The organism is Pseudoalteromonas porphyrae, assembly GCF_001298125.1.
Lineage (GTDB): Bacteria > Pseudomonadota > Gammaproteobacteria > Enterobacterales > Alteromonadaceae > Pseudoalteromonas > Pseudoalteromonas neustonica.
Genome location: NZ_LHPH01000004.1, coordinates 115,344 through 173,014, shown reverse-complemented (window position 1 = coordinate 173,014; position 57,671 = coordinate 115,344). Strand labels below are relative to the sequence as shown.

Annotated in this window: 46 protein-coding genes and 5 tRNA genes (2 of these 51 cut by a window edge); 18 read left to right on the top strand and 33 right to left on the bottom strand. The window is 39.5% G+C overall.

Annotated elements, in window-relative coordinates; translation table 11 throughout:
• The 3 genes in view from ADS77_RS05125 to ADS77_RS21540 are tightly spaced (at most 2 nt apart) and all read left to right on the top strand, a layout consistent with a single transcriptional unit that may run on beyond the window.
• Positions 1–1,186: the 3' portion of a DASH family cryptochrome gene (locus ADS77_RS05125; protein ID WP_054453348.1), read on the top strand. The gene continues 134 nt to the left of window position 1, outside the view; the window shows 1,186 of its 1,320 coding nt (coding positions 135–1,320); its start codon lies beyond the left edge, outside the window; its stop codon occupies positions 1,184–1,186.
• A gap of 2 nt (positions 1,187–1,188) precedes the next feature.
• The gene (locus tag ADS77_RS05120) at positions 1,189–2,715 is read left to right on the top strand and encodes a cryptochrome/deoxyribodipyrimidine photo-lyase family protein (RefSeq protein ID WP_054453253.1); all 1,527 of its coding nucleotides are present in this window, start codon (positions 1,189–1,191) and stop codon (positions 2,713–2,715) included.
• Positions 2,705–2,848 carry a DUF2256 domain-containing protein gene (locus tag ADS77_RS21540; protein WP_082355605.1) on the top strand — a complete coding sequence of 48 codons (144 nt, stop codon included), beginning with the start codon at positions 2,705–2,707 and terminating at the stop codon, positions 2,846–2,848. The genes ADS77_RS05120 and ADS77_RS21540 overlap by 11 nt, the downstream gene beginning before the upstream one ends.
• Before the next feature lie 10 nt (positions 2,849–2,858).
• Here the strand turns inward: ADS77_RS21540 and ADS77_RS05115 are convergent, their stop codons facing one another.
• Positions 2,859–3,419, bottom strand: coding sequence for a TetR/AcrR family transcriptional regulator (locus ADS77_RS05115; RefSeq protein ID WP_064435694.1), 561 nt, complete (start codon positions 3,417–3,419; stop codon positions 2,859–2,861).
• A gap of 100 nt (positions 3,420–3,519) precedes the next feature.
• Here ADS77_RS05115 and ADS77_RS05110 point away from each other — a divergent pair, with 100 nt between their 5' ends.
• The 3 genes from ADS77_RS05110 to ADS77_RS05100 all read left to right on the top strand — a co-directional run bounded on the left by ADS77_RS05110 (position 3,520) and on the right by ADS77_RS05100 (position 5,991).
• Positions 3,520–4,587: a DUF418 domain-containing protein gene (locus ADS77_RS05110; RefSeq protein ID WP_235575717.1), complete on the top strand. Its 1,068-nt coding sequence runs from the start codon at positions 3,520–3,522 to the stop codon at positions 4,585–4,587.
• Between the two features lie 96 nt (positions 4,588–4,683).
• Positions 4,684–5,679 (top strand): YHYH protein, encoded by a 996-nt coding sequence (locus tag ADS77_RS05105; RefSeq protein ID WP_054205074.1) that lies wholly within the window; start codon positions 4,684–4,686, stop codon positions 5,677–5,679.
• A 12-nt stretch (positions 5,680–5,691) separates the two neighbouring features.
• Positions 5,692–5,991, top strand: a complete 300-nt coding sequence (locus ADS77_RS05100; RefSeq protein ID WP_054453249.1) for a hypothetical protein — start codon at positions 5,692–5,694, stop codon at positions 5,989–5,991.
• 20 nt (positions 5,992–6,011) lie between these two features.
• Here the strand turns inward: ADS77_RS05100 and ADS77_RS22950 are convergent, their stop codons facing one another.
• Positions 6,012–6,326 (bottom strand): helix-turn-helix domain-containing protein, encoded by a 315-nt coding sequence (locus ADS77_RS22950; protein ID WP_054205072.1) that lies wholly within the window; start codon positions 6,324–6,326, stop codon positions 6,012–6,014.
• Between the two features lie 979 nt (positions 6,327–7,305).
• Here ADS77_RS22950 and ADS77_RS05085 point away from each other — a divergent pair.
• Positions 7,306–7,998: a hypothetical protein gene (locus tag ADS77_RS05085; protein ID WP_235575710.1), complete on the top strand. Its 693-nt coding sequence runs from the start codon at positions 7,306–7,308 to the stop codon at positions 7,996–7,998.
• Between the two features lie 229 nt (positions 7,999–8,227).
• On the top strand, positions 8,228–10,507 hold the full coding sequence (locus ADS77_RS05080; RefSeq protein WP_235575708.1) for a TonB-dependent siderophore receptor: 2,280 nt from the start codon (positions 8,228–8,230) through the stop codon (positions 10,505–10,507).
• A 164-nt stretch (positions 10,508–10,671) separates the two neighbouring features.
• Here ADS77_RS05080 and ADS77_RS05075 read toward each other — a convergent pair whose 3' ends face one another.
• The 10 genes from ADS77_RS05075 to ADS77_RS05025 form a co-directional block, all read right to left on the bottom strand.
• The gene (locus tag ADS77_RS05075; protein WP_054453245.1) at positions 10,672–11,169 is read right to left on the bottom strand and encodes a lipocalin-like domain-containing protein; all 498 of its coding nucleotides are present in this window, start codon (positions 11,167–11,169) and stop codon (positions 10,672–10,674) included.
• A gap of 305 nt (positions 11,170–11,474) precedes the next feature.
• The gene (locus tag ADS77_RS05070) at positions 11,475–11,894 is read right to left on the bottom strand and encodes a hypothetical protein (protein ID WP_054206758.1); all 420 of its coding nucleotides are present in this window, start codon (positions 11,892–11,894) and stop codon (positions 11,475–11,477) included.
• 429 nt (positions 11,895–12,323) lie between these two features.
• Positions 12,324–12,623, bottom strand: a complete 300-nt coding sequence (locus ADS77_RS05065; RefSeq protein ID WP_054453244.1) for a type II toxin-antitoxin system RelE/ParE family toxin — start codon at positions 12,621–12,623, stop codon at positions 12,324–12,326.
• On the bottom strand, positions 12,611–12,868 hold the full coding sequence (locus tag ADS77_RS05060; protein ID WP_054206756.1) for a type II toxin-antitoxin system Phd/YefM family antitoxin: 258 nt from the start codon (positions 12,866–12,868) through the stop codon (positions 12,611–12,613). Before ADS77_RS05060 ends, ADS77_RS05065 begins: the two co-directional genes overlap by 13 nt.
• Before the next feature lie 634 nt (positions 12,869–13,502).
• Complete coding sequence (locus ADS77_RS05050) at positions 13,503–13,955, bottom strand: hypothetical protein (protein WP_054453240.1); 453 nt, start codon at positions 13,953–13,955, stop codon at positions 13,503–13,505.
• A gap of 427 nt (positions 13,956–14,382) precedes the next feature.
• Positions 14,383–14,766: a hypothetical protein gene (locus ADS77_RS05045; RefSeq protein ID WP_054453238.1), complete on the bottom strand. Its 384-nt coding sequence runs from the start codon at positions 14,764–14,766 to the stop codon at positions 14,383–14,385.
• A 232-nt stretch (positions 14,767–14,998) separates the two neighbouring features.
• Positions 14,999–15,352 carry a biotin/lipoyl-containing protein gene (locus ADS77_RS05040; RefSeq protein ID WP_054453236.1) on the bottom strand — a complete coding sequence of 118 codons (354 nt, stop codon included), beginning with the start codon at positions 15,350–15,352 and terminating at the stop codon, positions 14,999–15,001.
• A 71-nt stretch (positions 15,353–15,423) separates the two neighbouring features.
• Complete coding sequence (locus ADS77_RS05035; RefSeq protein ID WP_235575706.1) at positions 15,424–21,762, bottom strand: DNA repair ATPase; 6,339 nt, start codon at positions 21,760–21,762, stop codon at positions 15,424–15,426.
• Between the two features lie 82 nt (positions 21,763–21,844).
• Entirely contained in the window at positions 21,845–23,947 is a 2,103-nt protein-coding gene (locus ADS77_RS05030) for an SPFH domain-containing protein (RefSeq protein ID WP_054453234.1), read from the bottom strand.
• Between the two features lie 60 nt (positions 23,948–24,007).
• The gene (locus tag ADS77_RS05025; protein WP_054206750.1) at positions 24,008–24,622 is read right to left on the bottom strand and encodes an OB-fold-containig protein; all 615 of its coding nucleotides are present in this window, start codon (positions 24,620–24,622) and stop codon (positions 24,008–24,010) included.
• Positions 24,623–25,130: 508 nt separating this feature from the next.
• On the opposite strand from ADS77_RS05025, the gene ADS77_RS05020 reads away from it, so the two are divergent.
• On the top strand, positions 25,131–25,916 hold the full coding sequence (locus tag ADS77_RS05020) for a putative porin (RefSeq protein ID WP_054453232.1): 786 nt from the start codon (positions 25,131–25,133) through the stop codon (positions 25,914–25,916).
• A 61-nt stretch (positions 25,917–25,977) separates the two neighbouring features.
• Here ADS77_RS05020 and ADS77_RS05015 read toward each other — a convergent pair whose 3' ends face one another.
• Positions 25,978–27,468: a dipeptidase gene (locus ADS77_RS05015; RefSeq protein WP_054453231.1), complete on the bottom strand. Its 1,491-nt coding sequence runs from the start codon at positions 27,466–27,468 to the stop codon at positions 25,978–25,980.
• A 231-nt stretch (positions 27,469–27,699) separates the two neighbouring features.
• On the opposite strand from ADS77_RS05015, the gene ADS77_RS21530 reads away from it, so the two are divergent.
• The gene (locus ADS77_RS21530) at positions 27,700–27,867 is read left to right on the top strand and encodes a DUF2986 domain-containing protein (protein ID WP_064485885.1); all 168 of its coding nucleotides are present in this window, start codon (positions 27,700–27,702) and stop codon (positions 27,865–27,867) included.
• 210 nt (positions 27,868–28,077) lie between these two features.
• Here ADS77_RS21530 and ADS77_RS05010 read toward each other — a convergent pair whose 3' ends face one another.
• Both ADS77_RS05010 and ADS77_RS05005 read right to left on the bottom strand, forming a co-directional pair.
• Positions 28,078–28,737, bottom strand: coding sequence for a hypothetical protein (locus ADS77_RS05010; protein ID WP_054453229.1), 660 nt, complete (start codon positions 28,735–28,737; stop codon positions 28,078–28,080).
• Positions 28,738–29,004: 267 nt separating this feature from the next.
• Positions 29,005–31,167: a TonB-dependent receptor gene (locus ADS77_RS05005; protein WP_054206746.1), complete on the bottom strand. Its 2,163-nt coding sequence runs from the start codon at positions 31,165–31,167 to the stop codon at positions 29,005–29,007.
• Between the two features lie 430 nt (positions 31,168–31,597).
• Here ADS77_RS05005 and ADS77_RS05000 point away from each other — a divergent pair, with 430 nt between their 5' ends.
• The gene (locus ADS77_RS05000; RefSeq protein ID WP_054453227.1) at positions 31,598–33,136 is read left to right on the top strand and encodes an FAD-dependent oxidoreductase; all 1,539 of its coding nucleotides are present in this window, start codon (positions 31,598–31,600) and stop codon (positions 33,134–33,136) included.
• Positions 33,137–33,510: 374 nt separating this feature from the next.
• Here the strand turns inward: ADS77_RS05000 and ADS77_RS04995 are convergent, their stop codons facing one another.
• Both ADS77_RS04995 and ADS77_RS04990 read right to left on the bottom strand, forming a co-directional pair.
• The gene (locus tag ADS77_RS04995; protein ID WP_054206744.1) at positions 33,511–34,227 is read right to left on the bottom strand and encodes a DUF1499 domain-containing protein; all 717 of its coding nucleotides are present in this window, start codon (positions 34,225–34,227) and stop codon (positions 33,511–33,513) included.
• A gap of 118 nt (positions 34,228–34,345) precedes the next feature.
• Positions 34,346–35,212, bottom strand: a complete 867-nt coding sequence (locus tag ADS77_RS04990; protein ID WP_054453225.1) for an MBL fold metallo-hydrolase — start codon at positions 35,210–35,212, stop codon at positions 34,346–34,348.
• 102 nt (positions 35,213–35,314) lie between these two features.
• Between ADS77_RS04990 and ADS77_RS04985 the strand changes: the two genes are divergently transcribed.
• A complete protein-coding gene (locus ADS77_RS04985; protein WP_054453223.1) occupies positions 35,315–36,202 on the top strand; it encodes a LysR family transcriptional regulator in 888 nt (295 codons plus the stop codon).
• Positions 36,203–36,208: 6 nt separating this feature from the next.
• Here the strand turns inward: ADS77_RS04985 and ADS77_RS04980 are convergent, their stop codons facing one another.
• The 13 genes from ADS77_RS04980 to ADS77_RS04925 form a co-directional block, all read right to left on the bottom strand.
• Complete coding sequence (locus ADS77_RS04980) at positions 36,209–36,406, bottom strand: helix-turn-helix transcriptional regulator (protein WP_054206741.1); 198 nt, start codon at positions 36,404–36,406, stop codon at positions 36,209–36,211.
• On the bottom strand, positions 36,403–36,837 hold the full coding sequence (locus ADS77_RS04975) for a hypothetical protein (protein ID WP_054206740.1): 435 nt from the start codon (positions 36,835–36,837) through the stop codon (positions 36,403–36,405). Before ADS77_RS04975 ends, ADS77_RS04980 begins: the two co-directional genes overlap by 4 nt.
• Positions 36,838–37,028: 191 nt before the next feature.
• Positions 37,029–37,916, bottom strand: coding sequence for a tetratricopeptide repeat protein (locus tag ADS77_RS04970; protein WP_054206739.1), 888 nt, complete (start codon positions 37,914–37,916; stop codon positions 37,029–37,031).
• Positions 37,917–38,240: 324 nt separating this feature from the next.
• A complete protein-coding gene (locus ADS77_RS22500; protein ID WP_167349699.1) occupies positions 38,241–38,378 on the bottom strand; it encodes a hypothetical protein in 138 nt (45 codons plus the stop codon).
• A gap of 173 nt (positions 38,379–38,551) precedes the next feature.
• Entirely contained in the window at positions 38,552–39,904 is a 1,353-nt protein-coding gene (locus tag ADS77_RS04965; protein ID WP_054206738.1) for a magnesium transporter, read from the bottom strand.
• Between the two features lie 118 nt (positions 39,905–40,022).
• A complete protein-coding gene (locus tag ADS77_RS04960) occupies positions 40,023–43,106 on the bottom strand; it encodes an efflux RND transporter permease subunit (RefSeq protein ID WP_054206737.1) in 3,084 nt (1,027 codons plus the stop codon).
• A complete protein-coding gene (locus ADS77_RS04955) occupies positions 43,103–44,404 on the bottom strand; it encodes an efflux RND transporter periplasmic adaptor subunit (RefSeq protein ID WP_054453220.1) in 1,302 nt (433 codons plus the stop codon). The genes ADS77_RS04960 and ADS77_RS04955 overlap by 4 nt, the downstream gene beginning before the upstream one ends.
• Before the next feature lie 2 nt (positions 44,405–44,406).
• Complete coding sequence (locus ADS77_RS04950) at positions 44,407–45,807, bottom strand: TolC family protein (protein WP_054453218.1); 1,401 nt, start codon at positions 45,805–45,807, stop codon at positions 44,407–44,409.
• Positions 45,808–46,442: 635 nt separating this feature from the next.
• Positions 46,443–46,518 (bottom strand) — tRNA-Phe (locus tag ADS77_RS04945).
• Between the two features lie 52 nt (positions 46,519–46,570).
• Positions 46,571–46,646: transfer RNA gene (locus ADS77_RS04940), tRNA-Thr, on the bottom strand.
• A gap of 59 nt (positions 46,647–46,705) precedes the next feature.
• Positions 46,706–46,781, bottom strand: a tRNA-Phe gene (locus tag ADS77_RS04935).
• Between the two features lie 52 nt (positions 46,782–46,833).
• Positions 46,834–46,909: transfer RNA gene (locus ADS77_RS04930), tRNA-Thr, on the bottom strand.
• A 70-nt stretch (positions 46,910–46,979) separates the two neighbouring features.
• Positions 46,980–47,055: transfer RNA gene (locus ADS77_RS04925), tRNA-Phe, on the bottom strand.
• Between the two features lie 357 nt (positions 47,056–47,412).
• On the opposite strand from ADS77_RS04925, the gene ADS77_RS04920 reads away from it, so the two are divergent.
• On the top strand, positions 47,413–50,190 hold the full coding sequence (locus ADS77_RS04920; protein WP_054453216.1) for a hybrid sensor histidine kinase/response regulator: 2,778 nt from the start codon (positions 47,413–47,415) through the stop codon (positions 50,188–50,190).
• A gap of 55 nt (positions 50,191–50,245) precedes the next feature.
• Here the strand turns inward: ADS77_RS04920 and ADS77_RS04915 are convergent, their stop codons facing one another.
• Together ADS77_RS04915 and mutY are read right to left on the bottom strand one after the other, a co-directional pair.
• Entirely contained in the window at positions 50,246–50,518 is a 273-nt protein-coding gene (locus ADS77_RS04915) for an oxidative damage protection protein (protein ID WP_054205430.1), read from the bottom strand.
• A 31-nt stretch (positions 50,519–50,549) separates the two neighbouring features.
• Positions 50,550–51,617, bottom strand: coding sequence for an A/G-specific adenine glycosylase (gene mutY, locus ADS77_RS04910; protein ID WP_211842147.1), 1,068 nt, complete (start codon positions 51,615–51,617; stop codon positions 50,550–50,552).
• A gap of 167 nt (positions 51,618–51,784) precedes the next feature.
• Between mutY and trmB the strand changes: the two genes are divergently transcribed.
• From trmB to arcA, 5 genes are all read left to right on the top strand, one after another.
• The gene (gene trmB, locus ADS77_RS04905) at positions 51,785–52,510 is read left to right on the top strand and encodes a tRNA (guanosine(46)-N7)-methyltransferase TrmB (protein ID WP_054205428.1); all 726 of its coding nucleotides are present in this window, start codon (positions 51,785–51,787) and stop codon (positions 52,508–52,510) included.
• Between the two features lie 28 nt (positions 52,511–52,538).
• The gene (gene rsmC / locus ADS77_RS04900) at positions 52,539–53,564 is read left to right on the top strand and encodes a 16S rRNA (guanine(1207)-N(2))-methyltransferase RsmC (RefSeq protein WP_054205427.1); all 1,026 of its coding nucleotides are present in this window, start codon (positions 52,539–52,541) and stop codon (positions 53,562–53,564) included.
• A gap of 164 nt (positions 53,565–53,728) precedes the next feature.
• The gene (locus ADS77_RS04895; protein ID WP_054205426.1) at positions 53,729–55,354 is read left to right on the top strand and encodes an ATP-binding protein; all 1,626 of its coding nucleotides are present in this window, start codon (positions 53,729–53,731) and stop codon (positions 55,352–55,354) included.
• The gene (locus ADS77_RS04890; protein ID WP_054205425.1) at positions 55,351–55,875 is read left to right on the top strand and encodes a YfiR family protein; all 525 of its coding nucleotides are present in this window, start codon (positions 55,351–55,353) and stop codon (positions 55,873–55,875) included. The genes ADS77_RS04895 and ADS77_RS04890 overlap by 4 nt, the downstream gene beginning before the upstream one ends.
• Before the next feature lie 107 nt (positions 55,876–55,982).
• Positions 55,983–56,699, top strand: coding sequence for a two-component system response regulator ArcA (arcA, locus tag ADS77_RS04885; RefSeq protein ID WP_054205424.1), 717 nt, complete (start codon positions 55,983–55,985; stop codon positions 56,697–56,699).
• Between the two features lie 26 nt (positions 56,700–56,725).
• On the opposite strand, the gene arcB is transcribed toward arcA, so the two are convergent.
• On the bottom strand, positions 56,726–57,671 hold the final stretch of the coding sequence (gene arcB / locus ADS77_RS04880) for an aerobic respiration two-component sensor histidine kinase ArcB (protein ID WP_054453212.1). It continues 1,379 nt past the right edge of the window; the window shows 946 of its 2,325 coding nt (coding positions 1,380–2,325); its start codon lies off the right edge, out of view — the gene reads right to left on this strand; its stop codon occupies positions 56,726–56,728.

Sequence of the window (57,671 nt, the reverse complement as noted above, 5' to 3'; positions counted from 1 at the left end):
CTTTTCCAGCCAAACTATGGGCAAATACAGGTGGCAATTTTTAGTGAGCGCTTTGCGTGATTTAGACGCCCAACTTAAAAGCTATGGGCAGCATTTAGTGGTTTATCATCAACCGGCTTATGAGGTTATTAGTCATTACTACCATCATCACAATGTGCGAACGCTTTATTGTAGTGAGCAAATTGGTTTTAATGAACGACAGTCACTATCTGCTATTGGTAACACATTTGATGACCTAAAAATAAACCAAGCAAATACTTTTACTTTATATGATGAACATCAACTGCCATTTTCAGGTAATGACCTCCCCGCAACATTTAGCAAATTTCGTAAAATAATAGAACATCACGAACCACAAATTCTTGCGCCAATTAATACCCCAACGTATTTGCCGCCGCCACTCATTGCCCCAATGCCATGGCCTAAGACATTACCAGAGATAAAAAAGTGGGCTGTATCTTCACAATTTATTGGCGGTGAGCAAGCTGCTATGGAGCACTTAAACCACTATTTTACTGGGGATGCTGCATCGAATTACAAGCAAACCCGTAATGCACTTGATGGGGTAGAAAATTCGACTAAATTTTCGCTATGGTTAGCTAATGGCAATCTATCTGTACGCCAAATTATTGCTGCGTTACACGATTACGAACAAAAACATGGCGCCAACGACTCCACCTATTGGATTTTCTTTGAGCTACTTTGGCGTGAATATTTTCAGCTTTACAGCGTGTGCTACGGTAAAAAACTATTTTCATTTAAAGGCATTGGCAGCAAAAAACCGTTAACTAGCTTTTATTCACAACGGTTTAAACAATGGTGTCTAGGCACCACGCCCTACCCTATTGTCAATGCGTGCATGAAACAGCTTAACCAAACGGGTTATATGTCTAACCGAGGTCGCCAGTTGGTAGCAAGTTGCCTTGTGCATGAGCTTAATCTAGATTGGCGTTTTGGGGCCGCTTACTTTGAACAGCAACTAATTGATTATGATGTAGCGGCAAATTGGGGCAACTGGCAGTACTTAGCTGGGGTTGGCGCAGACCCACGTGCTGGGCGTCATTTTAATTTAGCTAAACAAACGCAAATGTACGACCCTCACAATACCTTTATTAATCATTGGCGAGGAAATAATGTACAAAGCTTAGATTCTTCAGATGCCGCCGACTGGCCACTAAGTAGTTAACAGTGCAAAATAAAATTAATATTGTGTGGTTTAAGCGTGACTTGCGTTTATCTGATCATCAGCCATTAAAAAGTGCCTTTGAAAGCTCGCTGCCTACATTATTGATCTATAACTTTGAACCATTATTACTTAATGACAGTCATTATAACGAGCGTCATTGGCGGTTTGTATATCAGTCAATTGCTGATATGAACCAGCAGCTAAAACGCTTCAATACCACTATTTACACCTTTAGCTGCGCAATGGAAAACTTACTTAACTCTTTAAATCAAGAGTTTGAAATTGTTAACCTATTTAGTCATCAAGAGATTGGCTTAAATAATACTTTTGAGCGCGATAAAGCAATAAAAGCATGGTGCAAGGATCACACTGTTCAATGGCTTGAAACCCCAACAGGCGCAGTAATTAGAGGGGCAACAAACCGCAACCAATGGAACGAGCAATGGCAGCAAACAATGCAAAGCACTATTGCAATCCCAAATTGGAAACGCGTTAACAGTGTAACCTTAAGTGGTTATGCCCCACCTTGTTTACCTAAAAACTACACTCACTCTGATGATAACTTTCAACTTGGCGGGCCAATGCAAGCACGCCAGGTTATGCAGAGCTTTTTTGAAGTCCGTGGTAAAGGCTATCAAAAAGGCATTTCAAGCCCGAGTTTAAGCCAAACTCATTGCTCGCGGCTCTCTCCTTACTTGGCATGGGGCAATATAAGCCTTAGGCAAGTATATCAAACGGCAATCGACACTTATCATTCTAAGCACCCAGACAAAAAAGGCTGGAAGCGTCCATTAGCTGCGTTTGTTTCGCGCTTACATTGGCACTGCCATTTCATGCAAAAGTTTGAAAGTGAATGCAGTATGGAGTTTGTAGCCCTTAACCCCGGTTATCATGTATTCCCTTATCGCGATGACAAACACGTAACAACCGACTTAGCGCGCTGGGCACAAGGGCAAACAGGTATTCCCATTATTGATGCTTGCATGCGCTGTTTAAAACACACAGGCTATATTAACTTTAGAATGCGAGCGATGCTGGTCAGTTTTGTTACACACCACTTAAACATTAGCTGGCAACAGGCAAGCTTGCCTTTAGCGAATTACTTTTTAGACTTTGAGCCCGGTATTCACTACCCGCAAATTCAAATGCAAGCCTCTGTGACAGGTATAAATACCATTCGCCATTACAATCCAATCAAGCAATCTGAAGATCAAGATCCAACCGGTGCGTTTATTAAAAAGTGGTGTCCAGAGCTTGAAAAACTCCCCATTGAGTACTTGCATGAACCTTGGATGCAAACGCCTATGGAAGCCTTATTTAACGATTTTAAAGTAGGTAAAGATTACCCAGAGCCCATGATAGATTTAACTAAGGCGTCTAAAGAAGCCCGTCTAAGGCTCTGGCAATACCGCGAACGAATTGACGTAAAACGCGCCATTCCCGGTATTTTAAAAAAGCACGTTAGTATCGCCCCAAAGATAAAAAACACAACCAAAAACAAAGATAAAAAAAATAGCAATGGCGCATAAAAAACTACATTTACCACAAAAAACTTGCCCTATTTGCAAACGTGATTTTACTTGGCGTAAAAAATGGCTGCGCGATTGGGATAACGTAACTTACTGCTCACAGCGATGTAAGCGCCATTTAGCTAAGTCTTAAATCTAAGCAATTAGCTACTTGCCCCTACTCCATTTAAGAACGTAGCATAAGCTAGGTTTGAAGCCGATTCAGGGCTGTGCTCACCGCTATGTATTGCTTGATAACCCACCCAAAGTAAGCCTTCAAATAAATGAAAAACCCATGACACTGAAAAATTATCACTAATTTTTTTGTGTTTAATCACTAAACTAATTAATTCACGCATTTCATCATTTTGCTGCTTAGAGCGGGCTTGAAAATCAGCATCATCTATCAACACTTGTTCCATTTTTGAAAGAAACGAAAACTCAGCAAATAAAGGCATTGTATTTTTTAGTATTAACCTAAGCGCATCAAGATGATCTTTCGCTTGGCGGTCAACATCTTTATTAACACTATCGAATCGCTCTAAACAATAAAATGCGATTGCCTTTTGGAGTATTTCTTTACTCTCAAAATGACGGTATACAGTTGCTCTACCAACGTTAGCGTGTTTAGCGATATCAACCAATGTGGCGTCAGCGTTTTGTAAAAACAACTTAAGCCCAGCTTGAATAATGAGCTGCTTTGAACGAGAAATACGCACATCCATTTTTGAGACACCATTGTATCATATATATTGTTACTGCTATGATACACAAGTGTATTAAAACTTAGCCTCAACTTCAATCAGGAGAACACTATTGAACCGCATGATCGCTATCGATATTGCTCGCGCACTTGCTATATTTGGCATGGTTATTGTGAATTTTAAAATTGCTATGAATGTACAGCCAGGCAATTCTCCCTTGTACCTTTTTTCTAGTTTATTTGAAGGTCGAGCATCTGCATTGTTTGTTATTTTAGCAGGCATAGGCATCACCTTTATGACACTCAAGGCGCGTCAATCTGGTTTATCTTCAGAAGTAACCAAATCAAAGTGGTCACTGATCAAGCGTGCTGTGTTACTCATGTTGATTGGCTTAGCCTATGTGCCCATTTGGGAAGCCGATATTCTCCATTTTTACGGTGTCTATTTTATTATTGCTGCCTGTATATTCACTCTAAGTAATAGAGTGCTATTATTGATAAGTGGCTTTTTTGTGTTAGCCTTTCCGCTGTTATTAATATGTTTTGATTACAGTTATGGCTGGGATTGGAATACGTTAACCTATCATGGTTTTTGGACTGTAGATGGTATGTTAAGGCATGTATTTTTTAATGGCTTTCATCCTGTTTTTCCATGGTGCGGTTTTTTGGTTTTTGGCATGTGGTTAGGTAGACAAGATTTACTTGATTCTCAATTTAGAAAGCAATTATTAATAGGCTCAATCGCTGTACTACTTATCACTGAGTTGCTTTTTTACGGCCTAAGGTTATTAACTAAAACACACGCTGAATTAGGAATAGATTTAGAACTGAGCAGCTTTTTATTAAGTACGTCTATCATACCGCCTTTACCTCAATATATGCTCAGCGCGACAAGCTCATCGGTTATCGTGTTAGTAGGTTGTTTTTATTTTACTGATACATTTCAAACAAACAAATTAAGCCATTGGTTAAAACAAACCGGGCAAATATCGTTAACACTCTATGTGGCGCACGTACTTGTTGGCATGGGGGTTTTAGAATCATTGGGACTATTAAATAATCAAACAATTGGTATGGCGTTATTCTCAGCCCTATTGTTTTGCCTGTTTAGCATCATTTTTAGTGTTTGCTGGTTAAATAAATTTAAAGCCGGACCGCTTGAGTGGGTATTTAAAAAACTCATCAGGTAAGCGTAATTCTCAACTATAAAAAAACTAATTAATTTACACACTCTTTGCACATTCTCTTTATATGCTAATTTAAACCCTTAGCTTAGAGATACTACAATGAGTAAAAAATTATTTAAAACAAAGTCTGCAATTACAATACTTTTAACTTTACTCGTCACTGGTTGCGGTAGTTCAGAAGATAGTACAACCGCAACGACAGACTCCGGCTCAGACACAACAACGAATACTAATTCAGACATTGTTGTAGAAGTTAATCCACTAAACTTTACAAGCGGGGCACTAGATTCAGAAGTAGCAACCCAAACATGTACCCTGACCAATAACGAAGAAGCACAGTGCTATGAAATTCAAATAGCTGGCGCGCCTGCTAGCCATGAAATTGGTATTTTTTGCCCTAGATATACGACTTCAAATGCAGATGAAGCTGGTATTTGGTTTGACGGCGATGGGCAAGTTTATGATTTAACTGGTGAGTTTATTACCAATCTAGATACTCATTACAACGACAGTAACTGGAAGTTGTATAACGAAAGCACCGGTAAAGTTAACGTCACCACGACAGAAGCCTCGTGCGCAGGAGCCGCAAGGCCTGATGTTGAAGAGCAATATCAAAATCACTGTGTGGAGTGTGCTATTGACTATGTTGATGGTGGAATTAGTCAAACCGTACTCATCCCGATTACACCTGTAAAGGCAAGTAGTCCTATTTCAATTGGCCGTGATAATATAGGTATTTCATTAAATGGAGTTGCACTTGCACCACCTGCACCTGTAGATGCCATTTTAGGCGCTTACACAATCGCTGCGTTTGATGACTGTGCAGGCCATATCAACTTAGTCGAAGGCTATCATTATCATGGTGCTGCTGGTTGCAGTGAAACACTAGAACAATCAAACGGTCATGCTGGCATGTTAGGTTATGCGTTAGACGGATATGGTATTTTTGGTATGGTTGATAGCCAAGGAAATGAAGACAATGACCTTGATTCATGTCGTGGCCACTACGATGAAACTAGGGGCTATCATTATCATTCAGCAAGCATTGCTGAAAACATGTTTATTGGTTGTTACAGCGGCGAAATAGCAAGGTAATAGGAGTTTATGATGAAAACACATTTAAAATTAGTCACGGTATTATTTTCCTCAACCATTGCTCTTTTTTATACTGCAAGCAGCCTTGCTCATGCTGCTCACGGAACGAATCAACCATGGCATGCCTGTGAGGAAAAAAAACTTAATCAAAGTTGCCAATATGAGTTAGTAAATAAACTCTATATTGGCAGCTGCCAAGCAGCAAATAAAGTATTAATGTGTGTGCGAAACCAACCCATTATTGATATAAAAAACCAGCACAAAACTCAACAAAGCGCAGGCACTAATGAGCATGCTAAAAAGAAAGAGTAAAAGTAAAACTGAGTTAGACTCTATTTACGCCATAGATTTTTAGACCTGTAGGCTGTAGGCGTTACGCTCATGTGCGCCTTAAACACTTTATTAAAATAACAAGCACTTTTAAAGCCTGATAAACTAGATACACAATCAATACTTAATCGTGTAGTCGCTAATAAGTGCCGTGACTTCTCTAACCTTAGTAAATTAACCTGAGCACTAAAACTGCTACCCAAATATGTTTTAAATAAGCGCTTTAAAGTTGCATTACTGACGTTTGCCTGTTTTGCTGTTTTTGTTAAGTTCGGTACGTTTTTAATATTTTCAGATATATACCCAAGCCACCTCAAGATGCAGGATTCAGCGTTTCACAGGGGCTTAATATCAAGGCGTTACTTTGCAAGAATGGCCATCCCTTTTAAGAAGTAACAACGATGAGAGTAAGTGCCTGTGAAACGCCCAAGGGGTTGGTTTAAAAGCGATTTATACTGCGTTATTGATTTTAACAATAGAACCACTATTACTTGCAATCAATGCCTTGCCTAAATCGCTTTTAATTCCAACTGAAACTCGCATCTTGAGGTGGTTTGGGTATATAACTCAGCGCATGTGTCAGCCTAGGATCTAACTGATGTCCATTTTTGTAACCACTTTCTGTACTAGGTAAGTTTTGCAAACCTTTCAGTAGGGTTATTAATTTTGCTAACTTATCGAGTGGATGTTTCGCAGCTGCTAGCAAAAACAAAGCGTTGATCATTGGATGGTTTTTTTCAACAAAAAATGTATGGCTTTCATTGATAATAAAGAGAGTATATTCAGTTAGAATAACATACCCTGTTAGCGAGTTTGAAAAATCTCGCACTTAGCTTAAGTAGCAAGTAACTCTTATATTGAGCCTCGTCACAGGGGCTTTATAGTAAACTTTGCAAGTCAAATCAATACCCACATTTTACATCTGTTATTTTACTAATGTAATTGATTCACTCAGCACTCTTTATTTTAGTGATAACAAATAAGGTTAATAACATGCTCGCTGTGAAAATCAGCCCTTAAAATCAGTAAATCTTTGTTATCAATTCTAAAAATACGTTAATATTAGAAAAACTCACTCTGGCTGTTGCCAAAATTAAACCTGTTGTTTACTCATTAATGAGATCAAAACAAAACTAACTCTAAATAATCAGGTTGCAAATTTTTAAGGGATACTATGAATTGTACTAGTAGGTATACCCAAGCCACCTAAAAATCCAGATCCAGTTGGAATTATACGCAACTTAGGCAAGGCATTGATTGCAGATAATAGTGGTTCTATTGTTAAAATCAATAACGATGTATAAGTTGCGTATAAACCAATCCTTTGGACGTTCCTCAGGAACTTACTCTCTACGTTGCTCCTTTTTAAAAGGGAATGCCATTACTGCAAAGGCACGCCTTGACATTAAGCCCCTGAGAAACGCTGGACCCTGTATTTTTAGGTGGCTTGGGTATAAGGGCTTACTAAAGCCAAGTTTTATTGAAGGTCAGTTTCGCTCGCACACATGCACGCATTGTAATGGCCACTGGATCTTAATCGAAGATTTTGCGGCTTGGAAAGAGCGTAACCCAACCTTTGAATTTGCTGATAACATCTCATTTGAAGCAGAAACATCAGACACAAAAAAAGCCCTAATTTGCCCTGTGTCGGGTGTGATCATGCGTAAATTTCGTATTTCATCATCAAGCGACCACCGGATAGATTACAGCGCACCTGTTGGCGGTATCTGGTTAGATGCCGGTGAGTGGGAGTTACTAAAAGAAGAAGGCCTAGCCGGCACATTAAATGCCGTAGTCACGCAGCAATGGCAAAACCAAATTCGCGAGCAAAGTACCAAGCAAAATTTTAGTGATATATACGCTGATAAATTTGGCACTGACACTTACGCAAAAGTAAAAGACCTAAGAGAGTGGCTTAATGCACAACCACAAAAAGCAGATTTAAGAGCCTACCTAATGGCCGAAGATCCATATTCTGCTGAAAAATAACCTCCTACATTAAAAAATTTTCTACGGCTAAATTTGATTTATTAGAAAAACTAAATTTAGCCGTTAGTATCAATATCATTTGTGATCAACTATTACGACTAGGAAAAAGTACAACCTCGCTATTGCCCCACATCTGCAGATTTAGTAAACCTCAATTGGGTACTTGAAAAACCCCACAACTTTAGTGATAATGATTTTCATTAACAACAATCACAATTAAGGACGAATTGTGCACGCTCATAAAACATACCATTTAACTCGTAAATTTAAACTTTCTACTTGTGCGCTAATGATTTGCGCATCATTCCATTCGATTTCAAAACAAAATACTGATACTAATCAATACATTAATGACTACGCTGAAGCCACAGACACTAAACGTGTTCAAGAACTTGAACATATATATGTTACTGGCACTAGTATTAACGATTACTCAGAATCAGCTAATAAAGCCGCCTTAAAAATGATTCTTTCACAGCGAGAAACGCCACAAGCCGTTACAGTTATCACTAATCAGATGATGCAAGATTGGCAAACCATCAATATAGACGAAATTTTAGAGCATGCGACGGGGTTTTATGCGCGACGCTCATCTAGTTTAGATAGACCTCGCTTTTCTGTGCGTGGTGGTAACGTTAACTTGATCCAAGTTGACGGTGTTCAGCAGTTCCCTGGTGGCCGCAGACCCAACGTAAATGGCGATTCTGCTGCATATGAACGCGTTGAAATTGTACGTGGTGCAAATGGCTTGTTAACCGGAGCGGGTGATCCTACTGCGACTGTTAACCTTGTTCGTAAGCGAGCCACTAATACAGACTTTCAAGCAAGTGTTGGTCTTTCAGCTGGCAGCTGGGATAATTACCGTGGTGAGATTGATATTTCAGGTTCATTAGTCGAGGACGGTACTATTCGTGCTCGGTTTGTGGCTGCACATTATGATAAAAACTCTTACATTGAACGCTATGGGCAACAAAAAACCTCAATTTACACTACTTTAGAAGCCGATCTAACAGATTACACCCTACTTCGCTTAGGCGTAGAATATACTGATACCGCATCAAAAGGAGCTATAAACTCACACTCCCAACCCTACCTTTTCGCTGATGGCAGCCGCTATAATGGTAAACGTTCAGATACAGGCATGACCGCAAAATGGAGTGGCTGGCCGCTTGAAGAGCACACCTATTTTATTGGCCTTGATCACGCTTTTGAGAATGATTGGCAATTAAATGCTATTGCGACTTACAACACCATAGAGATGCAAGGCGGCAAACTATTTTTCGTTTACCCTGAAGGTTATATAAATCCAGATGGTAGTAGTGACTTAGGCTTTGGTTACAGCGCAGTGATAAGTAGCTCTGAAGATAAACAAACAACATTTGATGTTTCATTACAAGGCCCCGTAGAGTTATTTAATCGCACACACGAAATGATTTTTAGCTATAACCAATTTAGCCGCGACCGGACCTCTTTTGGCAAGCAGGCTGATCAAACCTCAATTTCCCTTGAAGGGCTCAATTTTCATGATTGGACTGGCGATGTACCGCATTACCCTTTTAAAGATTTAGCCAAACAAAGTGTTAATATCACCAAATCCAACGGTGGTTTTGCTGCCATACGTATAAATCCTCATGACCGTGTGAAAGTGATTTTGGGTGCGCGAATAAGTAACTGGGATTATCGCAATGATCGTTTTAACCCCTCAACTGGGGAGTTCCAAGGTATACGCTATCAAGAGAATGTAACGGATGAACTAACGCCCTATGCAGGGTTAATTATTGATATAAGCCAGCAGTACAGCATATACACTAGTTACACCGAAGCGTTTAGACCACAGGCCTACTTTGACGCTAATGACAAAATGCTTGACCCTAGCACTGGAGAAAGTTATGAAATTGGTATTAAAGGAGAGTTACTCAAAGATACCCTTAACGTTAGCGCAGCCATTTATGAAAATATCGAGAATGGTCTGGCAGAGCTTGATCCTAATTATTCCGAGAAATATCTTACTCCAAATGGAAATCGCCCTTATATACAAAGGGGAGAAGGTGATACGACCAAAGGGTTTGAAGTAGAATTTAGCGGCTCACTAAGCCAAGATTGGAATTTAAGTGCAGGTTACTCCCAACATAAAACTAAATCCAAAGAAGGTAAACAGCTTAAAACAGATGAGCCAAATAAATTACTAAATATTTATACCACATATGACTTTGATCGTTACCTAACTGGATTTACTGCTGGTTTTGGGGTTAATTGGCAAAATAGTTTTTATGCCACGCCACAAAGGCCATTAGCTAATGGCCAAAGTGAAGCATATAAAATTGAACAATCACCAGTGACACTTCTCAACTTTATGGCACGTTATGAGATTAATGATAAAACCAGTGTTTCCCTAAATATTAATAATTTATTAGACGAACACTATTTTAATAGTATTTCATCTTGGGATGGTTATGTTTTACACGGTGAGCCCGTGAGTTGGCAACTGAGCTTACGTCACGCTTGGTAACATAATTCTAAAACGCCAATGCCCTATTCAATATAACTTGATGCGCCTAAAGGAGGCGCATTTAGCTGTATATTTATCATCACCAATAAAACACAAAACACCAAAATTACATAGCCTGAAAAAGCCAAGGTCACAAAAGGAGTACTCTCTTAGTTTTTTAATGCCTATTCAATGCGTTTGAATGTTGAACGCAAGTAACCGTCCTGATCCCCCAAACCGAGTTCAATTAATGGATAAAGTCCTTCTTGGATCATAGTATTATCAATAATAGTGATCTTGAAAGGAATAGATACTCCCTCATAGTTTGGAAAGCTAGAATATTCAATATGCTCAATTAATGTATCATTTTCGTAGGTATAGCGGCCCAACGAACCACCATAATTGTCAAATGCTACAACTTTTTGATCTGCCGTTAGTTGATATGAATTAAACCTTGGTCGATTTGTGCCAATACTTGAAAACGCAAAATGACTGTCTGTAAATATTTTAATCATTTTACGGTTTTTACCATCAAAGGTAGTGTATTCCTGTTCTCCAATAGCCAATGTTTCTAATTCTAATTGCCACTCACCTTCTAGCGCATTTGGTTGAGGGTTATCGCCTAATGTTTTACAGCCAGTTAAAAGCGCTACCACTAAGGTAAAAATAAATAAGATTCGCATAATCTTACATCCTTATAATTAATTAAGATAAAACCCATCTTAGTTACTTTTCGGGGACAAAACAACAAATGCAAAAAAGACAAGTGGGCCTGTGACTACTCAGCAGGCTCACATAGGATGAGTGTCTTCTTAGTGTTTATTTTACTCTAGGTAATCAGTGTTTAGCTTCACAAGATTTAGTGCCATTGAAAGTGTTTGGGTAGATATTTATCACGGGAGATGAACCGTCCATAGCACTTCCTGTTAATAAAAAGCGCATGATGGGTAATGTGGGGGCCGGCGGTTAGAGACCTCCGGTTACCCGATTACGTGATGTCACTAAGCTCAAAGCAAATTTCCAGTTCACCTTGTGTATTCGGAAACCAAACCTCACCTCTTTCTGAGCTAGCGTTTAAAAAACCCAAAGAATACTTTTTTGCGAGACTAAACATTTTTTCGAAAGCAGGTTCACTTTGCGACCAAGCAAAGCCAACGTATACAACTACCTTCCCAACACAAATATCAGCTAAGGTATCATCTTCGAGCTCTTTTGCGAAAGGGCCGTTCATTGGGGGAAAATCATTTATGAGCTCCATAAAAAAAAGCCGGAGTTTATCAGTCGTTACTGAAGGGTCGTCATAGTCATGCTCTTCTGCCCATTCAGACTGGTCATCATACCAATCTGAGAAGATTTCTAATTCTCTAGGTGCTTGTTCTGCATCAAATACCATTAAATCATAACTCATGGGGCTATCCTTGAAATCACCTAACGAGCCTGTAGAATAACTCGTTTTTAATTTATTTTTATTGATGGTTCAACCATAGCTGAGATCCTATTTGGGTTCAATCGGTTACTTCGATTTTACGTAAAATATAAAAAGAGGGCTTGGTGTTGTTTTAATGGGCTTTTTTAAGGTATTGCAGATGTTTGAGTGGCTTTTTGAGGTGATAAGGGCTTAGCCCTATTAATGCATCGTGTTTCTCAGCTTTTCTAGGTTATGAACAAGCCAATACAACTGCCGCACAATGAAGTGAAGGCAGGCTCGATACAGGCAAGTCGTTTACCATTGTTTTAAAAACGTGTTGCCCTGTTTTTATTGGCGCTTTTCTAAGTAATAGGATAGGTGTAGCCTTTGTTTTCTTTTATTAACCTCAGGGCGTGTTGTTAGGCGTATTTAGCTCTGTAGAAGAAATCTACGAAGATCTCGCTCTTGACGCATGACATGTAAAATATAAACTTTGTCGCTATCCACTTTATAGAAAATACGGCAAGGATTAACATGAACTTCACGGTAATTTAAGTTGCTTAATTCAAGTGGCCTTTTACCTGATTCAGGCTGTTCTTCTAGCCTAGATATTTTATCAAATACTTTTTGAGTCAATTTCTTAGCCGCATCAATATTACTTAAAGAAATATACTCAGCAATATCGTTTAAATCATTAAGAGCTGGAGAGGTCCAAATTATTTCAGCCATTTGCTCATTTTTTCTTTTGCTTCTTGATTCGAGAATGTATTACCGTTTTTGATTGCTTGCTCACCACGTGCAACCCCCTCAAGAATTGCCATTCGTTGTTGCATAAATTCATAATCTTCAACATCAACTAAATAAGCGGATGGTTGACCATGCTCAGTAATTAAGACTGGTTCTTTAGATATATGAAGATCAGCTAAAATTTTGGTAGCTTGGCGCTTAAGTGTCGTAACAAGTTCAACTTTCATAATAAATTCTATTTAGAACTCAAATAATGTATCACTATAGTATCACAAGGGTTCGGATTTACAATTATACGGCTAACATTTTAGTATTTAGCGACAGGCGGTTTGTGTTGTATAATTGCTTGCTGAACGAAGCCGCTGCGCGGCAGAATTAATACGCACCTTTCGTGATAATATTAAATACTTGCTAGATGCCATCTATTTTGGCGGTCTATCTAGGAGCTTAAAAAAGGACAGCGTAAAAAAGGACAGGCATATATTTTGCCGGATAATAATGTGCTACTGGCGGCAGTGGCGCTCTTTATCAGGTATAGCACGCACAAAAGTACGCAGTTTAATGAAATTAGGGGTTAGCGAACGACTCACCATAGCCTGTGGTATCACCAGTACCAAAAGTAGGCGCTTGGAAGCGAAGGCCCTTGTAGAAGCTCAAAAACAAAAGGAATTAACATTGCATTAGGCAATGATTACTTCGCGTCACAAGGTTTAGTGTCATTGAGAGATATTTGGATCAATATCCATTACGGGAGATGAACCGCCCATTGCACTTCCTGCTAATAAAAAGCGCATGATGGGTGGTGTGGGGGCTGGAGGTTAGAGACCTCCGGCTACCCGATTATACATACATTACACCACACTAATTATCAAAATCTCTAGGTTTTGGTGGCGGAGGTATGACCTTGGGAGGACTTTTAACTCCTAACAACTCACTTATATTAAGCTTAATGCTATTACCACCGCACATGACAAGCCCGCCAGTTTCAGTGGTGGAATAATTTAAGTAAATATCATAAGTATTTACCAAATCAGGGTGCACAACTATACCTGCCTCTTTATAACCAGGGTAGAAAAATGCATTGGTAAATTCTACGCTGATATGTTGTTCATTCTTTTTGTACATATAAACAGACGTTAAGTAAGAGTCACCATGTTTTTCAGGTGCAAGAATTTTATAGAGCCTAAGATTCTCTAATTGATATTTCTCATCAAATTGAGCAAAAGGTACATCTTCGCTCTGCTTTTCATCACCACATGCGATAGACGGTAAAGAAAATATTAAAAATAAAAATGCGGCTAATGATTTTTGCACGGACTTCCCTGTATATATAACGAGCCTGTAGAATAACTCGTTTTTAATTTATTTTTATTGATGTATTAACCATAGCCGAGTTCCTATTTTGATTCAATCGACAACTGACTTTCACGTAAATATAAAAAGAGGATTTGGTGTTGTTTTAATGGGCGTTTTGAAAGGTATGACAGGTGTTTAAGTGGCTTATTTAAGGTGATAAGGGGTTACCCTTATTAATGTATCGTGTTTCTCAGCTTTTCTAGATTATGAACAAGGCAATACAGAGTTGTCGCACAATGAAGTGAGGCATTCACTTCATTGTGCCCGCAAGGTTAATTTGTTTATTCCTTTATTGACTGTACCTTTATTGACTGTAACATTGCGACTTTTCAGATCTATGTCTTCTTAATAATATTTCCAACTACCCGCTTATATTTGAAATACTCTACTTTCCAAAGACTGGTGGACTTAGATTCAGCTGTAACTTTATTTTTTCTCTAAATTCAATTGGAAAATCAATTGTAATATCATGCGATGTAGCCTTCCCCGAAGAAAAGTGTCGCTTTGATGAATATAGAGCTTCTTCAATTGGCTGTAAAGGTAGGGAAGAAGGCGTCAAATCCAAATTTTCAATTTTAACAACTTTCCCCTTTTTGTTAAAAAATATCTTAGCAGTTACCTTTCCAGTCTTCGCGTTAATGATCATTCCTTCTTCAAAAACTGGATTAGATACTTCCACAACTACTTCTGCTATATCGATATTCACCGAAGGCATGCAAGCATGGCTTGAGAAGCTAAAAGCTAATAACGCAATAGAGAGATACTTCATAATTACCTTTCAAATATAGCAATTTAATTAAAGAGTACTTTCCCTATTTTTTGACTTGGGAGGAAAACACAAGAAACTATAAATACACACAGCTCTAATTATACCTGTGGATCAAATTTTGGCTTGATAAATCATACTAATATACACTCTGCTTATGGTTGTCTAGCAGGTGACGATTAAACATTATCGCCAATACGTTGAACGGGCATGCATAGTACTTGCCCAAGAGCCACTAACCCGCAGCTGTTAATTGTTGCTCTTTTAGCTGTTGTTTAAGTCGTGCGTTTTCAGCTTTTAAAAAAGCGACCTCTTCTTCAAGGGGTAATTTTTTATCCGCTGTTTGCTCACCGGGTAATTTTTCTCGCAAAAGCATAATTAACTGCTCAGAGTGAATAACATCGCCAACTTTGGCTTTAAAGTCATACACAATCCCTGCACTGGGTGCGATAACTTCAAGTACCGCTTTTTCAAGTTCAACGTCAAATAATGCTTGGTTAGCTGTAACAGCCTGTCCATCGTTGACATAAACTGCGGCAATTTTTGCCTCGCCCATTGAATCAAATAACTCTGGTGCTTGAATATCCATATTTATCATTTCCTTATAGTTAATATACGCACTCTCACTATTGAAGGTGCGTTTAATTAGATTGTCACCTGTTACAAAAGAGTTTGCCTAGGCATTGCGTCATCTTTTGTGTCAGTTTCAACGACTTTAGTTATTACCTGTGCAGGCTGATTTTTCATTGCTGTTAACAGCGCATCTAACGCCTGTTTGTGTTCATCGCTTTGTATGACTTGTTGCTCAGCATTTTTAACATTTTGTTGGGCCATTAACTCCAATATATCACGATTATTGTTGTGTTCTAGTTCATCTAATAGCTGATTAACTAAATCTGGCGCTAACTGCGCTATATTATTATCTGCCAACGCAGTGAGTATTTGAGCCAGTTGCTCACTGTGATCAAGCGATTTAAGCGCCACTAATAATTGCTCGCTCAACAACTGCATTTGCGCTTGGCTACCCGCTAATAATGCGTGTTTTAAATCATTAAGCGCAGCATCTGGCGTACTATTGGCAATTGCACTTGCTAGCGTGTTTAACTCAGTTTTAGTATTTAATTGCTCAGTTTGCATATTAAGTGCTGTTATTAATTGCTCAAAGCTTTGTTGGTTATTATTGTCACTTGTAACCTGCTTAAGCTGATCTAATGTTTCACCAAGTTGCGTTAGCTGCTGATGATTGTTATTGCTATTAATTGCTTGCGTTAACTTTTCGCCTAGGTTGTCAATTTGAGCATGGCTACTGTTGCTAGCAACCGCTTTTATCAGCTCATTTAACTGGGCTTTATTATCAAGTGGCGCTATATATTCACTTAATTGTTGACCCAGCATGCTCAAGGTTTGGTTACTATTATTGGCCGCAACCACTTTAGCTAACTCGCTCAATTGTGCGTGATTGTTATTACTTGCAACGGCATTACTCATCTGCTCTAGTTGCTGGCTAAGCATGTTCAATGTTTGATTATTATTATTCGCTGCAACGAGTGTAGCTAATTCATTCAATTGCGCATGATTATTATTACCTGCTACCGCATTGGTCAGCTCACTGAGAGCGTCTTGATTGCGAAGTTGCGCTAAATGTTCACCTAGTTGTTGCCCCAATACATTAATGGATTGATTGCTATTGTTTGCAGTGAGCACTTTGCTCAATTCATTGAGCTGTGAATGATTGTTGTTATTTGATACCGCAGCAACCAGCTCAGTAATAGCCGCTTTATTATCAAGTGGTGCTAAATGCTTGCCTAAAGCTTGTTCTAAGTTATTAAACGCTTGGTTGGTATTGTTTTCACTGGTCGCTTTGGTGAGGGCGTTAAGTTGGCTGTGGTTGTTATTACTTGCAATTGCAGCACTTAATTGCTCAAGTCCACTCTCATAAGGCGTTTGCTTAAAGCCGTTATCAAGCGATTGCGCAAGTGCGGCCAATGCGTGCTTATTATCTAGCCCTTGAATATTAACGCCTACACTTTGCAGTAAATCACTGTAATCGTGGCTTAGGTTATTTTTACTGAGCTTACTGGCAATGCCCTCAAGTGATTCATGTAAATACCCCATTTGCTCAACAGCCATCATGACTGGGCTGCCTGCTCCATCGAGTTTATTTAAGCGCACAAAGTCTTCTTTAATTTGGCTGTAACGAGCGTGATCTTCTTGCGTTAATGTACCACGCAGTTCACCCAGTTTGAGTAAGTTCTCTTCAGAGCCTTTACTGAGTGTTTGCGCTTCGCCGCGATAATGATCGCGTATAAGGTTTTCAAGCTCTTCGTCATTCATGGCAGCTACGACCTTCTCCGCCATTTTGTTCATGTTACGGTAACTACCTTGGAGCTTAAATGGGGGCTCGGTACGGTAATTATTATCTTGTGCGGCGGAGGCTATATACTGGGCGTTAACTTTAAGCACGGTATTACGAATGGTCATTAGTCGCGTGAGTACGGCTTTAATTTCGTTAGCTTCGGCCTGTGAGTACCCATGTTCCATTTCATTTAATGAAATGTCTTCGCCTTGGCAAATACGCACTAATTTATATAAATCGTCCATATTGCGATTAGCCAGTGGCGCTAATACTGAATTGGAGGTCAGTGCATTTTCAATAAAGCTCATGGCAAATTCTTGCTCACAGCCTGCCAAAGTATCACCTAAGTTATAAATATCGGCGCGGTTAGCTAGCATGTCAGGAATTTTAAAGCTCTCGCCAGATTCCGTATAGGGGTTACCGGCCATCACTACAGCAAACTTTTTACCGCGTAAATCATAGGTTTTACTTTTGCCATTCCACACGCCATCAATTCGGCGTGAGCCATCACACAATGAAATAAATTTTTGTAAAAACTCTGGGTTGGTATGCTGAATATCATCCAAGTAGAGCATTACGTTATTGCCCATTTCAAAGCTTTGGTTAATTTTTGCAATTTCTTTTTCAGCGGTGGCATTAATTGCCTGTGCTGGGTCTAAAGAAACCTGATCATGCCCTATCGATGGGCAATTTACTTTAACAAAGGTTAGCCCTAAACGGTTTGCAACGTATTCAACCAAGGTTGTTTTACCGTAACCTGGCGGCGAAATAAGTAATAACATGCCCATTAAATCGGTGCGTTTATTTTTACCCGCGGAGCCAATTTGTTTTGCTAAGTTATCGCCAATAATTGGAAAGTACACTTTGTTGATCAGCTGATTACGTACAAACGAGCTAAGCGGGCGTGCTTTAAATTCGTCAAGCTGCAGACGCTCTTTTTGCTCAGCCAAAATATCGCTGCGTAATGTGTGATATTGCTCAAATGCAGGTACTTGCTCGGTGATGTATTTACGCGTGCGAGCATAAAACTCAGCGTAATCTACATTCAGTATTTGCTCTTGCACTCGCTTATGTTGGCCCATAAGGCGTTCAACCTGCGTTATAGGGGTAACATCGAGTACATGATAATGCAGTTTTGTTGTTGCACTTAAATGCGCATAGTTTGCAGCTTCAGCCTGCACGACGGCATTTACTTTATCACTTTGCATGCAATAGGCGTTTACCCAACTTAAAAATAATAATGCACGTTCATCAGTTTGCGTTACATTTTCGCATGCATGATTAAGCTCGTTAATATAGCCTTTTGCTTTGGCGTCACTACTAAACTGCTCAGCTAAGTTTTTGGCCTGCTGAGAAATAATAAACTGTTGTTGTTCTGCTGTTTTTTGTTGCGCTAACTGCTGCACTAAGTAAGCGGCGGCTAAGTCACTTGATAAATCAGTAAAGCGCGCGCGCAGTTTACTTATTTGCGGTAAATACTCTGCAATTTGCTGACTTAATTGCTCATTCAAGGAGCTGATAAAACTGGTTGCACCAAAATGTTTATCCATCAAAATGGCATTGATCGCTTGATGGTAAAATGTATTCAGTTGTGCGGTTGATAATTGTGCGCTAAATAACTGCGCCACAATCCGACAACTTGCAGGGTAAATAAGCAAATCTAAGCTATTTTTTTGAGTCAATAAGGTGTCAATAATTGCGCATGCATCGTGATCGTGAATACCTTTTTCGTAACCCTCTTGGTAGCGCGGCTCAGCAAACTTTTGCACTAACGAAAGTAAGGTATCTTCTTTTTGTGCCTGTTGTAACTGTACAAAAGTAAGCGAGTGCTCACTGTTTTCACACGCAAGCAATATTTGCGCAGCTAAATACTCACCACGATAAACCTCGTCATTCTCAGAGACCAAGGTTTGTTGCCACAAATGGCGACTTTGCTGTAGCGTATTAAGACTTTGCTCATCTGTTATTGGTTCAAAATAATCAGTTCCCGTTAAGTGCAGCATTAGCTGCTCATCGCGCGGCAATAACGTTAAATCAAGCAGCTGCTTATTTACGCTAAATGCGTGTTTACCAATACTGACTGAATTACCGCCATCAGTAAAAATGTCTTGTTTGTCACGCAGTGAGCGAATGCCCTGATCTTTACTCGCTTTGAGTTTTGATTGAATATCATCGGCACGTATTTCATCGCCTAACTCTTTGAGCTCAGTAGTCAATGCGCGTAATTTGCTGATCATAGGATCGGCAGCAAAATAGGTATTGAGCGCATCAAGCTCAGTAAAGCTTTGCGCGCGGCGGTTTACGCCCTGTAAAATACGCTCTGCAGCGTTAGCTAAGTTAAGTGCACGGCGCTGGCGAGTATCAATTAAGCTTTGTTTGTGCGCTTCAAAGCTTTCGTATACGTCATCGCGCTTTGCAATAATCTCACTGAGGTATTCGTCAAAGTCACTAAATTGCGATTCAAGCTCTTCGAGCTGAATCAGTAATCGAGATAATTGATCGTCACACGCTTCTGGTGTTTTGGCGTTATTTAGCGCGTTAGTAATACTTTGCGAAAACAGCTTAAAGCGTGCGGCAAATTCGGCTTTTGCTTCAACACTACCCAGACTTTTTTGACGAATTTCAATACTGGCTTTAGCGCGATTAACCAGCGCATAAACAGCACTGATGTCTTCTAATATTTGCGTGCGTACGCGGCTGTCATCAATGTCTAAATCAAGCATGGTGTGGTTGAGTAAATCAAGCTCCACGCTTTGCGTATCAAGTTGCGCTATATACGTTTTTAGCTCGCTGACACTTTCGCTTTTACTGCTGAGTTCTTCCAGCTCTTTTAGTTTTTCGTGGTACGGTGCTAATGCGCTATCTTGTTGTAAAAATGAAGCTGTTGCTTGGCTTACTTCGCCAAGCCTTTCATCAATTTGGTTTTGTAGTGCGTTAAGTGCATCTGTATCTATATACTTAATGTCTTCAAGGCTGATCACTTGCCCTTTTAAGATTTTTAACGCATCAATACCCTGCACAAACTGTGGCGCAGCTTTAAAGCTATCTGGGCGTATGTCACGAGTTACATCAGTATATTGTTTATTAATATCCACCAAGGCTTGCTTGGCTTTGTTTTGAATTTCAGTAACTTTTTCAAATTCATCCAGCACTTGCTCAGCAGTTTCATTAATGCTGTGCAGGTTTTGAGCAATTTCAGTAAACTCACCTTCATTAAGCCAATGATAACGGTCGAAAATATTACGACTTAACGCAATCATGTCTTCGTAATGAAATAGACTCGGGCTTTGTTCATTTATTGCTTTACAAACACTGTACAAGTCAGAAATACCGCGTACTAAATCAGGGTTACCTATTTTGCCAAAAAAGCTGGTCAGCGGCGGCGCATTCGCAGCAAATTCAGCTGATACAAATGGGCTTTGCCAAATTTGAATCGGGTGTACGCGTTCAGGTTCGTCTTTATCAGCTTTAAAGGTAAGCGTTAAACCATCGTTGTATATGCCGTAGCCGTGACAATAGATAGGGTTTTGCAGGTTTTTATCAATAATATTGTATGCAAACAGTGCATAACGACCTTCGCTTGGCTCATAAAATACGTATAAAACATCTTCGCCGTTAGGTGACTTTATCTGCCTGTGGAATTCAAGATCTTCTATTTGCTCTTCAAACGATCGCGCTTGCCCTGATTGTAAATAATAACCACCGGGAAAAATAACACCGTGATCTTCAGGTAAAGTAACGCAGGCACTGCCAATGGCATCTTGGCGAGCAACCTGCTGAGTACGCGTATTAAAAATAAAGTAACGCCATGTTTTTTCGCGATACGGGAGTATTTTTATTAGTACTAAATCGCCCACCAGCGCGTATTCCACATCACTATCAGCAAGAGATTGGTTTTTATCATCAACCGGCTCTTGGTAAATACCTTCACCGGTATCTGTGCTGTTTTCAATTTTAATCGTGAGTGAACCACCTATGGTCTCCACAAAAACTTGGTCAGCAATATTAATATGGGCATGGCGCCCTTCTACGTGATCACTGCGGTCAGTTTTGAGCCATTCAAAATCGTAGTCATGGGCGTGTTGAATATCACGTTCGCCGCGGTTATCTATATAATTGATGGTATTGTCTGGGTGAATTTCCCAGCGAAAAACCCGCACATCCGATAACTTGTCGCCAATTTGGAATAACGCAAACAGCTTGCCATTTTGTTGGTATAAGTGCTGTAAACTGGTTTGTTTGTAGTAAGTATAAAGCTCTTCAAAATCTCGAATAAAGCGCGTATCAGTTAAAAAACGGGTTTGCTCTGGGTAAGCTTCCACTTCAAAGTGATCGTCTTGCTCTACTAATTTTTGTACGCTAAACACGTCGTTAATTGAGGTTTCTTTTTTTAACCCAAGTAATACGTTATAAGCAAAAATAACTTTATCGCCTACAATTACAATGTCACGCGGTGTACAATTTTGCTCCGTACGAACTCGCACTCGCCCTTTAACTTGTAATTCTGTACTGCCAAACTCCGTTATACGCTGCTGATTAACTTCATCAATTTGCGTTTTTAAAGTCCCGCCAAAATTACTTAAGCGGCGTTTAATTAAGTCGTATGAGCCTTGCTCTAGCGCTTGTTGTGTTGCGTCCGTCATGAAAAACTATCCTGAAATTTAATTAAAGTTAGCCGTAATAAGTAATCTATTACGGCTAAAGGGATGAAACTTAGAAACCAGACTAGTCTTTTGTATCTAGCTTAATTTTATCCTCTAAACCACCACCTAAATTGCCACCTAACATACTCAACAATTGGCTTTTTTCAGCCGCTGTTGTATTACTTAACTGCTTAAGTAACTTGCTCATATTAAAGTTTTTAAGTGTTTCAGCTGAGCCATTGGCCCCTGCTAGCACACCTTTTAGGTCTTCAATTAAATTACGATCACCGTTTAAGTGATCTTTAAACACTGTTTGCACAGTTTTACTTTCATCAACTAGGCCATCAATTGATTTACCTAAACTGATTGCACTCATAAATTGATTAAAGAACTGGCCATCACCACCCATAATATTGATATCGGCATCACCCAATGCTTTAGCCATTATGTGAGCTTGATGCTCTGCAATGTCTTTGCTTGCTGAAATTTTTGCCAGTACCAACTCTTTTTGTTGATTAAGCTGTAGCGTGAAACTCTCATAATCGCGGGCATCTTGATCCATAGAGTTAAGGGCTTGTAGTTTCTCTTCAAGGCCTTTTGCTTCTGCACGCATTTTACGTTCAAGGTTAATCGCTTCAACTTCACCTTGTTTCTCGTTTGCATCGGCCATCGCGGTTTGAACTTGCGCTTGAGATAAACCAATTTCACGATTACCTTGTGCTTCAGCCTCAAGTTTTTGACGCATTATTTTCGCATCTGTCTCGCCTTGAATTGCATTTGCTTCTGCCTTAGCTTTAATAACATCAGCTTCAGCAAGACCTTGTGCCGCGGTTTCAACTTGATGTGCCTGAGCAAGGATCTTTTTAGATTCAGCTTGCTGATTAGCAATTCTCAGCTCTGCATTGGCCATTGTTTCAAGTTCACGGGCTTTGTATTCTGCCGCTTGCTCTTGCGCTTTTGCCGCCTCAATGTCTTTAACTAATAACTCTTCTGCTTGTGCTTTAGCACGGATGATCATTGCGTCTTTTTCACGTTCAGCACCAGCGAGTACTTTCACGTCTTTAATACGCTCTTCTTCTTCAGCTACTGATTTTTCAACAATAACGCGATCACGTACTACGTCAGCGATTTCTTTACGCTCAACTTCCAGCGCTTTTTCTTTGTTGATACGTAGAATTTCAGTTTCTCTTTCGCGTTCTATTACTTCAATTTCACGCGAGCGCGCTACTTTCTCTTCCTCAATACCTAAAACGCGTAGTCTATTTTGTTCAGCAATATCCAGCTCACGCTGTTTATTTTGCTCGCTGATACCAATAGCTTCTTCAGACTGAATACGTGCTTGTTCTGATTTAAGGCGCTCTTCTTGACGTACTTTTTCAGCTTCGGCAAATTCGCGCGCTTTAACGGTTTCTATTTCTCGTACTTGGCGCGACATGGCATCTTGCTTTTGACGCTCAATTTCGAGTGATTTTTCGGTGGCTTCTTGATTTTGGATCTCAATTTTAGCGCGTTCGTCACACTTTAATTGGTTGGTCGATACGTTTTGTACAGCGGTCATTTCGGTGATGCGGCGAATACCTTCAGCATCAAGAATGTTTTGCGGATCAAGTTTATCAATCGACGTTTGTTCAAGGTAATCGATTGCTACATCTTCAAGCGTATAGCCTGATAAGTCTTGGCCAATCACTTCTTTTATATTGTCGCGAAATTCATTTCGATGAGTAAATAACTCAACAAAATCCATGCGCTTACCCACTGTTTTAAGCGCTTCTGAAAATTTGGCTTCAAACAGTTCTTGCAAAGTGTCGTGCTCAGAGGCGCGAGCACACCCTACATGCTTAGCAACACGTAAAATATCTTCTTTATTTTCGTTTACACGAATATAAAATGTAATAGCAATGTCGGCACGAATATTGTCCTTACAGATCAAACCACCTTTATCTTTACGCTCAAGTACCATACGTTTAGTGGAAATATCCATTACTTCCATTTTATGGATTACAGGATAAACAATACCGCCTGTAGTGGTGACATCGGGCTCATTTTTCATTTTATTAATGATCAGCGCTTGGCCTTGCTCTACTTTACGATAAAACTTGCCAATAATAAGCAAAATAGCAAAAATGACCGCTATTGCTATACCTACAAAGGTTAATATAGGTATGAGGTTATCTAAAAATTCCATGTTATGTCCTAACGTGATTATTGATTTGTTATATGTTACTTATTCCTAAAACGCAGGAAATTACCAAGGCTTTGCGGCAATAATGTAACAATGTTGCTCTTTGAGGTGATCAAGCAACACAGCAGTGTCGCCTGAAGTAAAGGGTTCGTTATTTTCTGCTCTGACTTCGATTAATTGCTCAGTACCTTGAAATTGAACGCGTGCTTGACCAAATGTATTGGTTACTTTACCTGTAACAACAATACACTCTAAACCAAGTAAATCAGAACTTTGGGAGGTTTCTGCGCTAGTAAAAAAGCGCTGAAGTGGGCGTGAAATAATAGCCGCAACGGGAATGGCAACCACCAAACAGGTTACTAGCATCACCACACCTAAAATATAAAATAAAGTGCCATCACCAAGTAAATAAGCAAAAAACTTATGTGCGTAAATACTGATTAACCAACTAATCATCACAACAAGACTAACTGACACCGTGATAGGTATGCCACCAAAGCCCATATTCAGCCATGAACTGATGCCTGAGCTTTGCGATGCATCAGCGTCAATATCAGATTCAAACATATCAATATCAGCAAAGCCGATTAAAGTTATTGCCCAAAACAACACGACAACCAATAACAGCGCTGAAAAAATAACAGTGGGAAAGGTAAGAGCTAAGTTTAAAAATTCCATATAACTGCAGTCCATTTTTTAATTACAATACTTGCATATAACTTTTTATCATCTAGCGATGTATTTGTTAAGTTATTTATACCTATTATGGGTTTGAAATATAAACAATGTAAATAACTTTTGGCTACGAATACGCTAAATTAACTAACGCTGCCTAGGGCGTGTTGACCTTTCGTGATTGATTTTGCAGCAGTATGTTTGGTATTTAGGCAAGGCAGAGCCTATGTGGTGTGGTTGCTCCCCATAAATAGGCGATAACGCAGTATAAATGCCAAACATGCGCTGCCCAAAGGGTTCTTCCTAGAGGCGATTAACTCTTTGTTGCTCGATTTTTACTTAGCCCACTAGGTTACAAATCTCGCGCCGCGATTAAATCGCCCCTAGATTGAACAAATTTCAATCCACAAAGGTCAACACGCCCTAGTATTTCACTTCTATAATTAGCGATAAATGCATTACTTAACTTAGAATGCTGAAATACAAACTTCGCTATTCTAAAAGGATATTTATGCGCTACTTAATCCCACTGTCACTTTTTGCTTTATCATGCTCCCTGCCTGTTATTGCATCGGAGCCTAAAACCCATCAATGGTTTAATACCGCAACATATAACACCTTAAAAAATATAACTAACGATAATGACTCTGTCGCGCTTTCTAGCCATTACTATTTTGCACCGCAACAACATTCTGGCGTATGGGATGATTTTGGTTACTTAGACACTGATACCAATATTAAGCTTGATTACCTTAATGCTGATGACGCAGACAACTTTGGGCTGTTTGCTGAGGGCTTTTATAATAATTGGTTTGCAAGTGTTGAGCTTGCAGACTTAGGTGAAACCGACGACTATTCATTAGGCTTAGGATATGTATTTGCACAGTCGCTCAAAGTGTCAGTTCGTTTAGCTGAGTTTAAAGCCGCCGATACGATTTATTGGTTTAAAGCTCAATACAATCATCAACTAAATGACACAGATTACCTTGGTTTTACGATTGAAACTGACGATGATATTGATACTTGGAATGCCTCTACGCGTTATTTTCACCACCTTAGTCATGAGCGCTATTTAAGTGTTGATTTAGCTTATGAAGACAATGGTGTTGATTCAGTATTCTCTGGTATGGCTAATTATTATTTTAATCGCAATGTGGCTATTGGCGCGGGTGTTGCTGATTCACATCTGCAACTTGAAGCTAAATATTTTATAAATAGCCAATATTATTTTGCGGCTCACTTTAGCGATGTTGAGGAAGGTGAACAATACGCAGCTAAATTTGTCGCACAGTTTTAATTAACGAACCTGAACGTGGTTAATTGCCGCTAATCAGCGGCAATTTATGGTATTTAAAGTATTACATATTTCCCAGTTCAATCATCATCGCGGTGTACATTTTTAAGTTTAACTTAAGCTGCTCTACAGTAATAAACTCATGCTCTGAATGGCCTGTGTAACGCTTTCCTGGCATTGATGGACCGAACGATACGGCATTATCAAATAGTTTTGCGTTTGTGCCACCACCAATCGATACAAAGCCCGCGTCTTTATCGCCAGTAAAGTGTTTAAATATATCAAGTAAAGCCTGAGCGTGTGGTGCGCTGTCGAGCAGCATTGGTTTACCAATCACGATATCAATATTACTCAACTTGGCTTTATTTACAGATTGCCAATTTGCCAAAGCGCTGTTTATTTGTGCGCGTAATACAGCTTCATCTTTACCAACTGGGCGACGCAAGTTCACTGCAAGTGTGAGTGCATTACCATCACGCTCAATCAGTGTTGGTGCCACCGTCATTGGTCCCATAAAGTTATGCTCATATGCTATATCACCAAAATCTTTACCGTGTATATCAAGGCCTATCAGCTGGTTAATAAAATGAATTGTTTGTGCATCGCTATTACTTTCAAGCTTAATGCCTTTAAAAAGTTCAGCTAAGTAGGCAATGGCATTCACACCCGACTCCGGCTCTGAAGAATGAGCTGACATACCTTTAACGCTAATTAATATTCCACTTTCTTGTTCGCTAAAGTTAAACTCTACAGCGTTTAGTGCACTCGCTGCATGTTTAAGCTTGCTAACTAATACTGTATCGGCATTATGTAATATAACACTGGCATCTTCCGGAATTTGGCTTTTAAATGCGCCACCTTTAAGTTCGCTTACATACGCGCTAGTTTGTGCCGATGTTGCATTAAAAGTAGGCTCAACCAAACTCCAGCCCTTTTCTGCCACAACTACAGGGTATGAGGCATCAATCGTCACCGCATACTTTGGTTGTGGGTAGGTCCTCATAAACTCTTCAAGGGGCCCCCAATCTGACTCTTCAGCTAAATAAATCATTAGCTCAATGCGATTATTAAGATCAATGCCCTGATCTTTTATTGCTTTCATTGCATAAAGCGCTGTGGCAATAGCGCCTTTGTCATCTTCTGTACCGCGAGCAATCAATTTGCCTGGCTCTGAAGTACTGTCGATTTCAAACGGGCTTTTTTTCCATTTGCTGGCGTTAGCGGGTTGCACATCACCATGGGTGACTATCGTTACTTTTTCTGTTTGCTTGCCCATGCCAATTAAAACGGTGTAACCCAAATCTTGATAATCAAATCCCAGCGCTGCTGCTTTCATTTTTAATAGCGCTTTAAAACCAATAAAGTCTGGGTTGTCTGGTGTATTAATTCCGTTTTTATTGACTGTTGGAAAAGAAACCATATTTGCTAAAGTGTGAATTTGTGCATCTTGGTATGTGTTAACTGCGTACTGCGCAACCGCATCACTACGACTATCTATATTGGCGTGAGCAGTTGCAGCTAATAACGCCAAGCTTGCTAAAAAAAATTGTTTCAAAGCGAGATCCTATTAAATTGATAGACCAAATTAGGTGACATCCAAGCCCAAGTGCAACTTTGAACTCTGCATCTTGAGGTGGTTTGGGTGATAAGTGTAACGCCGTTGATGATTTCGATGCTAGCTTTGTACCTATCGCAACAGATATTTTCTAATCGCATAATAATTCGATAGCTAATAGCGTTCATTGCGCTGTATAATATGCCACCATTTTTAAGGCGTGAGTGAGTTATGAATCGCAGAAAGAAGATAGTTACTAAATTTAATAGCAGGGACAAGCGCGCCAATGCAAAATTACATAAAAGTAATAAGCCCGCTTATGTCTCTAAAGCAGAACGTGAAAGATTAGCTTTACTTGCTGAAGAACAAGCAGACACTGTAGTAAGTGATGAAGCATAAAAATAAACACGCTTCATTCGTAAGTCTATAAAGGTCAATTCTCTGCCAGTTATCGTCTTTGAGTATAGAGATGTAGGGGCGATATTACATAAACAAGCGCAGGGAATTGACTGTTAGCAATTCCTGCACAATCATTACCGCCTCATTATCTTGTTTACTCGTGATTATTTAAATACGTCTCGTACACCAATAACAACCTCAGCGCATTAATCACTTTTTTTCTAACCATTTGTTCATTGCCTTATCGTAGGCGTCGGTTATTTTTGTTGTTGCGCAAGTGATACTCATAAAGTAACTATCTGGTAGATCATTTTTTGGCATTACACCGGCTCCAATCGATACTTTTTTAAAGCACTTATCACCAAAGCGATAGGTGGTGAATTGCATGCTTTGCTTCTCAATTTTTAATGGGTCTATGTTGGCTATTTGATGCTCTTTTGGGACTGTGAGACGCTGTGGTTGTGCTGAGTTTTGTGACTGTTGAAATGTTGATGGAAACGTATTTTGCTGTTTTTTTAGAATACTTTTCAAACCTAGTTTGAGGTCTATTTTTTTGTAGCTATTAGTGTCCTCTAGTGCCTTTGGCGCTGCAGGTTTTAATGGCTTTACTTGTTTTTTAATTTTTATAATCGTGTTTTCAGCAGGAATAATAGGGTTTTCAATCTTTTTCGGTAGTGTGGCTTCTTCTCGCTGAATGCTGGGCGTTTCTATTACAGGCAATGGATTAGGTGGCGGCATACTAACTATGTATGCTTTGATGGGTGGCGTTTCTACAGCAACTAGCACTGGTGTTTTTACGGTCATTATAATTGAAAAAACAATGCCGTGGAGCAGTAATGAAATAATAAGAGGCCGGTGCCACGTTGTCACAATGTTTATTCCCTAAACGATAATGCAATCTGACCATACAAGCTCTACAAAGTTCCTAATCATTTACACCTTGTTGTTATTTCCTAGATTCAATATTACGCTGATATTTTTGATTCAACTCAAGTTGCAAGACTTAAAGCCAAAATTGCTGTTAAGGTTACAATTATAAAACGAGAATCGTACTTTTAGCTGTATCAAGTTTAGTGATGAGCTGATGTAAAAAGGCCAAATAGTTTGGCCTTTAAAGCTTAGTTACCTTTTTTTTTATTAAAACGCATAACTCATCCCTAAATTAACTGAGCGCCCTTGCCCTGCTAGTTGATTAAAGCCCACGGTCATGTCTTTTTTGTATTGAGCAATACTCACCCCACCCAGTGGCAGCTGATAGTATTCATCAAGTAAATTAGTGACTGCCAACTTAACCGTCAGCTTGTCCCATGTTGCTTTGGTTTCTATGTTAAGTAAGCTATAGCTATCGGTTTTATTTTCAAAGCGGCGCGCGTCAACCCGCGTTTTACTATCAACCCATTCCCAACTTAAAGCACTTTGCCATTTACCTACTTGTTGCTCAATAGCTATTTTGCTATGCAATGGCATTATTTGATATAACGACTCATCGCTGTCATCACGTTCACCATGTGTTGCTGTAACTCCTGCTTTTAACAACCATAACCCTGCGTGTTTACTTTCAAAAATACGCAGCGCCGCATCAACCTTTACGCCGTACAATGTCGCGTCAATGTTTGAAAACTTTAAAATATTACGCTTAGTTGAGGCCATATCTGTACGGTTAAAGCTATCAACCACTGTGCCGTCAATATAATCATCTACTTTGCTGCGCCAAGCATTCGTTGTTATTTGCCATGATTCATCGGCTGCTGATTTAGTATAACTTGCACTTAATGTGTAGGCAGTTTCGGCTTCTAAGTCAGGGTTGCCTATATAGCCATTGCCGTCACCAAACCAGCCGATCATACTGGTTGACATTGTACTAACCCCCCAACTGTAACGCTCATATAAATTAGGCGCACGGTTTTTACGTGCTAGGCCAAGTTGTAATTCATCGTTTGCACCAACTTGGTAACGCAGCAATAAGCTGGCATCAACTAATGTATCAGTACGTTTGCGATCAAGGGCATTAAATTCTGCCGCGGCTGTCTCATTACTTTTTCCCATTGCATGCATCCCCTCCATGGATGGCATATTCTCCATATTTTCATGCATACCACCGCCCATCTTTGTCTCAGTGTAACCTTGTACTTCTCCTGCGTTTGTTGTTACATGCTCAATACGCGCACCAGCTGATACCCACCACTTTTTATTTAGCTGTTTTTGTAACTCAGCAAAGCCAGTAATACGATCGCGCTTACCGTCGTTTATATTCACATAGTCATTTGGTCCCATCATCATTGAGCCTTGTACTGCTGGCCACCAATCATCAATGCGATACCCATAGTATTCTTGACCTAGCAACAACTGAGTATCTGCATCAAAGTCCAAACGCCAGTTAAGTTGATAGCTAATATCTTGCGCGTCCGTATTCATTGGCATCATGCCGGTTTTTTCTGGGGTAAAAAATCCCATTTTATGTTTCACATCATTAAAATTAACCTGAGCCTGAAACTCACCACGGTCAATTATGCGACTATATTGCGAGATAAAACCGTAACTGGTGTTATCGGTCATATCCATATATTGATTTGCAAAGCCCTGAAACGGTATTTTTTGATGCGTTAGTTTAATTACAAACTGCTGTTTTTCATCACGAATCGCGCCTGTTAATGCATGATTTTGAACGCGATATAGCGTATCAAGTACTAAGTCGCCACGACCATCGTCATAACTATCAGCATCCTCAAATGCGCCTTGATAACTTAATGTAAAGCTATCGCTGGCCAAGCGTGCGCCTACACCCACGGCTTTTGCATGATTAATACTACGATACTGGGCTGATACATACCCTGAGTGCCAATCAAGCTCTGCTACTTCGCTGTACTGTGGTGCAATTGAATTCACTTTAATCACACCCGCTATATTATCGCCACCAGCACTTACCGGTGAGATCCCTGCAATAACACTATACGACGATACTTGATTCGCTGATATGTAAGACAAAGGCGGATTCATTTGATTGCCGCAAGCTGCTGTAATATCAGCGCCATCTACAATGACTTTTACGCGGTCACCCATCATGCCATTTAAAATTGGTAGGCTAGATACGCCTCCAGCCGCAGAAAAATTAACACCGAGTTCACTTAACAACTGCTCAGCTGAACCTAGCATTTCGTGCTTATTGGGGTTTTGCCCGTGCACTTCAATAACTTCGATTGATTCATCGGCGATGGCAAAAGGCGAAAGTAACATTACGATGCTCAATGCAACAGGTGAAAGTACACATTGCGAGTTAGAAAGTGAAAAGTGACTGCTCATTTTATTCTTTAATTACAACAGGTTTAAGATGCCTAAAGTATATACTCTGGTGAATACACTGAACACGCGACAAATTGTCGCACCTCTATACCCAAACCACCTCAAGATGTGAGTTTCAGTTGGAATTAAAAGCGATTTAGGCAATCAATTCCTTATAAAAGTAACGCAGTATAAATCGCTTTTAAACCAACCCTTTGGGCGTTTCACAGGCACTTACTCTCATCGTTGTTACTTCTTAAAAGGGATGGCCATTGTTGCAAAGTAACGCCTTGATATTAAGCCCCTGTGAAACGCTGAATTCTGCATTTTGAGATGACTTGGGTATATTAACATTCGATATCTAACGTGAGTATTTTTCATCGTCCTGCAAGGTGATTTTTTTTACATTTGAGGTACAGTTAATACACTAAAAAATAATAATAGGTTTCACATGGATCGTCGTCAGTTTATGGGGTTTTCAGCCGCCTCTTTTTTCTTAACCGCCTGTGGTGGTTCGTCAAACTCAAAGCAAGCACCTGTTATTGGTATTCAACCCGTTACGCCTCCTGTTGAGAGCGTACTGACAAAAAGCCAATGGGAGGAGTTAAAAAGCAGCCTTGATGGACAGTTAATTTTGCCCACAGATAACAGCACATACCCAACCGCACGATTGGTGTTTAATACTCGCTACGATCATATTTACCCACAAGCTATTGCCCACTGTGCTAATGAACAGGATGTGATCACCGCTTTGTCATTTACCGAGCAACACTCTATGCATGTTACCTCTCGCTGCGGGAGCCATAGCTACATAGGTAACTCAACAACCCAAGGGTTAGTGATTGATGTAACCCCTATGGACTCCATTTCTATAACTGCAAACACTGCAACAATTGGTGCTGGCGCTCGACTTGCAGATGTTTACGATAAACTCACCGAGAATAATGTTGCCGTTGCACTTGGCAGCTGTTTAAGTGTAGGTATCGCAGGCCTTACGCTCGGCGGTGGATTTGGCGTTGTTGGTCGTGCTTATGGGTTAACATGCGATAGTTTAGTTGCCGTTGATATTATTAGTGCGCAAGGTGAAAAGTTAACCTGTGATAAAAACCAGCATAGCGATTTATTTTGGGCACTGCGCGGAGGTGGCGGCGGGAATTTTGGTGTCGTGACTTCATTTACGTTTAAAACCCACGCAACCAGTGACATTACCGTTTTTGAAGCAAACTTTTCATTCGCTGATTTTGAGAAAGTGATGGCAAGTTGGCAGGCATTACCTGATCTTTGGCCTGATGAAATGTGGGGGCAATTTTTACCTGATTGGAGTAATGGCACCTCCAGAGTCAATGTTCGTGCATTTTGCGTAAATTCTGCCACAGACGCAACACCATATTGGCAAGACTTTATGCACAGCATTGATGCAACGCCAAGCTCTAACACTGTAACCACCGCCCCCTATCGAGACGTCATGTTAGGTACTTGTAGCGCGTCAGCGACCGCTTGCCACTTAGCGACACAGTTTGAGGGCGGTAGAATGTCACGCAGTGCTTTTGCAGCCAGTTCTGATTTTTTTGATAAAGAAATACCACCCGCAGGCATTAATACGCTTAAAGAATATATTGAGAAAAGCATCGTTGAAGGTAACCGAGGGATGATTATTTTTAACCTTATGGGAGGTAAAATAAGCCAGTTTGAGCCAAATGAAACCGCATTTTTCCATCGTAATGCCCGCGTAAGTGCTGAGTATTATACCGCTCTGCCACTTTCAGCGTCAGACAATACAATTGATGTAGCCCAAAAATGGGAGAATAGTTTTCGCCAAATTATGTCGCCGTGGAGCTCTGGCGGCGCATACGTTAATTACTTAGACCCTCTCATAAATGATCCGCAGTCAGCCTATTTTGGTGAGAACTTACTTAAATTAAAGCAAGTAAAGCTGCAATATGATCCAAATTGGTTATTTAAATCATCGCAAGGCATAGCACCAGCTTAAGTAACCTAAACTCTGGTTAGGATGTGTTGACCTTTCGTGATTCATTTTGCAGCAGTCTATTTGGTATTTAGGCAAGGCAGCGCCTATGGTCTGTGGTTGATCCCCATAAATAGGCGATAACGCAGTATAAATTACAAACATGCGCTGCCCGAAGGGTTTTTCCTTGGGGTGATTAACTCTTTGTTACCTACACGGATCTAAATAAAGGGCATGAGCAGGACGCGGAAGTTTTGCTCAATTTTTATTGAATCACAACATACAAACCTCGCGCCACGATTAAATCGCCCCTAGATTGAACAAATTTCAATCCACAAAGGTCAACACGCCCTAATTAACAAAGCCCCTTTAGGGGCATTGTTAAATTCTAAAAGCGATTAAATAGCGCTTAAACTTTGATTAATTTGCTTTATAAAATCGTTTATTCGTTGCGCATTTTTACCTAAATCACTTTTACCTACTCGTGATTTACTACGAATATCAACAAGTGTTACTGTTTCTAATGACTTAATTCGAATAACCACATCATCTTTAAAACCAAACCAAGCAGTAGTGTCAGTCGCTTCAATAATACCTTGCGACGCATCCGCATTAACTAGCTCCCAACCTAACTGATTAACCACTTCTTTTGCGGCAATGAAAACATCATTTTTACTATTAGCGTACTTAAGCGTTACTAATTCAGGGTATGCTTTTAACTGTGCGGCGGCTGTTTCTGCCCCGCTGTATTCTATCGGATTTGGTGCATCAGCACGTAACTCAGCAATTTTAACAAATGGAGGCGGGGCTACTACATCTGTTGAAATGTCATGAATGGGTGGCACACTTTTCGCTTTGTTCATCAAGCTTAAAGGCAGCGCTATAGCTATCACAGCAAAAATAGCGCTAATACCAGCCATTGGCCAATGTGTATTTTTACGCATAAAAATGAGTTGAACAATCAATAAAATTAAGGCTGCAGCTCCTGCATATACCCCAAAGCGGATGCCTGTAAATGCAGTGCCAAGCTCAACAATCCCCCATTTATATAATGGCCCCGGTAAAACCACTAATAAAATGGCTAACAGGGATACTATTCCCACTAACTTTTTCATCTATTCAACTCCGTCTTATTGTTTTTGATAATGGTCTTTATACCATTATTCGATATTTTTGCACAAAGAGCACAATACCCTCTTTTGCACATAAAAGATCACTTTAACAAGACTCAAATTACCAAGGCATTTCGCCCATATGTACTTTCGCACCTAACTCTAAACTTGAAGTATCTTTAAAGTGTGGATAAAGCGCCGCCATTTTTGCGATCAACTCACTGCTATTTGTACTTTGTGTTTTGGCTTTGATGAACGCTTTAATGTAATCAATTGTAAAATCAATTGCACTGTCATCTAATGCTGTGCCGGCTTCCATATGACCAGGTATAACCATTAGTGGTTGCAGTGCCTTCATTTGATTAAGTTGCTCTAGCCATGCATTTACACTACCTGGTGTTTGCGTGTCTGCCATCCAAACATGGTGTCCCGCAGAAATCGCGACATTACCTAAAATTGTTTTAGTTTCGGGGATCCAAAGGTAAGGCCGATGGGCAAGTACCCCATCGTGTATTTTTATTTCAATGATATGCTGATCCACACTAATTTTAGTGCCTTTAAATGTCGCTGGTATAATTGGTTTTACTGGCGCATTCAAGCCCATTTTGGGCCCCCAAAACGCAACTTTTTTATCTCGTTTCTCCGCGATTACCTCTCCAACTGCCGGTGTTGTAATAATTTGCGCATTTGGGAATAACTCATGCAATACTTCCGCCCCAAAATAATAATCTGGATCAGCTTGGCTTATAAAAATGGTCGTTAATTGCTTACCTGAATCATATACTTTTGCAGCAATTCTTAGTGCATCTGCTTTTGTAAACCCCGTATCTACAACAACCGCTTCTGTGTCTGAATAAAGCACAGTTGCGTTTACAGTAAAGCTATTACTATCAGCGTTATAAACATCCAGTTTTAATGACGATTCCTGTGCCGCATTCGTGTGGTAACTTGTAAATAACAACGATGCGATTAAAAGTATTTTTTTCATTTCAATTCCAATAATTATTTCGATGTGAGAATAATAAAGGATTGATTAACTCAGATATACGCACAATACTAAGCATCATTATTTCAAAAATAGAGCTAATTGATGGATAGGTTAATCGCTGCAAAAGTATTTATAGATGTTGCCCATTCAGGTAGTTTTTCAGCTACAGCTGATCGCTTGAATATGTCGCGCGCGATGGTAAGCCGTTATATAGAAACGATGGAAAATTGGCTCAAAACACGCTTATTACACCGTACAACTCGCAAGGTTTCATTAACTACTGCGGGAGAAGCCTATTTAATAAACATCCAACAGTGGCTTGAACAAGGTGAGCATCTTAGTACAATCGCACTGCCTAAAGCTGCATTGTCAGGCACTATTCGCGTTGCAACCAGTGTATCTTTTAGCCAATCACAGCTTATACCTGCAATAAAACCTTTTATACAACAAAACCCACTGGTAAATATTGAACTTGACTTGAGTGACGTCGCTGCGAACCTCACTGAAAAACAAATTGATTTAGCAATTAGAATTGCCGCAAACCCCGATCCATCATTAATAGGTAAGCCCATTGGCGTTTGCAAGTCAGCGATTGTCGCCTCAGTTGATTACATTCATAATAACGCTAATATCAATCAACCTAACGACTTAGTCAATCATGATTATTTAGCGCACAAACACTTTGCAAACCATATCTTACATTTACGTAAAAAAGAAATGTTTGAGTCAATTAGTTTAAACAGTCGTCTTTGTGCTAATGAAGCAACCTCATTACTAAGTGCGGTATTAAGTGGATTTGGAGTAACGGTTTTACCAACCTATTTAGTAAATAGTTATATTGCGCGTGGCGAATTAATACATATACTGCCAGATTGGCAACCTGATGAACTAAATATTTATGCCCTGTATAGCTCTCGAAAGCATTTATCACCGGCTATCAGGGCACTTATTGATCACTTAGATAATTACTTTAAAACAACTCCTTGGTGATCGTTTTTAGTATTCCTCATCTTCAAAAATATCCTCAATTTTTAAATTGAATAATCGAGCAGCCTTAAATGCTAAAGGTAAGCTAGGATCAAATTTGCCTTTTTCAATTGCATTAATAGTTTGCCTTGAAACATCGAGTAATTCAGCTAATTTGGCTTGTGTGTAGTTACGCTCGGCCCGCAGTACTTTCAGACGATTTTTCATTCACCTTCCTCGCCACAGCCTAACTGTTTATGCATAAAAAGTGTTGTGAAAAAATACGTAAGGCCCATAAAAATCACTAAATGAGATATATCAGCTGTGAAAGGAATTAAAGCGCTATTATCAAGTGATGAATACGCTAAGCCAACGATTAAAGTAGCGCCGAGTGTAATTGCCATCGCATTGAGTTGCAGTCGTTGCTGCATTTCATCTAACCCTTGTAAATGACGCTTATTAGCTAAAATCATCATCAAACCAACGGCTAAATTAATAACCACAGCAATAACACTTAAAATTATATTTCCTTCCCAGAGTAAGTTTGGCCCAAATGATACAAATGCTAATGAAAGCATCCAAAATAATGTCCATTTAGCTAAAGATGCCGTGTTCATTTTATTACGCTGGTTGAGCGTAAGGTGTGTTTGTTTAGACATATGAACCTCTATCAAGTTAAAGTAAAGTTTACTTGACTACATTTGTGTAAAAACAGCACAAAGTCAAGCTTACTTTACAAAAAGATTGGTTTTGATGACTTTAAAATTTTAATTTAGACACGACTTTGCTCTATACCATATTGGTAAATTCAAACGGAGGAAAATGGTATTTGAGAGGTAAGTATTTACTGCTATTTAATTTTAACGTTTGATAATGCGCTATCTAACTTAGTGTAAAGTGCCAAATGGCCTGCTTTTAGACCTTGTTTGTTTACTTGTTTTAAATTCTTAGCGGCTAGAGCTAAACTGCCCATTTGCATATGAGTCTCGGCTAACCGTAATAAATATATTGGATAATGAACATTACTTTCTTTACCGTCCATATAAGATAATGACGCGAGGTAATAATTTATTGCAAGTTCATATTTACCTGCAAGCTGATAAGTCCGCGCGAGGTTTCCTTGCGCAATAATTATTTTAGTTTGATGGTCGCTATTACTTATCCAATCTAACGCTAGCTTTCTAAATTTGGCTGCTTTGTTAAAATCTCCCCATGCATGTAAAACATTTGCCTTATTTGAATTTAGCTCAAAATTAAAAATAGCATCACGACTTTTGCTGTATCGATTACCCACACTAAGTAATATTTGATAAGCGAGCTCTTTATTACCAAATACATAGTGCAAATTTGCCAGCTCAACTAACCGTAAGGGATTTTCGAATGCTTGATACATGTCTTCTAGTTTAGCTATCGCTTTATCTGCATAAACTTGCGCTAATTCATTATTATCAGAGCCATTGAGCGCTTTTGCATAGTAAAAGTAGAGTTGTGATTTAAATACCGATGGTAAGCTTTCGTCATCAATAAGCGGCTCGATTTGCTTAATTATTTGATTGTAATTTAACGTATCGTAGAAATAATCTAACTGATAAGATTTTAATTTATACCAATTTGTAGACTTTGGTTGTGCTTGTAATAAGTTGTTTGATATTAACTCTAAACAATTTTCAGCTGCTTGGTTTAGGCAGTATTGCTCGTGATCGCTAAAGTGCTCAGATGAATAGGCTGGCTTGGGCATAATACACATAAAAAAAGCAACAGTAATGCAAGTCTTTATCATTGGTTCTAAAAAAGTACTTAATACAGAAAAAGTGATACATCAATTAAAGCATATTTGCATAAAATTATTAACAAATATTACTGAATAATTAATCTACTAAAACTAATTATCCGCGGTAAAATTTTAACTTACACTGTTGTGGTGAGTTTTATATTGGAAGGTGACAAACGTAAAAGGCTGGCAATTACGGCGATTAAACCGCAACTGCCCAAGCATCTAAAGTATATTGATTTATATACCCTCACTAATGCTAGGTTAGCATCAGTATTGCTTGCATGGTAATTAAGCTACTTTTTTAAGTGCTTTTTTTAGCTTACCAATTTTAGATTTTTGCTTTGCTACTTTTTCTTTACGCGCATTGATTTCTTTTTTAATTGATTTAACTTCTTTATTTACTGCTTTAGCTTCTTTCTTAGACATGAATGTCTCCTTTTTAATTATATAACTCGTCATTGCGAGAGAGGCACTTTATGATAAAAAAGAACTAGATGATACACGCCAACCAGTTCTTCACGAAAGATTCACACAACAGAAATAAAAATGAAATCAATTAGCTGCAAGTAAATAACTAAAACATTTCGCATTCAAAAGTACTAAAGTAACAATAAACTACCTAAGCCTAAGAAAGTCACAAAACCGACAATATCAGTCACTGTTGTTAAAATAACCGAACCAGATAAAGCGGGATCGATTTTCATCTTATCCAGAATCGACGGGATCACAACGCCAGACACAGAAGCTGCTATTAAGTTAAGCAAAATAGCCACGGTAATGGTAATGCTAAGCATCACGTCTGCAAACCATAAATAAGTAAGCAAGCCAATAACCACAGCCCAAACACAACCATTTACAGCACCAACTCTAAGCTCTTTTTTAAGCAGTGCTTTTCGGTTTGAATCTGTCACCTGCCCCAGCGCTAGGCCCCGCACGATTACGGTTAAAGTTTGGCTACCGGCAATTCCGCCCATGGAGGCGACAACTGGCATCAATACAGCTAACGCTACAACTTGCTCTATTGTCGCGCCAAATAAACCAATAAACCATGATGCTAAAAATGCAGTAGCTAAATTTATACCTAACCAAATGCCACGGTTTTTAGCACTTTTACGAACACTGGCAAACAGGTCTTCGTCTTCGCGTAAACCACCAGCTTTTGCAGCGGCTTCATCGGTTACTTCTTGGCGTAATCCATACGCTGAGGTAACTTTTAATCGCCCCAACAATTTATTATCGACATTTACAACCGGCATTGCCATTTTTTCGCTGTGGATCACCACTTCTGCCGCTTCATATAAGTCATCGTCTGCATGCAGCGAAGTGACATCATGATTGGCAAAGCTCAATAACGAATCGGAATCTTGTGCTTTGAGTAGCGCATTTACTGACACCTCGCCAATCAATGTACCTTTACGACTTACTAAATAAATAACCTCTGTATATTGAGGCAGGCCTTTTTGCAGAATTTTTTTCGCCCCGCCTACGGTTAATTTTTCCGATACTTTTAAGGAATCAAAATCAAGCCAATGGCCCAATTGTTCTGGTGAATATTGTTGCGCTAATTCATACTGTCTTGTTTGTACTTCATCTAATTGGCGACGTGCATATTCAACAAAACGCTCAGGGATCACTTCCTCAAGCTCAAGCAGCTCTTCAACACTTACTTCATCAAGTAACTTAAAACCGTCTGCTTCATCAAGGCTCTGTAACAACCAACGACAACTATCTGCACCTAAGTTTATAAATATTTCGTGCTGAGTGTCTTCATCAAGTAATTGCCAAATATCAAGACGCTGCTCTTTTGGTAACGCCTCAAATAATAATGATAAATGTTCGGTTGAGAGAATTTCTTTAGCATCAGCTAAGAGCTTGTTTTTACGCTCTGTGGTATCACACTGTAAAAGCTCATCAATAAGCTGGGGAAGTTGATCTACTGGATACTCAATCATTATGAGACCTTGAAATTAAATGCTTTGTATCCAGTTTACCTTAGCTGAAAAAAATAGTTGAAAAAAATGCCTGCAGATCTTAAAAATCTGCAAGCATTTAAAGTTATCAACTTAACAACTACTTAAACCAGCCTTGCACTCGTTCCATCAATAGGTAATTAACAGGCACTAATAACAAAGTGATAAAGGTTGCAAAAATTATCCCAAAGCCAAGGCTGACTGCCATTGGGATTAAAAACTGCGCTTGGGTGGCTTTTTCAAACAATAGCGGCATTAAACCGATAAAGGTCGTTAAACTCGTTAACATAACAGGACGAAAACGCGATGCACCCGCCATTTTTACAGCTTCCAGTAATTCGCCGCCTTCACTGCGCTTTTTATTAATAAAATCAACTAATACCAGCGAATCATTGACCACAACTCCGATCAAAGCCAGCATCCCTAGCAAACTCATAATAGTTAGATCCATGCCCATGATCCAATGCCCTACAACAGCACCTATCATGCCAAATGGGATCACACTCATTACTATAAGAGGCTGTAAGTAAGATTTGAATGGAATCGCTAATAATCCATAAATAATAAAGAATACAAAAACCAGCGCCCATGCAAGCGAGCCAAAGGATTCTCGCTGCTCTTTTGCTTCTCCTTCGAGAGAGTGACTAACACCTGGGTATTGTTGTACTAATTCATCCAGAAACACTTTTAAGTCAGCTTGAAGCACCGTCATATTAGTGTTGTTTTTTTCGATATCAGCAGTCACGTTCAATGTACGGTAACGGTCGATACGGTTAATCGTCGATGGACTTTGCCCCGGAACTAACGTTGCCACATGTGATAACGGTACTGTGCCACCGGTTGGCGTATTAATAAGAATATCTTTTAAATCAGCCACTGAGCGACGCTCATCAATGGGTAAGCGCACCATAACTCGTACATCATCACGACCACGCTGAATACGCTGTGCCTGCGCACCAAAAAATGAATTACGCACTTGCTGTGATACATCAACACGATTTAAACCCAGCGCTAAGCCCTGCTCTGTTAGCTCAATTTGTAGCTCTTCTTTACCATCGGACATGCTATCAGCAATATCAAACACCGTTGGGTAAGTCGCTAAACGCGTTTTAACATGCTCGGCCACTTCTTGTAGCGTTGATAGTGAAGTTGCTGTGAGCTGAACATCAATTGGATCAGAACTACGGCCGATTTCAGCCCTAAAGGTTAAGCTCTCAGCACCTGGGATCACACCAATTAGTTCACGCCATTCGCTGGCAAGCTCTCGCGAGCCAATATCTGAATCGCGCTTTTCAGCAGGGGTTATTTCAAAACGTACACTGCCTGAGTTAGAAGCTCCGCCACGTCCACCAGTCGTTGCTAAAATATTTAAAATAACGCTTTCGCCACTATCTTTATCACGATACTTGTCTTGTAATTGACGAGCCTTATCAGACATATCAATCACGTACTTATTAGTTACTTCAAATGGAGTGCCTGTAGGCAATGTTAAATTAACGCGTACCGTTTCACTTGGTATGCGTGGGAAAAAGATAAACTTAGTCCAACCACTGGTGATCATGGTTAAAATAATCAAAAAAATCCCAACAAATAAACTTACCGTGGCAAGTTTATGGCGTAGAGCCAGATTTAATAACGGTTGATAATACTTTAAAATTGCAAGCTCAAACCCGTCAGCAAAACGCTGTTGGAATTTATCAAATTTAGAGGGCTCGCCTTTTTCATGGCGCAGTTTTATATATTTTAAATGGGCGGGTAGTACAAATTTAGACTCAATCAGTGAGAATAATAATACCGGGATCACCACCACAGGAATTTGAGCAAACAGTGCGCCTCGGCCACCTTCAATAAACGCCAGCGGTAAAAATGCAGCAACGGTGGTTAATACACCGAACGTGACTGGGGTTGCTACTTCTTGAGTACCAAGAATAGCGGCCTGCTCTCCTGATTCTGCGGTTTTCAGGTGAGTATAGACATTCTCACCGGTAACAATGGCATCATCAACAACGATCCCTAACACCAAGATAAAGCCAAATAAGCTCATAATATTGAGCGTTACACCAAATAATGGCATGGCTAAAAATGCGCCCATAAATGACACGGGTATGCCAATGAATACCCAAAAAGCGATAGCAGGTCGTAAAAATAGCGTCAATAATGCCAGTACCAAAATACCGCCTTGCAACGCATTGGTGGTTAGTGTGGCAATACGGCTTTTAACCAGCTCGGAGTCATCATCCCAGTAACTTAAATCAAACCCTTGTGGTAATTTATTTTGCTGACCTTCGATGTATTCTTTTACTTCATCGGCAACCGTAATAGCGCTTTGTGGGCCAATGCGATAGACATCGATAAAAGCCGCTTGCTTACCGTTAAAACGTGTACGTACAGGAGTTTCTTCAAAATCATCGCTGATAGTTGCAATGTCACCTAAGCGAATAATTGTGCCATCCTTTTGATTTTTAACAGCAATACGAGCAAACTCATCTTTACGATATGCCTGCCCTTTAGAGCGAATAAGCACATCGCCCCCTTCTGTTTTTAAATTTCCTGCAGAGATGTCAGTACTTGAATTTGATATCGCCCGTGAAATATCACTGAGACTCAAACTATACTGGCGCAGTGTATCTTGGCTTACTTCAATGGCCAGCTCATAATCGCGTACGCCACTGAGTTCAACTTGAGTCACACTGGGTAGACGCAGTAATTGATCGCGAACCTGCTCAGCGTATTCTCGCGTTTCTTTTTCACCGTAATCACTGGAAACAGTAACGGCAATAACTTCTCGCTTACGCTGAGCTAAAGCGACGACTGGTTTTTCAGCGTCAGCAGGAAAGGTATTAATTGCATCAACTCGGCTTTTTATATCAGCCAATAGCTCTCGAGGATCGTAGCCACTATCAACTTCAATGCTCACTGAAGCTGAACCTTCAGACGAACGACTTGAGATTTGTTTAATGCCCTCTAAGTCTTGTACTGATTCCTCAATACGGATTGTTACCCCTTGTTCAACGTCTTCTGGGGTTGAGCCTCGTAAAGAGACACTAACGCTAATACGGTCCGTTTCAAATGATGGAAAAACCTCTAATGGTATTTGTGTGGTAAGGCTAAATAAACCTGCAAAAACAATGCTAATGAGCAATAAGTTTGCTGCAACATGGTTTTTAGTAAACCAAGCTATCATGCCTTATCTCCTTGCAGACGTGCTGCTTTGCGCTTTTGTATAAGTTCTTCTACGGTGATCCCTTGTTTTTTGGCCATCGCTTCTAGCTGCTCACGCGAGGGTCTTTTACGGGCAGGTTTCTCGCTTTCTTTTTCATCTTCACCAATGACTTTAACGCCAGTGCCTGAGCTAACTTGCCCAAGCGGTGTAAGCACCAACTTATCACCACTTTTTAAACCCTCGGCAATAATTGCTTGCGTAGCATTTTGCCACGCTAAACGAATATTTTTACGCTGTAGTACACCTTGCTCAACAATATAAACATACGTGCCTTGATAAATGGCACTGTTTGGAATAACTAATACATCAGCAACTAATTTGCCGCTGATTTGCGCTTTAATATATTGACCAATTTTAATAGGGTATTGATTTTGAGTCGTTGCTTTATAAGGATCGTTAATTTGCGCAACAACATAAAGTTGCTGTGCATTTTCGTCAATTGCGCCCTCAGTCCTGGCAACTTGTCCTTGCCATTTTTGTACGCCAACTAAGTTAGAGCTAAATTCAACGACTGAGCCACTAGCGCTGTTCATGCCATCTCTAAATTGCTCTGGTAAATCAATAAAAGGTAAGTCTTTATTTTTAATTGGTAGACGTATCTCAACACTGTCGATGGCATAGATAGTCGCTAATTGTGTGTTGTTACTCACGACCTGACCAAGATCCACATTGCGGCTTAACACACGCCCTGCATAAGGGGCTGTTATTTTAGTGCGCTCTAAATTTAAGTTCGCTTTTTCAAGTTGTGCTTGCGCTGAAAGCACTTGTGCTTTAGCTGCTGCTAGTTGTGGTTCGCGTAGCACTAAATTACTTGCTTGTTCGCCATTACCTAAACGCTGCCAGTCAACGATAGCTTGACGACTGCGTGCTTGCTCTTCTTGAAAGCCTTGCTGTGCTGTTAGCAAGTTGGCTTGGGCTGATTTTACTTCTGCTCGGTGATCTCTATCATCAAGTTGTAAAAGTACATCGTCTTTTTCAAAAAAACCACCTTCCCTAAATTGTTCGCTACTATCGATGATTTGCCCTGATGCTTGCGCCACTAAAATACTTTGTGTACGCGGTTTTACAGTCCCAAAGCTATCGATCATCACTTGATACTGCTGAGGCTGTAACGCTTGCACTGTAACGCTAATTTTAGCTTTAGGTGGTGAACCAAAGCGCTTTGCCTCTGGTGGATTTGAGCCAATAAACATCACTAACAAGGCCGTAGCTGCGATTATGGCCGCAGGGATAATAATTTTGGTTTTTTTGATATTCATAATTATTGCTCAGTTGATTCGTTGGTTGGCTGTGAAAAATCGCCACCAAGGGCAATATGGAGATTAATTCGGTTTATGATTAGTTGATTCTTAATTTCAATCACGGAGCTTTGCGCATCAAAAGAACGGTCTTGCGCATCAAGCACTGTGGTATAAGTTACTAAACCATTTTGATATTGTTCAAAAGAAAGTTGCTCAGCTGCAATCGCATTTTCTTGCGCTTTAAGCGTAGCTAAGTAACGTATTTGCAAAGATTGCTCTTGCGAAATAGCCGTTTCAACCTCGTTAAATGCATCATATAAGCTCGCTAGGTATACTTGCTCTTGGCGTAACATAGATAAACGCGCCGCTTCTTCATTAGCACTGAGCCTACCTGCATCAAAAAGCGGCATAGAAATACTGCCTACTAATGACCATGCTAAACTTGATGGCGAAAACAAATCACTCACCCGCGCAGTGCTATCCCCTAAAGTAGCGCTAAGGTCTAAACTTGGAAAACGCTGTTTATGGGCATAGGCTAAACTGGCGTCTGTACTTAATAACTGATACCAGCTAGCCATCAAGCTCGGCTTACGCGTTATCAGCTCTGAAGGTAAACCTAAAGGGATAGATTTATTTAATAAAGGTAAATCAGCCTCAACACTTAATGCACCGCTTGGGTAATTCCCTGTTAGGCGCTCTAAGGTGCGAATTGCTTGACTGAGTGTTGCTTGTTGACCGGCAATACGAGAACGTTCCGTATTGAGTTCGTTACGCGTTAAATAAACATCAAGTGCATCATTTAAACCTTGACGATAACCCGACTCAATAATCGCTAGATTTTGCTCAGCGTTTTTTTCTCGTTGTTGATACAACGCCAATAATTTTTGTGCCGCTATAACATTAAACCAACTACTTACAACATCGCCGACTAAACGCTGCTTAGTTTGTTCAAAACTTGCTTGCTGCGCTAAAAAGTCCAGATTTGCCTGACGCTGTGCATCTGAAAGTTTGCCCCATAAATCAACTTCATAACTAAGCGTTAAGTTTGCCGAACTCGCATTGTTATAGCTAACAGGGCGATTATCTTTACTTCGACTGGTACGCATAGATAAATCTAAGCTCGGCCACAAAGCCGCGCCCGATGCAATTAATTGCTGTTGTTTAATTGCAACGTCATACCCTGATTGCAAAATTTGCTGGTTATTTACAAGCGCTTGCTCAACTAATGCAAATACGTGCGGGTGTTCTAGTTGCTGAAGCCAATTATCTTCAACCTTTAATGCTGAAGCCTTGGCTTGTTGCCATTGCTCAGGGGTATTTGCTATATCCTGCTCTCGCTCAGTAGGGTTAAACTGATTGCTGCATGCACTGAGTAGCAAAACACTAACCGCCACTAAACTCGGCTTAAATTGCCAAATCATATAAAAACCTGAATTACTTCTATTTATGAGTGTAATTCAAGCACTGCCAGTGAGATAGCTCAACTGACTTTACATAACATTACACAAATAAAACAAAGGTCACGATAAATCGCAGGTTTTGGGGGTTGAACTGGGGGTAAAAGAAATAGAGTTTATCTAAGGCCCATAAAAAGCCTTTGTTGCTTGTAGTAATACCAATCAGCGTAGATATGGGGTCTATTTAATGACAAGAAGATTGCGCTATAACTAGGCAAAAATTTTTAACGACATTATACCGTGATTTAATTCGTTAGATTGTTCAAATATTTATGCAGATTGGTATAAGCACGGACTTATGAGGAACTTTCAGAGGTTAAAAATTCACACCGCTGAGACGTTAAAATTGATGGTATTTCCTTGCCAACCACTTGTTTAGCATATTCCAAAAAAAAAGCCCCGCAAATGCAGGGCTTTAATATAAATGGTGCCTCGACGCGGCAAAAAATTGTCTGGAACAATTTTTAACATCCGAAGGATGGCCCGTAGGGCAAAATACAAGGATGTATTTTGTAATCGAACGTAGTTCGAGGCCGCCACCGAGATTACATAAATTTTAGATACAAAAAAGCCCCGCAAATGCAGGGCTTTAATATAAATGGTGCCTCGACGCGGAATCGAACCACGGACACGAGGATTTTCAATCCTCTGCTCTACCGACTGAGCTATCGAGGCACATTAACTGTGCAAGTTAATTGTAAAAAATCTACATTTAACCTTTTATAAATGGTGCCGACTAACCGAGTCGAACGGTTGACCTACTGATTACAAGTCAGTTGCTCTACCAGCTGAGCTAAGTCGGCACACAAAACTGTGTGCTAAGGCACTTTATCAATTTTAAAGATTGATAACTTTTAATAAATGGTGCCTCGACGCGGAATCGAACCACGGACACGAGGATTTTCAATCCTCTGCTCTACCGACTGAGCTATCGAGGCACATTAACTGTGCAAGTTAATTGTAAAAAATCTACATTTAACCTTTTATAAATGGTGCCGACTAACCGAGTCGAACGGTTGACCTACTGATTACAAGTCAGTTGCTCTACCAGCTGAGCTAAGTCGGCACACAAAACTGTGTGCTAAGGCACGCATAATAATGTTTAATCAATTGATTTAAACACTATTACTAAATAATGGTGCCCAGACGCGGAATCGAACCACGGACACGAGGATTTTCAATCCTCTGCTCTACCGACTGAGCTATCTGGGCAATTTCAGTTTTAATAGAAAACCATAAAGGATTTTCAATACATTCCCACTTAACTCTACTGACTGAGCTATCTGGGCGTGCGGCGTATTAAACTGGTTTTGCCCTTTTAAGTCAACTTTTTTTTTATTCTTTATAGTTGCTTGCACGGTTTTTCAACAAACTGTTTAATAAATGCAATAAACGCTGCTTTTTAAGACAACCAATTTAGCATTTCACTCAAGCTCTATAGTAATTTAATCTCTTTATGTATAACAAGACTAAAAACGTAGTGAATTATTCCGAGTAAATGATAGGATTGATTTAAGTACACAAGCAGCTGTTTAGATTGCGGTTGATAATAGACAAGTTGGATAATAAATGCAGAGTAAATTTTCTTCTCCTGTGAAAGGCTTATTGCCTCTTTTTTTAATAATAAACCTAGCGGTAACAGCACTCGCGGTTGTTGCTTATTCATTTTACCCAAGCCAGCAATTCGATATTAAAGCAACTAAAGATACGCCAAGCTTAATTGTATTGGCCGAGCAATTGAATGCACCTTTAGTTGATGCCCTGACCAGACCCGGGCAAGATAATGTAAAGCAGTTACTTGATTTAAGCTCTATCCTTAATAACGAGTTTGATTATTACCTCTATCGATATTCACCAACTCAACCACTGCAGCTAGTCTTTGCTAGTAATAAGGACAAGATTGAACCAATCAAGCTTCAACAGCATAAAGTTCAACAAGGGGTCCTTCATCACCTGCTAAGCTTAAATGATCAGCCTGTTGGAGAATTAATTATAAGACAAAAAATCAGCTCGCCCTCTCTTTTACCACAACACTCAATTGAGTTGGCTATAGCTTTAGCCATAGCTGCTTTTATTTGTCTATTTTTGTTAGCTTTATTTTTCAATGTGTATATCAATACACGGATCCGTAAAAGCAGTGATTTACTTGCTAATGAGTTAGAGGGCATTACCAAATCAGGTAATTATAAAAGTAGTGTAAATGAGCAGCTTGATCTAGGCCTTAATATTGTGGCTAAAAATATCAACCACCTACTTGAGCAAGTACAAAACGCAATAAATAATAATGACGTCGCACAGCAAGATTTACATAAGCTACAAAGTAGCCTAGAAACTGAGGTTCATAACCGTACTTTAGCCCTTGAAAAAGCGAGTCAAAGAGCTGAACAAGCCAGTGAAGCAAAAACCACGTTTTTAGCGACTATGAGCCACGAAATACGCACACCAATGAATGGTGTTATTGGTACAATTGATTTACTACGCCAAACAGAGCTCGATGGCGCACAACATCGTCTAAGTACAATAATACGTGAATCTGCATTTTCTTTATTAGGTATTCTTGATGACATCCTCGACTTCTCAAAAATTGAAGCCGGAAAATTAAATATCGACCCAATCCCATTTTCAGTATCCGATACTATTGAAGAAGTGGCTCGTGTTTTATCATCAATTGCCAAAAAACGTCAATTAGAGCTAGAGCTCGCTATTGCCCCTGATATTCCAATTAACCTAATTGGTGACACAGTGCGTGTTCGCCAAGTACTTTATAATTTATGTAGTAATGCAATTAAGTTTACCAGTACCGATGATAAACGCTTAGGACATGTGCGTATTGCCGTAGAGGTAGCACAAAATACAGCCGACCACTTTACTCTACGCTTTAGTGTTAGCGACAATGGTAAAGGCATGAATCAAGCGCAACTGCGTGAAATATTTAATCCCTTCATTCAAGCTGAGGGGTCTATTACTCGCGAATATGGCGGCACGGGTTTAGGCTTATCTATCTGTAAAAGTTTAACTGAATTAATGTTGGGATCTATTGAGGTTACCAGTGATATAGGTATCGGTAGTGATTTTGTTGTTGAGCTACCATTTAGCACTGAGAACACCATAAAGTATGCCCACAAAAACACACTAAAAGACCACCGCGTAGTACTTGTTACTGACCACCCGACTCGACAGCAAACACTTAATCGTTACCTATCCTTTATGGGCGCTAAAACAATCGTCACACAAAGTCCACAACAGATAGAGGAACATCAAGATAGTCACGGGGTGATTTGGGTACTTGATAGTATAGACTCAATGGACGATATAAATTACCTGTTACGCCGATTACTTTATACGCTAGAGGATAATAACCAACAAGTGGTTGTGCTAAGCAAGTTAGACGAAGCTGCAATAAACCATAAAAACATTTTTTACCTAAATGCTGCGCCTTTATGTAAATCAAACTTTATGATGTCTCTGCTAGTTGCTGCTGGTTTACACACGCCTAGACAAGTAAAGCCAGTTAAAACACTAAATAATTACTTGAATGTTGAACAAGCCAGAGAAGAAAATAAACTCGTATTGCTTGTTGAAGACAATATTTTAAATCAACAGGTATTAACCGATCAGTTGCATTTACTTGGTTATGGGGTTGAAGTCGCTGATAATGGTGAGCAAGGTTTAAAAATGTGGCAAACAGGTCGTTACCCACTTATTTTAACTGATTTGCATATGCCAAAAATGTCTGGTTACGACATGGTAGAAAAAATACGTGATGAAGCCGCTCTTTTAGAAGATATAAACGCTCAGCCTTATGTTATTGCGGTAACTGCAAATGCATTAAAAGGCGAGAAAGAGCGCTGTTTAAATGCCGGTATTAATGATTTTATAACAAAACCCATTGAGCTCAATACCCTTGAAGCAACACTTGAGCAATGGAGTGTAAAAAGCAAACAAGGGCCATTGCCAGACGCTATAAGCAAACCTGTTACACCGATTAATATGGATGTACTTGCTAAATATATTAATAACGATGAGGCAAAACAAATTCGTTTTTTCAAAATGTATTTAGAGCAAAGCCATATATTAACAAAAGATATCAATACGGCCATTATGACAAATGACTTTGAAAGCATTGTTGAGACATGCCATCAGCTAAAGTCTATATCTAAAACTATTGGCGCTGAAAAAATTGCAGAGTTAGCTGAAGAGTTTGAAAGCCATGCTAAAGAACAAGATTTAACTAGTGATCAACTAATTGAGCAACGCGATAACCTAGAAATTGAATACTCGAAAGTGGCAATGTTTCTAAAAGAACAAGTGCGAAATGCCGAAAAACAAGATGAACTCAACGAATGAGTTAATTGAGTTAAATAAAAAGGGCTAAATTAGCCCTTTTTATTTGCTTTGAAAACTATTTTTCTGGTGGACGGTAACCTTCAATTTCCACATCTTTATCTTCAAATAAAAAACCAACCATTTGCTCTTCTAAAAAAGTACGATGCTCAGGATCCATCATATTTAAATGTTTTTCGTTAATCAGCATTGTTTGCTTATGTTGCCATTGTGCAAATGCTTCTTTTGAAATGTTATTAAAAATCTTTTCACCAAGCTCACCTGGGTAAAGCTGAAAACCAAGCCCTTCGGCTTCTTTTTGTAATTTTTGACAAAATACAGTGCGTGCCATGATTGCTCTCTTGTGCTCTGTTAAGACGATATTAGCTAGTGTAAACCATTGCGCTGATTTGTTTAACTAGCTTTTTAGTTGGAGCCGCTAAACCGACCTCGATTGACTCATCAAGTGGGTACCATACTAATTGCCGTTCATTTACCACATCGGGTACTTTATGCAAAATAAGTACATGCGGGTTAATAGTTAATTCAAAGTGCGAAAATACATGAGTAAACGGCTCAACGGCCTCGGTTACCACATCAAGCCCTTGCTGCGCTAAAAAAGTATCTAACTGAGATTTTTGCTCGAATTCAAAAAAACTAAATAAACCGCCCCAAATTCCGGAGCTAGGTCTTTTTTCCATTAAGACTTTATCATCACATTGAATAATTAATTGATGACATGCTTTCTTAGGCACTGCCTTTTTTGGTTTAGAATGCGGAAATTGTTTCACCTGCTCCGTTTTATATGCTCCACAACGCGATCGCAACGGGCAAGGCTCGCAATCAAACTTACTACGAGAGCAAAGGCTAGCGCCTAAGTCCATCATTGCTTGGTTGAACTGCGTTACTTGCTTTTCCGGGGTTAACTGCTCTGATAGTTGCCAGAGTTGATTTTCAACTTTCTTTACCCCGTACCAACCTTCAATCATAAAAAACCGAGCAAGCACACGCTTAACATTACCATCTAAAATTGGGTGATGCTGACCAAGTGACAGCGATAAAACCGCCCCAGCGGTCGAGCGCCCTATTCCGGGCAAGGCAACAACTTCATCTAACGTTGTTGGGAACTCACCATTGTATTGATCTCGTACTATTTTTGCCGTTTTATGCAAGTTACGCGCTCGGGCGTAATAGCCCAATCCCGTCCAGTGATGCAGTACTTGGTCTTCATCTGCATTTGCTAAAGCAATAATATCAGGAAAACTTTGCATAAACTTTTCAAAATAAGGAATAACAGTAACGACTTGGGTTTGTTGTAGCATCACCTCAGACACCCAGACTTTATAAGGTGTTTTATTTAATTGCCAAGGCAAGGTTTTACGCCCATAAAGATGATACCAATCGACTACTTGCTGTGAAAACCAGCTTGTTTCACTGTTGTTTAACTTCAAAATAACTACTTTTTTAAACCCGCCCCTTAATGGCGCTCAGTCTATTGCAGTGAGTTAAAATATCAAGTTATAAACATGCGCAAAAGATAAGGCCTTGTGATCAACGCCGTGGTCAGGGATAATATGCCACCATTTTAAGACATGTTGTTTTCATCAGGCCAAAATATATGAGTGATTCAAGTAACGATAACCTTGAGCAAGCGAAGCAAGAAGGTAGATATATTCGTACAATTCGCAGCTTTGTTAAACGCGAAGGTCGTTTGACTAAAGGACAAGCTGCGGCAATTGAAAAATGCTGGCCAACTATGGGGCTTGAGCATCAACAGGGTATGCTTGATTTAGCCCAAGTATTTGGTAATGACAACGATGTTGTTTTAGAAATCGGTTTTGGTATGGGTAAGTCATTGGTCGAAATGGCCAAAAGCGCACCGCACCTTAATTTTATCGGTATTGAAGTACACCGCCCAGGTGTTGGTGCATGTTTGATGGATGCTGATGAAGCAGGCATCACTAATTTACGTATTTTTGAACATGACGCTGTTGAAGTATTTGCTGATTGTATTGCACAAGGCAGCATTACCACAGTGCAATTATTCTTTCCGGATCCATGGCATAAAAAACGCCATCACAAACGCCGTATCGTACAACCAGCATTTGTTGAAAGCCTGCGCAGTAAATTAAAAATTGGCGGTGTTTTTCACATGGCAACTGACTGGGAAAACTACGCTGAGCACATGCTCGAAGTAATGCAAACTGCTGAACACTTTAAAAACCAGTCAGAAACTAACGATTACGTACCACGACCTGATTTACGTCCTTTGACGAAATTTGAGCAACGCGGTCATCGTTTAGGTCATGGCGTTTGGGATTTAATGTTCGAACGCATTAGTTAAATCAATTAATTTTAAGGCAAAGCCATTTATGAGCGCATTAACCAACCCAAGTTCACTTTTACTACGCAATAGCGCAAACCTAACGGCGGACTCTATTTTAGTGGTTAATTTTGTACAAGATGGCTTTTTGTCACAGCTACAGCAGTTAAATCCAAACAGCAAGATTACAGCCTTTAGCTACAATCATGCTAATGGTGAGTTTGCTAAAAACATCAATGATATTGATGTGTGTGTTAGCCATGAAATAGCAAGTAAACATTTTGACTTAGTTATCTATTACTACCCAAAAGCAAAACCAGAAGCCTTGATGACACTTGATAATATACGCGCTGTTATTAACCCTGATGCCGAATTATTGGTTGTTGGCGAGAATAAAAGCGGCGTAAAATCGATTGAAAAGCAATTTAGTTGCCACTGCGAGTATAGTAATAAAATTGATAGCGCTCGTCATTGTGCCTTGTATTTATTTTCAGACATAAAAACGTTAGCTGAATTTGCAATAACTCGTTATCACAAACAGTTTAGTGTTGATGTTGCGGGGATTAGTTTCAATGCAATCAGTATTCCAGGCGTATTTAATCATGGTGAGCTTGATGGTGGTACAAAAATACTGTTAGAGAATGCACCGACTATTAAATCTGGTAATGTACTCGACTTTGGTTGTGGTGCAGGCCTTATTGCTACCTTTTTAGGTCTAAAAAACCCAGCATTGAATTTTACCTGTACAGATGTAAGCGCCCTTGCCGCTTATGCAACTACGCAAACGTTGGCATTAAATGCGGTAAACGGCAAAGCTTTACTTAGTGATGGTTTAGCTAATGTGACTGGGAAGTTTGAGCTTATTATTTCAAACCCACCATTTCATACCGGTATCGCGACTGACTATACTGTAGCCGAACAATTTTTAAGTGGGGCTAAGCAACACTTAACTAAACAAGGTAAACTAACGATTGTTGCTAACTGCTTTTTGAAATACCCGCCTATTCTAGAAACTCAATTCGGCACTTATCAAACCGTGCATAAAACGAATAAATTTTCAGTTTATAGCAGTTAATTACCAGGCTTTCCCACATTCAGGTCAGGCTTCAATGAAGCTGCTAAATAATAAAAAATGGCAGCTTTTTAACAATTTTTTTATATTTTTAGTCTCTTTGCTAGGTTTTTGCTAAACTTACGGCTACTTAAACAAAAAAACAATATTCAGGCTTCATTCCGACAATGCCTAAACCGATACCACAAACAAGTATACGTAAAGCTCTGATCAGCGCAGTAATGTTTGTTACAGCTTTGTGCTTATCCCTATCGATTTCAATTTCGACTTACCTTGATGTCAAAGAGCAAAAGCTATTAATTATCAATAAACTGAATATTCTTGCTGAAATCACAGCATTTAACGCTCAAGTAACGGTATTATTTGAAGATAGGAAAACCGAAGAACAACGACTTAAGTCATTTGAAAGCATTCCATTAGTTAAAAACATCCACATTTATGCTATTGATGAGATATCTAATAAAGCCGTTTTTTTCACCAGTTTCAATGCTAAAAAAACCCCTCCAGTACCAATACGCGTTGATAACATTGAAGAGTTAAAAGAACCAAAAATAACTGAAAACTATATAGAATTAATAAAACCAATCATGTACGAAAATGAAGTTAAAGGATACGTTTATATACGTGGTGGTTTAGAGCGTCTTAATGCCTACATAAATAAAAAGATCATTGTTGATCTCATTCTGACCTTATTCGTTTTAGTGCTGGTTTACTTTGTCGCCAAGCGGATACAAAAACGAATTGTTGATCCAATCGATCAAGTAACCCTTTTACTACAAGATGTGTCAAAAAATCATAACTATAGTGCTCGTGCACCAAAGACTAACATTACCGAGATAAATATTTTATCGAGTAGTTTGAATATTATGTTGACCCGTACACAAAACCAAATTGAACGGCACAAGAACGATAAACAAGAAATAAAGCAACTAAACCAAAGCTTAGAAGAAAAAGTTAATCAACGTACCATTGCACTGCGTGAAGCAAATCAAGAGCTATTAGATACCCTTGAGAGAATGCATCAATATCAAAATCAAATTGTCGAAAGCGAGAAAATGGCGTCTCTTGGTCAAATGGTTGCAGGGGTTGCCCACGAAGTAAATACACCAATTGGTTTAGGGATCACGGGTTCAACTTTGTTACGCGATAAATTAGCTGAGATCAGTGCCGGATTTGATCAGAAAAAACTTACGTCAAATCAACTCAAGCGCTTTATTGACGATGGTTTAGAAAACCTAGATTTAATTTATAGAAACCTCAATAGAGCTGCGGAGCTTATTTCAAGCTTTAAAAAAGTTGCCGTTAGTCAAGATGGGGAATTAAATGCTTTAGTTAATATCAGTGAGTTAATTTCTGATGTATTACTCTCTATGCGTACTGACTTAAAGTCAAAAGACCCTAAAATAACAACTCATTGCCCATCCACCTTAGTAATGGAAACTAAAGCTGGACCATTGCAGCAAGTGATACAGCAGCTATTGAGTAATTCATTAATTCATGGCTTTAAAGATAGCATCGATAATGAAATTGAGCTCACTGTCGAGCGCAACGAAAGTAGTTTAATCATTCATTATACCGATAATGGTATTGGCGTAGATAAATCAATTAAGAAACGTATTTTTGACCCATTTGTAACCACTAAACGCGGAGAAGGTGGCAGCGGTCTAGGTATGCATTTAGTTTACAACTTAGTAACGCAAGCCTTAGGTGGGAGTGTTTATTTTGATGAACAAAACCAAGATGGCACCCGTTTCATCATCACCTTGCCATTAAAAGAGGCAACTAAAAGATGATTGCTCGGGTTGTTTTGTTAACTATTTTGGCGTTTACTCCCTTTTTATTGCAAGCAAAATCACCAGAGCAAGTAAAGTCTGCTTTCCTATATCAGCTAACAAAGTTTATAGAATTCCCTCGAAACGATGAAAATAGACAAATAACTTTTTGTTTTTATGATATTGAGCAAGGCATAGGCGCGATATTAAAGGGTAATTCGACACTGAAAATAAAAGATGTCCCCATTGCCGTCGTCTTAATTAATAAAAACCAACATATTTCTGAACTTTCTCGCTTTTGCGATATCACATACATTGATGAAACATTAGAAGATGATATAATCCCTCTTTGGATCGATGCTACTTCCTTAGACACCTTAACAGTTGGTGAAAGCATCAATTTTTTAGATAAAGGTGGTGTTGCCTCCTTGGTCCAAGAAGGGAATAAAATCCGACTGTATATCAATAAGCAACAGCTATTGCGTAGTAATTTTAAAGTGCAATCTCGAATATTAGCTGTTTCTAAATTTCATCCAAATTGATTTTACTTGTTAACAAATGGATATACTCCTATAATCTCTGTATTCGGTTTTATAATACAATACCGAATTAATTGTAAATAAAATATTCCGAAAAAGGTTAATTAATAATGCAAACGCCAGTCATTCTGATTGTAGAGGATGAAGACGTAACTCGACTAAACCTCGTTAGTTTATTTGAAGCTGAAGGTTACAAAGTTATTGAAGCCATTGATGGCGATGACATGCATGACAAGCTTACAAATAATGATGATGTTAATCTTGTAGTTATGGACATCAACCTGCCAGGCAAAAACGGGCTGATTTTAGCACGTGAATTACGTCAAAAGCGTAACGTAGGTCTTATTTTCCTAACCGGTCGTGATAATGATGTTGACCGTATTTTAGGCCTTGAAATTGGTGCAGACGACTATATAACTAAGCCGTTTAATCCTCGTGAGTTAACTATTCGTGCTCGTAATTTGATTTCTCGTACTGCACTTGGTGGTGAAGAATCAAACCTTGAAACAAATGGTGTAATCACGTTCAATGGTTGGGAACTTGATGAGAACAGCCGTTGTTTAACATCCCCTGACGGTGATGCTAAACGTTTACCTAAAGGTGAATACAGAGCACTACGCTTAATGCTAGATTCTCCAGGTCGTATATTTAGCCGTGAACAGCTAATAAAACATATGACTGGTCGTGAATTACGTGCAAATGACCGTACTGTTGATGTGACAATTCGTCGCATTAGAAAACACTTTGAAAGCGACAACAGCACATCTGAACTAATCAGCACCATTCATGGTGAAGGTTATCGCTTCATTGGTAAGATTGATAGTTAATATCAATCTTACCAAAACCCACAGCATTAACGTTCCAATTGCTGTAAGAATGAATGAAGGGCAATTTGTCCTTCATTTATTTTATCTGCTAAAACAGTTAGCCAGATATGTAAAACGTCTTCATCTTCCTCTATAGCGCCATGTTCCATTACTTTCGCATGTAACTGTACGTCATTTAAACCAACTGAGCCTGCGGCCCCTTTAAGCTTATGCGCAACAGACTTATACTCTTCACGATCACCATTAGCTAAAGAGGTCGCAAGTTCTTGTTGATATTGCGGGTTAAGCTTTTCAAATAAACTGCTACTACGCTTAAAAACTACTATGCCCATAGAGTTAACAAAGTCTTCTATTGTTTCAACATCGAGTAAATCAGTATTGATATGTGCTCCTGCCTCTTTACTTACTGTTAAGCGGGTTTCGTCGCACTGCTGAATTTGCTTTATATCAAACAATTCAGCCAACATTTTATCAAGCTTGGTGGTATTAATCGGCTTAGCTAAAGCACCTTGAATTGATATACCTTCAAGTTCTTCTTCAGCACTACGTACATTGGCCGTAAGAACAACAATCGGTAACTTATCAAAATAGTCATCTTCACGGATCTGTCTTGCAACCTCATCACCGTTAATGTCTGGTAGTTGCATATCAAGCAGTACTAAATCTAAATCATCTTCTGTCGCTACAAATGATAAAGCATCTTCCCCAGTTTCAGCCCAAATAACCTCATGACCACGTTGTTCAAGCAAATTGGTCGCAATTTCGGCATTCAATGGGACATCTTCAACGAGTAAGATATTCAAACTGCGACCCGCATAACTTTGTTCTGTGGGCGCGATGCACAATGACAGCGGTATCTCAACTACAAAGCAACTTCCCTCATCTTCAGTACTGCTAACATGGATCTCGCCTTGCATTGCACTGACTAAAGCTTTTGTTACCGCTAAGCCAATGCCTGAACCAATAGCATTA

Excerpts from the sequence above, each read along its gene's own strand:
- ADS77_RS04915 (WP_054205430.1), bottom strand. The coding sequence starts at position 50,518 with ATGGCACGCACTGTATTTTGTCAAAAATTACAAAAAGAAGCCGAAGGG.
- ADS77_RS04920 (WP_054453216.1), top strand. The coding sequence starts at position 47,413 with ATGCAGAGTAAATTTTCTTCTCCTGTGAAAGGCTTATTGCCTCTTTTT.
- rsmC (WP_054205427.1), top strand. The coding sequence starts at position 52,539 with ATGAGCGCATTAACCAACCCAAGTTCACTTTTACTACGCAATAGCGCA.
- ADS77_RS04890 (WP_054205425.1), top strand. The coding sequence starts at position 55,351 with ATGATTGCTCGGGTTGTTTTGTTAACTATTTTGGCGTTTACTCCCTTT.
- ADS77_RS05005 (WP_054206746.1), bottom strand. The coding sequence starts at position 31,167 with ATGAGCAGTCACTTTTCACTTTCTAACTCGCAATGTGTACTTTCACCT.
- ADS77_RS04965 (WP_054206738.1), bottom strand. The coding sequence starts at position 39,904 with ATGATTGAGTATCCAGTAGATCAACTTCCCCAGCTTATTGATGAGCTT.
- ADS77_RS05100 (WP_054453249.1), top strand. The coding sequence starts at position 5,692 with ATGAAAACACATTTAAAATTAGTCACGGTATTATTTTCCTCAACCATT.
- ADS77_RS04970 (WP_054206739.1), bottom strand. The coding sequence starts at position 37,916 with ATGCCCAAGCCAGCCTATTCATCTGAGCACTTTAGCGATCACGAGCAA.
- ADS77_RS05025 (WP_054206750.1), bottom strand. The coding sequence starts at position 24,622 with ATGGAATTTTTAAACTTAGCTCTTACCTTTCCCACTGTTATTTTTTCA.
- ADS77_RS05060 (WP_054206756.1), bottom strand. The coding sequence starts at position 12,868 with ATGAAAGTTGAACTTGTTACGACACTTAAGCGCCAAGCTACCAAAATT.
- ADS77_RS05045 (WP_054453238.1), bottom strand. The coding sequence starts at position 14,766 with ATGAAGTATCTCTCTATTGCGTTATTAGCTTTTAGCTTCTCAAGCCAT.
- ADS77_RS05085 (WP_235575710.1), top strand. The coding sequence starts at position 7,306 with ATGTATAAGTTGCGTATAAACCAATCCTTTGGACGTTCCTCAGGAACT.
- ADS77_RS05115 (WP_064435694.1), bottom strand. The coding sequence starts at position 3,419 with ATGGATGTGCGTATTTCTCGTTCAAAGCAGCTCATTATTCAAGCTGGG.
- ADS77_RS05070 (WP_054206758.1), bottom strand. The coding sequence starts at position 11,894 with ATGAGTTATGATTTAATGGTATTTGATGCAGAACAAGCACCTAGAGAA.
- ADS77_RS05110 (WP_235575717.1), top strand. The coding sequence starts at position 3,520 with ATGATCGCTATCGATATTGCTCGCGCACTTGCTATATTTGGCATGGTT.
- ADS77_RS04990 (WP_054453225.1), bottom strand. The coding sequence starts at position 35,212 with ATGAAAAAAATACTTTTAATCGCATCGTTGTTATTTACAAGTTACCAC.
- ADS77_RS04960 (WP_054206737.1), bottom strand. The coding sequence starts at position 43,106 with ATGATAGCTTGGTTTACTAAAAACCATGTTGCAGCAAACTTATTGCTC.
- ADS77_RS05065 (WP_054453244.1), bottom strand. The coding sequence starts at position 12,623 with ATGGCTGAAATAATTTGGACCTCTCCAGCTCTTAATGATTTAAACGAT.
- ADS77_RS05030 (WP_054453234.1), bottom strand. The coding sequence starts at position 23,947 with ATGGAATTTTTAGATAACCTCATACCTATATTAACCTTTGTAGGTATA.
- ADS77_RS04955 (WP_054453220.1), bottom strand. The coding sequence starts at position 44,404 with ATGAATATCAAAAAAACCAAAATTATTATCCCTGCGGCCATAATCGCA.
- ADS77_RS04985 (WP_054453223.1), top strand. The coding sequence starts at position 35,315 with ATGGATAGGTTAATCGCTGCAAAAGTATTTATAGATGTTGCCCATTCA.
- ADS77_RS21530 (WP_064485885.1), top strand. The coding sequence starts at position 27,700 with ATGAATCGCAGAAAGAAGATAGTTACTAAATTTAATAGCAGGGACAAG.
- ADS77_RS04975 (WP_054206740.1), bottom strand. The coding sequence starts at position 36,837 with ATGTCTAAACAAACACACCTTACGCTCAACCAGCGTAATAAAATGAAC.
- arcA (WP_054205424.1), top strand. The coding sequence starts at position 55,983 with ATGCAAACGCCAGTCATTCTGATTGTAGAGGATGAAGACGTAACTCGA.
- ADS77_RS05020 (WP_054453232.1), top strand. The coding sequence starts at position 25,131 with ATGCGCTACTTAATCCCACTGTCACTTTTTGCTTTATCATGCTCCCTG.
- ADS77_RS05105 (WP_054205074.1), top strand. The coding sequence starts at position 4,684 with ATGAGTAAAAAATTATTTAAAACAAAGTCTGCAATTACAATACTTTTA.
- ADS77_RS05075 (WP_054453245.1), bottom strand. The coding sequence starts at position 11,169 with ATGCGAATCTTATTTATTTTTACCTTAGTGGTAGCGCTTTTAACTGGC.
- ADS77_RS04895 (WP_054205426.1), top strand. The coding sequence starts at position 53,729 with ATGCCTAAACCGATACCACAAACAAGTATACGTAAAGCTCTGATCAGC.
- ADS77_RS04950 (WP_054453218.1), bottom strand. The coding sequence starts at position 45,807 with ATGATTTGGCAATTTAAGCCGAGTTTAGTGGCGGTTAGTGTTTTGCTA.
- trmB (WP_054205428.1), top strand. The coding sequence starts at position 51,785 with ATGAGTGATTCAAGTAACGATAACCTTGAGCAAGCGAAGCAAGAAGGT.
- ADS77_RS22500 (WP_167349699.1), bottom strand. The coding sequence starts at position 38,378 with ATGTCTAAGAAAGAAGCTAAAGCAGTAAATAAAGAAGTTAAATCAATT.
- ADS77_RS21540 (WP_082355605.1), top strand. The coding sequence starts at position 2,705 with ATGGCGCATAAAAAACTACATTTACCACAAAAAACTTGCCCTATTTGC.
- ADS77_RS04980 (WP_054206741.1), bottom strand. The coding sequence starts at position 36,406 with ATGAAAAATCGTCTGAAAGTACTGCGGGCCGAGCGTAACTACACACAA.
- ADS77_RS05000 (WP_054453227.1), top strand. The coding sequence starts at position 31,598 with ATGGATCGTCGTCAGTTTATGGGGTTTTCAGCCGCCTCTTTTTTCTTA.
- ADS77_RS05035 (WP_235575706.1), bottom strand. The coding sequence starts at position 21,762 with ATGACGGACGCAACACAACAAGCGCTAGAGCAAGGCTCATACGACTTA.
- ADS77_RS05040 (WP_054453236.1), bottom strand. The coding sequence starts at position 15,352 with ATGGATATTCAAGCACCAGAGTTATTTGATTCAATGGGCGAGGCAAAA.
- ADS77_RS04995 (WP_054206744.1), bottom strand. The coding sequence starts at position 34,227 with ATGAAAAAGTTAGTGGGAATAGTATCCCTGTTAGCCATTTTATTAGTG.